Here is a 54,451-nt window from a genome sequence, read left to right as displayed (position 1 = left end):
GCATGGAAGACGTGATCTTTGCGGGCACCGCCACCCGCCCTGCCCGCGCCTTCGCCGAAGTCCTGCTCACCGCCGAAACCGATCCTGACGGACCTTACGGCGCGGAACTCGAAGTCGTCCGCCGGATCGAACGGGGTGCTGGCAGCGCCTATCGCGTCAACGGCAAGGACGTCCGTGCCAAGGACGTCGCGCTTGTCTTTGCCGATGCCGCCACCGGCGCACACAGCCCCGCGCTGGTCAGCCAGGGGCGGATCGCCGCAGTCATCGCCGCAAAGCCCACCGAACGGCGCATGATGCTCGAAGAGGCCGCCGGAATAGCGGGCCTCCACGTCCGCCGACGCGATGCCGAACAGAAGCTGCGTGCAACAGAAGCCAATCTCGGACGGCTCGAGGACATGCTCTCCGGCCTCGAAAGCCAGATCGCCACGCTCAGGCGGCAGGCCCGCGCGGCAGAGCGCTACAAGGCGGTCAGCGAGAAGATCCGCCTTGCCGAAGCGCGGCTCGTCTTCGCCCGCTGGCGCGATGCCGCCGCCGCCGCCGAAGCAGCGCGCAAGCAGGCCGTCGCCGCAGACGAAGCGGTCCGCACTGCAACCGAACTCGCCCAGCAGGCGCAGAAGGCGCAGCACAAGGCCGCCGCAACGCTTGCCGAAGCGCGCGACGAACTGTTCGACCGCCGTCAGGATGCTTCGGCCCACGGCCAGCGCATGGCCTCGCTCACCGCCCAGCTCGAAGCCGCCGAACAGCGGGTCAAGGACATTGACCGCCAGCTGACGCGGATCGAGGAAGACCGCGCCAGCGCCGACCGGCTGACCGAAGACGCCGCAGCCGCCATGGCCCGGCTCGATCACGACCTTGGCCTTGCTGAAACCGCGCTCGCCGCTGACAGCGAGCGCCGCCCGACCCTTGCCGCCGCCGTGGACGATGCCGACCGCGCCGCCCGCGCCGCCGAAGTCGCGCTTGCCCAGCGCGTAGCCGAACAGGCCGGGATCGACGCGGAGTGGCGCGTGGCCGAAGCCGCCGTCGTCGCCGCCCGCCAGCGCCTTGCCCGCCTCGATTCCGATGCTGCCCGCCTCGCCCATCAAGCCGATGCGCTCGCCCGCGAGGCCGACCCTGCCGAGCAGATCACTGCTGCCGAAGCCAAGCGGGCCGAGGCCGCAGCCGCCATCGCCACAGCCGAGGCAAGCCGCGCCGATCTGACCCGCCAGCGCGAGGACCTCTCCACCCGCCGCGATGCCGCGAGCAATGCGCTTGCCCAGGCCCGCGCCGATCTCGCCGGGATCGAGCGAGAGGCCGACGCGCTCGCCCGCGACAAGGCCGCTCGCGAAAAGGCCCGCGCCGCCAAAGGCTTGGGCCAATCCGCCATCACCGGAACCCGCGCCGCGCCGGGATACGAGCGCGCGCTCGCCGCAGTGCTTGGCCGCGATGCCTCAGCCCCGGTCGGTGCTGCACCCGCAGGCGCCGAGGGGCGGTTCTGGACCGGGGCCGAGTCACCGACTGCACTCGCCGACTCACTCGCCCACCACGTCCCGCAATGCCCACCGGAACTGACCGCGCGCCTTGCTTTGGTCCGCTTTGCCGATGCCGATGAAGGCCAGCCGCTCGCGCCCGGTGAATGGCTGGTGACAAGGGCCGGACACTTGCGCCGCTGGGACGGTTTCGTCGCGCGCGGCGAAGGTGCGGCCGAAGCGGCGGCGCTCGAGGCGGAGAACCGCCTGGCCGATCTACAGGCCCTGCTGCCCGAACGCCGTGACGCCGTGGCCGCTGCCGAGGCCGCGCAGGAGCAGGTCCGTGGCCAACTTGCCGAAGTCCAGACCGCACTCTCGCAAGTCGAACGCACCCTCTCCGCCGCCGCCGATGCCGAGCGTACTGCGCTACGTGCTCTCGATGCTGCCGAGGCTGCCCGCGCCCGGCTCGAACAGCGCAAGGCAGAACTCGCGCGTGCTCAAGAAGAGCTTGCAGAACAACGCGTTGCGGCACAGGCTGAAGTCACCGCTGCCGAGGACAAGCGCAGCACCCTGCCCGATCCTGCTGCCGGACGCGCCGCGCTTGAAGCGGCCCGTGCGCGTAACGATGCCGCCCGCACTACGCTTCAATCGTCTACCGCTGCCTCTGCCGCGCTCGAACAGCAGATTGCTGCGGGCAAGGAACGATTGGCCGGACTGAAGGGCGATATCCGCGCCTGGCAGGCCCGCGCAGGCGACGCGGCCAAGCGTCTGGCCGAGATGACCGGGCGGCGCGAGGAGCTTGAAGCCGAGCGCGCGATCTCTGCCGCCAAGCCTGCAGGGCTGATTTCAGAGATCGAACAGGGCGAGACGATCCGCGCGCGCCTCACTCTCCAACTCTCCGAGGCAGAGCGGCAACTCTCCGAGGCAGAAGGCCAACTCTCGCAAGCAGACGCCGCACTGGCCGAGGCAAACGAGACCCTGGCAACCGCCCGCGAGGGACGCGCCGGAGCGTCCGCCCGCGCCGAAAACGAGGATGCCCGCCGACAGGAAATGGCGGCCATTTCCGGCGAGCGATTCCAGTGCCCTCCCCCCCTCCTTCCCGAGCGCTTCGAGTTCTCGTCTGCCGATGTCGCCGCCGCTGCCGAAGAGTCCGCCACGATGGACCGTCTTTCGGCAGAGCGGGAGCGGATCGGGCCGGTGAATCTTGTCGCCGCCGATGAACTGGCCGATGCCGAGGAACGGCTGGGCACAAGCGTTGCCGAGCAGGCTGAATTAACCGAGGCTGTTCATAGACTTAGAGGCTCCATCGGCAACCTCAACCGCGAGGGTCGTGAGCGACTGCGCGCCGCGTTCGAAGCCGTCGATGGCCATTTCCGTCGCCTGTTCGGGCGTCTGTTCGGCGGTGGCGAGGCGCATCTGGCGCTGGTGGATTCCGACGACCCACTCGAGGCGGGCCTCGAAATCTTCGCACAACCGCCGGGCAAGCGCCTGCAATCGTTGACTCTTCTTTCGGGCGGCGAGCAGGCGCTGACCGCCGTCGCACTGATCTTCGCCCTCTTCCTCACCAACCCCGCCCCGATCTGCGTCCTCGACGAAGTCGACGCGCCGCTCGATGACGCAAATATCGAGCGCTTCTGCGACCTTCTCGACGCCATGGTCGCCGAAACCCGCACCCGCTACCTCATCGTCACCCACAACGCCGTGACCATGAGCCGCATGCACCGCCTGTTCGGCGTGACCATGGTCGAACGCGGCGTCTCGCGCCTGGTCAGCGTGGACCTTGGTGGGGCGGTGGAGCTGTTGGAGGCGGCGGGTTGACCCGACCGATCGGACCGACCGGACCGACCGGCGACATCTACGATCCGGCGTTTGTCAAAGGCGTCTTCGACCGGTGCTCGGGCAAATACATCGCCTTCAGCTACGTCTGTTCGCTTGGCTTCACCGAACGCTGGCGCAAGCAGTGCGTTGCAGCGCTCGGGATCGATGCAAGCGCGCGCGTGGGCTATGACCTGATGGCCGGAACCGGCGAGGTCTGGCCACACCTGCTTGAAGCCAACCCGCACATTTCTCAGATTACGGCAGTCGATCTATCAGCTGGGATGCACCAGCTGGCCATGAAGCGCCTTCACGCGATGCGTGCGCATCGGATCGATTTCATCGAGGACGATGTGCTGGCAAGCAATCTCCCGGCCGCGAGCGCCGATTTCGTGGTTTCGACATTCGGCCTCAAGACCTTCAACGCTGAACAACAACGCAAGCTGGCGCAACTTACTGCGCGCGTTTTGAAGCCGGGCGGGCGATTTGCGTTTATTGAAGCATCCGACCCGCGCGGCTGGTGGCTGCGCGGCCTCTATCTGTTTCACTTGAAAGTCGTGTTGCCGTTGGTCGAGCGACTGCTGCTGCGCGGCGCGAACGATTTCGCGATGATCGGAACCTACAGCACCAACTTCGGCGACGCCCGCGTGTTTGTCGACATGCTTCGCGCGCAGGGGCTGAACGCGGAGTTCCGCAAAGCGTTCTTTGGCTGCGCCACCATCGCCTGCGGCGCGAAGCCGGTATTGGGCAGCGCAGATATGAACGACGCAGCCATCTAATCCAGCACATACCTCGGCCCTGTTCCCCCCGCCGCCGCACGGTCGTCCTTGTTGTAGAGGGCGCAGCGTTCGAGGCTGAGGCAGCCGCAGCCGATGCATTCGTCGAGTTTGTTGCGGGTGCGGGTGAGGAGCTGGATGCGGCTGTCGATTTCCTTTCGCAGGGAACGGCTTATGCGCTGCCAGTCCATCACGTTGGGCGTGCGGCCCTGCGGCAGGGCGGCAAGCTCGCGCGCGATATCTGCAAGACCCAGCCCGAGCTTCTGTGCGATCTGCACGAAGCTCAGGCGGCGGATGTCCGATCGGAGGAATCGGCGCTGGTTTCCGCCGGTGCGGATCGAGGTGACGAGGCCACGATCCTCGTAATAGCGGATCGCGCTGACCGCGAGGCCGGTGCGGCGGGAGAGCACGCCAATCGGGATCAGATCGTTGCGACTTAAGGCCAAGGTTCTGCGACTCCGCGGTTTTCGCTTGACCTCAAGTTTACTTGAGGTTGCAGATTCACAAGCATCGAATCAAATCAGTGCCTTGGAAGGACATTGCGATGCCGACTGCCCGCCTCGAACACGTCAACATCCGCGTCAGCGATCCCGAACGTTCCGCTGCGTTCTTCACCACGCTCTGCGGCTGGCACGAACGCTGGCGCGGACCTGCGATCGACGACGGATTCTCGATCCATTTGGGGACCGATGACCAGTACCTTGTGTTCTACGCGCCAAAGGAAGGCACGTCCGGTCGCTTCGAGAAAGGCGTGCCGCTGCAGCACATCGGCGTGGAAGTCGACGATCTGGACGAAGCCGAGCGCATCGTCATTGCAGCGGGCCTCGAACCGTTCAATCATGCCAACTACGAGCCGGGCCGCCGGTTCTATTTCTACGACTGGGACGGGATCGAGTTCGAAGTGGTCAGCTATGCCGGTTGAAGCGCTGTCGCCCTCGCAACTGGACGCCTATCTGGCGCGGATCGGGCTGGATCGCCCGGTCCGTCCCGACTTGGCCACGCTGGACACCATCGTGCGAGCGCATGTGCAGGCGATTCCGTTTGAGAACCTTGATGTGCAACTGGGCCACCCGCTGACGACCGATCCCGCTGCGGCCTTCGTCAAGCTGGTCGAGGCGCGGCGCGGTGGGTGGTGTTACGAGCACAACGGCGTGCTTGGCGCGGCATTGGCGGCCATCGGCTGCGACGTGACGCGAATGAGTGCCGGGGTGATGCGGCAGGTGCGCGGGGACGAGTCGATGGGATCGCACTTGTGCCTGCTGGTGGACTGCGAGGGACCGCATCTGGTCGATGCCGGGTTCGGCAGCTGGCTCGGCGCGCCGTTGCCCTTGCGGACCGGCGAATGGCTGCACGATCCGCTGCCGGTGGCGCTCGGGCATACCGATGACGGTTTGTGGCGGGTGTCCGTGTCGCTCGGAACTTCGGAAATGTCTTATGACTTTGCGGCAGAACCCGCCGACGAGGCGCAACTGTCCGCGCTGTGTGAGTGGCAGGCGACTGATCTGGCGTCGGTCTTCGTCCAGAACCTGACGGCGCAACGGCGCGCGGATAGTTCCTACCTCATGCTGCGCGGCAAGGTGATTTCAGTGGTGACGACGAGCGGTGAGGACCGGCGAGAAATCGCCTCGGCGCAGGAACTGGTCGAGATCTTGCTTGAGCTGTTCCTGCTCGACGTGCCCGAAGCGGCTGGACTTTGGCCTGCAATCGAGGCGCGGCACGAGGCGCTATTCGGGCCTCAGACCGCGCCGACGACGTAGCAGGCCGCTGCCATGAGTAGTCCGGCAAAGCGGTTGGAGCGGAACTTGACCAGCGGATCAGCACCGTCTTCCTTCAGTGTAGCGACCTGCCAGAGAAGATGGAGCGCGACCGGTAACAGGGCGAGCAGGGCCAGTGGATCGGACCGGGTGAGCCATATCGCGACCGACCAGCAGGCCAGTGCCAAGGCATATAGCCCGCCCACGCCTGTGCGCACATGCCGCCCGAACGACAGCGCAGAGGAGCCGATGCCGACAAGCGCATCATCCTCGCGGTCCTGCATCGCATAGATCGTGTCATAGGCCATGCACCACGCCCAGCAGCCGGCATAGAGCGCGGCGAGCGGGGCGAGACGTTCGAAGCCCCATGCCTCTACCCAGCCGACCGGAGCGCCCCATGTGAAGACGAGGCCGAGCCATGCCTGAGGCCAGCCGGTCAGACGCTTCATGAAAGGATAGGCAGCGACGAGGCCGAGGCTGCCCAACGCCACGAGTTGCGCTTCCCAGCGCAGTTGCAGCAGGACGACGAGGCCGACGGCGCAGAGCGTCAGCAGCCAGATCCATGCGGTGCGCTTTGAGGTTGCGCCGCTGGCGATGGGTCGCGCCGCGGTGCGGGCGACGCGGGCATCGAGATCGGCATCGACGATATCGTTATAGACGCACCCTGCCCCGCGCATGGCGATGGCGCCCAGCAGCATCCACGCCAGAATGCCCCAACGCGAAGTGCCGCCACCAAGGAACAGCCCCCACGCGCAAGGCCAGAACAACAGCCACCAGCCGATCGGCCGGTCAAACCGGGCGAGCAGGGCGAGATTGCGCCACGGCTGCGGCAGGCTGGCGACGAGGCCCCTATGCTCGCTGTCGGGGACGATTGTTTCTGAATTGGTGGAAGTCACATTACAAACTCTTAACGAAAGATATCAGACGCGCTAGGCCTGGATGATGACAGCGACTCCTGCCTGGCCGCCCAAGTCCGCACCGCGGCTCTTCGTCGATACGACATTGGGAGAGGGCTTGCGACTGCCGATCGACGGGCCCCAGGCGCATTATCTGGCCAAGGTGATGCGCGTGGGCGCGGGCGATGCGGTGGTGCTTTGCGACAACCGGACCGGCGAGTGGCTGGCGCGGGTGGTCGAGGCGGGCAAGCGCGAGGTTGTGGTCGAGTGCGAGCGGCTGATGCGCGAGCGCGAGGAAGTGCCGGATTTCTGGCTTTGTGCCGCGCTGCTCAAGAAGCCGAACTTTGATCTGGTGCTGGAAAAGGCGACGGAATTGGGCGCGGCGCGGGTCGTGCCCGTGGTGACGCGGCGCTGCGTGGCGGACAAGCTCAATCCCGAAAGGGCGCTGACGATCATGACCGAGGCTGCAGAGCAGTGCGCGCGGACCGCTCTGCCCGAACTGAGCGATAGGGCGAAACTCGATCACCTGCTGCGCGATTGGCCCGAGGGGCGGACACTGTTCTTTGCCGACGAGAATGGGGGTATGCCGGCGGCGGTGGCGTTTTCGTTGCACGCCGGGCCTGCGGCCTTGCTGATCGGACCGGAAGGCGGGTTCGACGAGGCGGAGCGGGCAGCGGTACGGGCGCATCCGGCAGCCGTAGCGCTTTCGCTGGGCCCGCGAATCCTGCGCGGCGAGACGGCAACAATTGCCGGAATGGCGCTGTGGATGGGCATGCAGGGGGACTGGTTCGGGTGAAACTCCTGCGTGGTTACAGGGGCTTTCGTGCCGAATGCGCAATATTCCCTTGCAGGTGACTGGCAACAATTTGACTGGCTAAAACCTGTCCTGCCCATTAACGGAAGCGGGCATGAGCACGCGGCAAGTTTCAAATAGCAACGATCCCATAATCGAAAGCCGCGACATGCTCGTGGTGCCGATGCAGAAGGGCGAAAAGCCCAGGGAAAACTGGCGGATCGGCACCGAGCACGAGAAGTTCGTCTATCGCACGAGCGACCGCGCTGCGCCTTCCTATGGCGAGCAAGGCGGCATTCGCGATCTGTTGAACGCGCTGACCGAGTACGGTTGGGAGCCGATCATCGAGGGCGACAACGTGATCGCCATGTCTGGCCCCGATGGCGCTGTGAGCCTTGAGCCTGCAGGCCAGCTGGAGCTTTCGGGCGCGCCGCTGGTCAACCTGCACCAGACCTGCGCGGAAACCGGGCGGCATCTGGCGCAGGTGAAGACCATCGGCGACAAGCTGGGCCTAGCCTACCTCGGCATGGGCCTGTGGCCGGACAAGACGCGCGAAGAGCTGCCGATCATGCCCAAGGGCCGTTACGACATCATGCTGCGGCACATGCCGCGCGTAGGCTCGATGGGCCTCGACATGATGCTGCGGACCTGCACCATCCAGACCAACCTCGATTATTCGAGCGAGGCGGACATGGTGAAGAAGTTCCGCGTTTCGCTGGCCCTGCAGCCGCTGGCGACGGCGCTGTTCGCCAATTCGCCGTTCCTTGAGGGCAAGCCGAACGGGTTCCTGTCCTATCGCAGCCATATCTGGACAGACACCGATCCGGCGCGCACGGGGATGCTCTCGTTCGTGTTCGACGAGGGCTTCGGGTACGAGCGCTATGTCGACTACATGCTCGACGTGCCGATGTACTTCGTGTTCCGCGATGGCAAGTACATCGATGCTGCGGGTCTTTCGTTCCGCGACTTCCTCGATGGCAAGCTTTCGGTCCTGCCGGGCGAGAAGCCGACGCTGTCGGACTGGAACGACCATCTTTCGACCGCCTTCCCGGAAGTGCGGCTGAAGTCCTTCCTCGAGATGCGCGGGGCCGATGGCGGTCCGTGGAACCGGATCTGCGCACTGCCGGCGCTTTGGGTGGGACTGCTCTACGATCAGGGCGCGCTGGATGCGGCGTGGGATCTGGTCAAGGGCTGGGATATGGACGGGCGTGAACGCCTGCGCGCCGAAGTGCCCAAACTTGCGCTGGATGCGACGCTGCCGGGTGGCGGGAAGTTGCGCGACGTTGCCGCAGAAGTGCTGGCGATTTCGCGCTCGGGCCTGGCCGCACGCGCGCAACTGAACGAGGCGGGTGACAACGAGACTGGGTATCTCCAGCCGCTCGACGAGATCGTTTCTACGGGCAAGACCCCGGCTGAGCGGTTGCTCGACCTGTATCATGGCTCGTGGGGCGGCGATCTTTCGCGGATCTACGAGGAAAAGAGCTTCTGATGATCATCGTGATGGGCACCGTTCGCGTTCCGGTGGAGAACATTGAGCCGATCCGGCCGATGATGGCCAAGGTCATCGCGGCCACGCTCAAGGAAGACGGCTGCATCCAGTACGCCTATGGGCAGGACGTGCTCGATCCCGAACTGATCCATATTGCCGAGAAGTGGCGCGACATGGCGGCGCTCAAGGCACACTTCCAGACCGAACACATGAAGGTCTGGGCCGAAGAACGCGCGACACTGGGCCTGTTTGACCGCAATATCCGCGTATTCGAAACCGACGAGGGCGCGGAAGTCTGACGGTTACTCGGCGGGCTGGGCGGCGATCGGCCGCTTTGGCGTGACCGCGCGGGCAAGCCTGCGCAGGGCAGCCGTGATCGGGCCGTGCTCGGCCATCCAGGCATGATATTCGCGATACTTGGCATCTTCGGCGAGGAGGTGCTTCTCCTCGGTGCGCGCGCGCCAGTAGTAGACCGCGCTGACGAGGCCGAGGATCACGGTGTTGCGAATGGCATCGACCATTGAGCCGCTGGTGGTCAGGAACGGCAGCGAGGCGAGCCACCAGTAAGCGTTCTTCGAGAGATAGGCGGGGTGGCGCGTGTAGCGGTAGGGACCGTTGGTCAGGACGCCGCGATAAGTGAGGTTCGAAAAGCGCAGGCCGAAAGCGACGGTGGCCCAGGCATAGACGGCAGTGAGGAACACCAGCGCTCCTGCCCAGACCCATAGCAAGCCGGTGTGGCCCTGCAGCCAGAACGCCCATTCGGCGCCGTTGTGGCGATAGTCGAGCACGTCGCCATCGCCCATCAGGATGAACGGCGGATAGCAGATCAGCGCGGCGACCCAGGCCGAGAGGTCCGGGTTGGCGGTGCGGATCTGCGCGTCGAGCGGCTTCATCGTGACGAGATAGCCGACCATGGCGATCTGCACGTCGATCATGAACATCGTCTCGATCAGCAGGGTGCCGAGCGCGACGGGATCGTGGAGGACGGATGACCAGTCGAAGTGGACGACGGCGGCGAAGCCACCCGGCACGATCGAGATCATGAAGGCGCAGAAGAAGCCCTTCACCAGCCATGCGAGCGCGTGGCGCTTGACTTCGGCAGGCTCCCACGGTTCGCGGCCAATGAGCATCGCGCCGAAGTGCCACGAGGCATCGCGCGGGTTCACCAGCACGCGGTCGAGCCACAGGACGTAGGGGATCGCGCAGATAAACAGGATGGGAGCGGCGGTCTCCAGCACTTCCATCGCGAAGACATATTGCCCACGCCAGTACCAGCGGGCGATGCAATAGGCGAAGCCGATCACCGCCCAGGTTGCCCAAAGACCGGCGATCTTGGTGATCGAGATGTCGACCACTTCTCGCAATGGGCGCGGCGCGGACCAGTCTATGCCGGTGGAGGGGCGCAGGTGGACTTTCTCGACCAGCAGCGACCACGCGACCATGGCGCTGCCCGAGAACAGCAGCGCGGCCAGAGCGGCAGAAGGGCCGTCCATGACTTCTGCGGGGGCGGACAGGCCTAGCGTGGTGACGATGGCAGGCCAGAAGCGGCAGGTCAGCACCCACAGCACAAGGCCAGCGACACCGGCAAGGCCGACGCCAGCGGATACATCTGATGGTGGCGGGGCCGGACGGGCGCTCATGCACCCGTCCTTAGCCATCAAAGGGTTAGGATATGGTTGTTATCACCTGCGCTCAGCGGAACGCGGTGATCTTGCCCTTGTCGTCGAGGATGTAGAGCGTCTGGTTGGCGACGACTGGGGCAAGCGTGACGCTCGAACCGACTTCGCTGAATTCGCTGACCGTGCCGTCGGTGACGGAGGCCTGCATGATCTCGCCACGCGAGTTGGCGATCCACAGGCGGTTGCCTGCGAGGACCGGGCCAGTCCAGAGAATCTGGTTCTTCTTCTTCTTCTCGTTCTTGAAGCGCTGAAGCTGAGTCATCCAGCGGACCTTGCCGTTGGACTTCGCAATGCACAGCAGCTTGGCCTCGTCGGTCAGCGTGAAGATCCAGTCGCCCGCGATGGCGGGGGTGGAGATGCCGGCGAGATTGAGTTCCCAGATGCGCTGGCCGGTGACCAGTTCATAGGCGGCCATGCGCCCGCCCTGCCCCAGTGCGTAGACGCGGCCACGTTCGATGATAGGATCGGCGTCGATGTCGGTCAGGGTGGAAACCGAAGTGGCAATGGAGGTGCGCGCGAGGGCATCGGCCCAGAGCTGGCGGCCGTTCTCATAGCGATAGGCGACGAGTTCGCCCGAGGAGTATCCGGCAACGATGGTGCCCTGCCCGGCAGCGGGCGAGGCGACGCCGAACACGTTGGTCTGGCCCACGGACGCGTTTTCGTTCCACAGCACCGCGCCATCGGGGGCGTTGAGGGTGATGATCTGGTTGTCCTGCGTCATCACCATGACCTGTCCGAAGGCGACGGTGGGCGAACCGCGCAAGGGACCGGCAGGCTTGACGCGCCACTTGATCGAGCCGGTGGCGGCATCGAGCGCGGCGACTTCGCCGACGCCGTTGGTGACATAGAGCTGGCCATCGTCAAACGAGGCACCGCCGCCGAAGGTCGAGCCTGCGTTCTGCTTTTCAGCACGCACCGAGGTTTCCCAGATGCGCGAACCGGTGTTGGCATCATAGGCGTGGACGGTGCCGTCGGTGTCCATGACATAGAGCTTGCCGCCGCCGATGACCGGCGAGGCAGCGAGGCGTTGGCGAGCGTTGGAGCCCTTGATCGAGACGCTCCATGCCTTGCCGAGGTTCTCGCCCAATGCGAGGTGGCCATAGGACTTGGAGGCGTTGCCGCCGCCTTGCGCGAACTCGGTGTTCACTTCAGCGGCGGGCAGGACCACGCTCATCAGCGAGATCGAATCATCGACCTTGGTGCCAGCTTCGATCTTGGACAGGATCGGCTGGCGCATGCCGACGGTCGGCGTGGTCTTGACGCCCTTCTTGCCGAAGACGCCGCAGCCGCCCAGAGCAAGCGCGAGGACCAGCACGCTGGTTAGCGAGGCGCGGCGGAAAGTGGGCTTCGGCGTCATCGGTTGCATCCTCAATTCTTACTTCGCCGGCTGGACGATTACGGCCGAGCCGGGTTCCTCGACCGCATCGACGCCGAGCAGGCCCGCCATCTGGCGAGTGCGGCGACGGAGCGTATCGGGGACGGTCTTGTCCTTGGCGATCTGCGCAAAGAGCGCTCCTGCCAGTTCGTTCTTGCCCTGCTTCATGTAGGCAAGGCCAACGAGTTCGCCCGCGCTGCCGAACCAGGCGTTGCCGGGTACGGCCAGCGGCTTGAGCCGTTCGACCACCTTGTCAGGCCCGAGTTGGTCGAAATTCAGCGAGACTTCGCGGATCGTGGCGAGATCGCGATAGGCCTGAGGCGCATCGGCATCGGCGGCAATTGCGGCGAAAGCCTTGGCGGCTTCGGCCTTCTTGCCCTGTTCGGACAGGACGCCAGCGGCAAGCATCTGGGCAGTAGCGCGGTAACCGTCGGTGCCATCCTTGGCCAGCGGCGCGACGGCATCGGTCGCGGCCTTCAGGTTGCGCACTTCCAGATCGTCGATAGCCTTGGTCATGGCTTCGCCCTGTTCGGCGGCCTTGGCACTACTGTGATTTTCGTACCAGAGGTATCCGGCAAGGCCGAGCAGGCCAGCCGCGATCAGCGCGCCGACAGGCTTGCCGTATTTCTGGATGGCGGTGAAGACCTGATCTTCGCGCAGGGCATCGTCAACTTCGCGCAGGAAGCCATCGGCCTGAGCGCCAGCGCGCTCGGCAAGAGGGTTGGAAGAAGACTGATTGCGGTCGGGACGGAGAGCCAAGGCAGCGCTTTCGGGATGTGACGTTGAAGATTGCTAGCGTTTGTCTGGCGCGGTGTTTAGCGGATGGGCCCGCCTTTTCAACGGAATTGATTCTTGAGTGAAGGCCTGCCTTCCAGCGCGTGAACGGTGGCTGAAGCGGCAGGAGCAGGACTTTCAGCCGAAAGCCTCGCGCCCGAGAACGCGCGAATAGGCGTCGGCATAGCGCTTGGCCATGACCCGCTCGTCATATTCCACTTCGGCGCGGGCGCGGTTGGCGGTGCCGAGGCGCTGGCGCAGGGCAGGATCGACTGCAAGTTCGGCCACAGCCCTCGACAAGGCGGCATCATCTCCCGGCGTGGTGATGAACGGGCGGTTCTCCTCGGACACCATTTCAACGACATCGCCCACGGCAGGGCTGGCGACGGCAAGGCCAGCAGCCATGGCCTCGATCACCGAAAGCGGTGCCTGCTCACTGTCCGACGAAAGCGCGAAGAGATCGAACAGGCCAACGGCTGCGGAAGGATCGGCGACGTGGCCGGGCAAGTGGACGCGGTGACCGATATTCAGCCGCATGGCCTCGGCCTGAATGGCCTCGCGCTCTGGCCCTTCGCCGAGGATGACGAGGTGCCATTCTGGCGGCAGATCGACGAGCGCACGCACCATGCGCGGCAGGTTCTTGACCGCGCGCAGGCCCGCGAGCGTGCCCAGCCACTTCTCGCCCGCGCGCTTGACCACGCGGGGCAGGACATCGGGGCGCGGCTTCCTTGCATAGAGCGCCGTGTCGATGCCGTTCGGAATGCGCAGGACCCGTCCGCGCGGCTGGTGCCATATGCCGAGCGCGATGTCCTCTAGCTGGCGCGAAGGCACCATCAGGTTGCTCGCACGCGCCAGGGCGACGCGGCGATACCAGTTGCGGCTACGCTTGAGCCCGGTCGATTCATCGGCGTTGAAGCCGTCCTCGTGGTGGATCAATGGAGCAAGGCCCATCGATGGGGCGAAGATAGCATGGGCGAGCGCGGCGTCCATCGCGCCCCAGTTGTAGGTCAGGATCAGGTCGAAACCCTGCATGGCGCGGGCGAGCTGTTGCAGGCGGGCGATGCGCAGCTTGCCCGCAAGCGGTGGGAAACCGAAGGGGAAGAAGGCGCGGACCTGCTTGTCGATCAGCGACTTGGCGCCCATCGCGCCCGGCTGGGCCGAGACGATGTGATGTTCGAGATTGCGGCCAGAGGCGCCCTTGCCCCAGCGGTTCATCAGGGCCACGGCCCGACGCTCCTTGCCGCCTGCATCGAAAGTCGAGTGCAGGTGGAGCAGCTTGATCGGCGCGGGCCCAGTCCTGTTCTGGGTCATGCCTTGGCGAGCAGGCGCTCTATCGCGGCAATGCTGTCGGGCTCGTCCAGCGTGGGCGCGTGGCCGATGCGCGGGATGGTGACGAGTTCGACGCCGGGGCGCGCGGCCATCTTCTGGGCTGTGGGGCGTTCGAGGATGTCAGAGGTCTCGCCGCGAAGGATAAGGAGCGGGCGCGTGGCGAGGGCATCGTAGAGCGGCCACATGTCAACCTGCGGCGTGGCTCCGGCAGGCGCCTCGAACGGTTCGGCGATCTTCATGTCATAGTCGAAGGCGATGCGGCCGCCGGTGCCGAGAGCCATGATGCGCTTGGCATAGCGGAGCCAGTCGGTGATGTCCCAATCGGGATAGACATCGCCGCTGCTTTCCTGAAGCGCGCGGGCGGCGTGCATCCAGGTTTCGAAGTTGCGCCCCTGTCCGACATAGCCGCGGATGCGCTCCAGACCCTTTTCGGAAACCTCGGGGCCGACATCGTTGAGCACGGCGGCGGCGATGCGCTGCGGGTTCGACACGGCGAGCAGCATTGTCAGCAACCCACCGAGCGAGGTGCCGATGGAGACGAAGCGATCAATCCCTTCCTGCGCAAGTAGGGCCTCGACGTCCTGCAGGTAATGCATGGGCGTGTAGGTCATCGGGTCCTTGGCGTAGTCGCTGTCCCCTCGCCCGCGCATCTCGGGACAAATCACGCGCCATGTTCCGGCGAGGCGGGTGGCGAGGTCTTCAAAATCGCGGGCATTGCGGGTGAGGCCGGGCAAGCAGATCACCGGCGGGCGGGCAGCGTCACCATCGAAATATCGGAAATGCAGGCGCAATCCGTCGCTGCTGGTCCAGTAGCGATCTTCGTATTCGGCCATTTCGTCTGGTATTCCGCGTGAAATCGGGGGTGCCTGCTTGCGGGCAGGCTTGGTCATGCCCACTATTGCCGGATGCAGGCGCTCCCGCAAGACGCGATCTATCGTCCCTCGCCCTATCGTCCGGCCCCACGCATCATGGCTCTGGCCGACTGGATCGGCGATCCGGTGCGACCGGCGGACTTCCCCGAAACGCGCCTGCGCTGGCGCAATGACCGGGCGGCGTCCGATGTCGGGCTGGCGGGGCTTTCGGACGAACAATGGGTGCAGCATTTCGGGCGGTTCGAGCCTCTGGAAGCCAATATGCCGGGGCCGCTGGCGCTGCGCTATCACGGCCACCAGTTCCGTGTTTACAATCCGGATCTGGGCGACGGGCGCGGCTATACCTTCGCGCAGATGCTGGACGGCAACGGGCGGCTGATGGACCTTGGCACCAAGGGTTCCGGGCAGACGCCGTGGAGCCGCGCGGGCGACGGGCGGCTGACCCTGAAGGGTGCAGTTCGCGAGATTCTGGCGACCGAAATGCTCGAGGCGCTGGGGGTGAATACCAGCCGCACACTCTCGGTAATCGAGACGGGCGAATCACTCTACCGGGGCGACGAGCCTTCGCCGACGCGCTCTGCGGTGCTGGTGCGCCTCTCTCACGGGCACATCCGCATCGGCACGTTTCAGCGCCTGGCGGCGCTGGAGCTCGAGGACGAGATGGCACAGTTGGTAGCCTACTGCCTCGCCAACTTTCCGGGAGGCCATGAAGATGCGCCTCATCCGGCGGTGCGGTTCTTCAATCAGGTGGTCGAGCGCATGGCCGACATGGCGGCGAGCTACATGGTAGCGGGCTTCGTCCATGGCGTGCTCAATTCCGACAACATGAACGTGACCGGGGAGAGCTTCGATTACGGGCCGTGGCGCTGGCTGCCGAAGTGGGAGCCGGGGTTCACGGCGGCGTACTTCGACCATCAGGGGCTCTATGCCTATGGCCGCCAGCCCGAGGCGATTCACTGGAATTGCGGGCAGTTGGCGGTGGCATTGCGAACTCTGGTTGAAGCGCCGCCGCTGATCGAGGCGCTCAACCGCTATCCCGAGCTTTACCAACGCGCGATGACGCGGCGGTGGCTCTGGCGGTTAGGCGTGGAGCAGCGCGGGATCGATGAGGATACCGCGCTGATCGGGGCCTGCGAGAAGGTGATGGTCACGCAAGGATTGGGGCCGGACGCGTTCTTCTTTGCGCATCGCGGCGGACGTGGGGCGTTCGGTGCGGGCGAGGAGGAGCAGGCGCTCAAGGCGACGCTGGCGCCTTATGCTGCGACTGACAGTAGCCATCCGTACTGGTCCGAGGCCGCGCCTCAGTCCATGCTGATCGATGAGGTGGAAGCCATCTGGCAGCCGATTGCCGAGAGTGACGATTGGAGCGCCCTGTTCGCCAAGGTCGAGGCCGTGCGACTGATGGAAGCGGCCATGGGAGCGAGGCCCGAACCGTTCGGGCATAAAGCTTAGGAATTTCGCGCCTCCGGGGGTGGTGACGCAGGTGAATATTGTTTAATCGGTAACGAACGCCGCGTTACGGTACGCCCCGGGACCGGGACCCCATCGTTCGCGCAAGAACCGAAAAGAAGAGCAGGCAAATCCGTGGCAGCTGCCGAAATCGTCTCGTTTGAACCCGCAACCGGCGCCGAAGTGTGGCGCGGCAAGATCGGCGATGTCGATGAAGTCGTCGCGCGCGCAAGGCGGGCCTGGCCCGCCTGGGCCGCGCAGCCGCTGGCCACGCGCATCGAACTGGTGCGCCGTTTCGCCAACGAGGTGCGCAAGGACGCCGACAAGCTCGCCACGATGATCTCGCGCGAGACGGGCAAGCCGCTGTGGGAAGCGCGCACCGAGGTCGAGAGCGTCGTGAACAAGGTCGAGATTTCGATCCGCGCCTATGCCGACCGCACTTCGCAGCGCAAACTTGATTCGGCGATGCAGGGCACGGCAGCGCTGCGGCACAAACCGCACGGCGTGCTGGCGGTGTTGGGGCCCTATAACTTCCCGGCACACCTGCCTAACGGCCATATCGTTCCGGCGCTGATTGCGGGCAACGCGGTCGTGTTCAAGCCTTCGGAAAAGACGCCTGCCACCGGCGAGATGCTGGCGCAGTGCTTCCATCGCGCCGGAATCTCGGCAGCGGTGGTGCAGGTGCTGATCGGCGGGCCGACGGAAGGCCAGGCGCTGGTCGCGCATGACGGGATCGACGGCGTGCTGTTCACCGGCTCGGCCCATGCCGGCATTGCCATCAATCGCAAGCTGGCTTCGAACCCGGGCAAGATCGTCGCGCTCGAAATGGGCGGCAACAATCCGATCGTGGTGTGGGACACGCCCAAGATCGAGGATGCGGCAACGCTGATCGTGCAGTCGGCCTTCACCAGCGCGGGACAGCGCTGCACGGCAGGGCGTCGGCTGATCATCAAGGCTTCAATGTACGATGCGGTCGTCGGCGAAGTGAAGCGGCTGGCGGACCGGATCATCGTTGGTGCACCGTTTGACGAGCCTGCGCCGTTCATGGGGCCGGTGATCGACAACCGCACGGCCGACGGGCTGACCGAAAGCTTTGTCTATCTGCTCTCGTCGGGCGGGCGGCCGATCAAGCACATGGTCAGGCTGCAGGAGGGCCTACCGTTCCTGAGCCCTGCCATCATCGACGTGACCGGAATTGCCGAGCGTCCTGACGTGGAACTGTTCGGTCCGCTGCTGCAGGTGGTGAAGATCGACGATTTCGATGAGGCGATTGCCGAGGCGAACAATACGCGTTTCGGGCTGTCAGCCTCTCTGATCGGCGGGCGGCCTGAGGATTACAACCGGTTCTGGGCGAACATCCGGGCTGGCGTGGTCAACTGGAACCGGCCGACCAACGGCGCTTCGTCTGCGGCACCGTTCGGCGGCGTAGGTCTTTCCGGCAACCACCGGCCGAGCGCGTATTATGCGGCGGATTATTGTGCCTATCCGGTTGCCTCGACCGAGATGGACCAGCCGCGCGCCAGCATCGGCGTGGGATTGCGCAGCGAATAAGACCTCAGCTTTTCGGATCGGGCAGCGGGAGCGCGGGGTCGATCGGACCGCCGGGCACGATCGCCAGGTTGCGCATGTTTTGCTGGCTGAGATCTGGGTCGACCATCAGCTGACCCTCGAGCGCTTCGGTCATCACCGGGTCGAGCGGGGTCTTGTCCTGCTCGACCGGCGCACTGCCGCAGGCTGCGAGAGCGAATGTGATGACGAGGCCGAGGCTGCGCATGGCTCGCGACTAAAGCAACAGGGTTAAGAAAAAGGGAGCGCCCCGCTTTCGCGGAGCGCTCCCCAGCCGACCTTTCAGCGCGACCCGAAGGACGGTCAGTAACTTTTAGCGACAGCGTGAGCCGCCACGGTCGACCTCGCGACCGAGAAGCGCACCACCGGCGGCACCGAGGATCGCGCCGAGGGTGCGGTCACCATAGTTGCCGGCAACTTCGCGACCGATCAGGGCACCGGCTGCACCACCAATCAGGAGGCCAGTCGTGCCGTTGGAGCGGCGGCAGTAGTAACGGCCATCATTGCCGCGCCAGACGCGAGTGTTGCGATAGACGGGATCGCCGTAGTAGCCGCGGTCATTGCTGCGATAGTAGTTGCGGTCGTAGCCACGGTCATATCCGCGACCGTAATCACGGTCATAGCGATCATAACGGTCATGACGTCCATGCCCGCGCCAGTCCCGGCGGCCATGCTCCCAGCGATCATCGTCGTCCCAGCCTTCGTTCCACTGGGTCGAGATGGCGGCGCCAGCTTGTGCCTGCGGAAGGACGGCTGCGGTTGCGGGAACTGCGCTGGCAACGGTAGACGCGGCGACAAGGGCCAGTGCGGAATTCTTCAGGTTGAACATCGTCGTTCTCCTCATTCCAGGAGGACCTCACCTGCTCCGGCGACCAGTCCTGCTGCTTCGTTGATTAAGGTTTACGTCGCCGAACCTGAACAGATCGCAACCGCAGCGTCAGATTTTCGTTTTGCGACGAAGCGAAGACTGTTGCCGATGAAATGTCCGCCAAGCGGGGATTGGCGAATGTCCCCGTTGCTGGCAGGGGCAAATGGATGAGCGAATCCATCACCTTCCGGCGCGGCCTTGCGGCAGCCTTGATTGCCTATGTGATCTGGGGCCTCCTTCCGCTCTATTTCAAGGCCTTGCATGGCGTGCCGCCACTCGAGCTGGTCGGTTGGCGCGTGGTGTTCACGGTACCGGTGTGCTGCGTGATCGTCTGGGCCCGGCGGCAGTGGCCCGACGTCCGGGCGGCCCTCGCCGATCGGCGGGTGCTGGGCCTGCTGGCCTTGAGCGCGCTGCTGATCGGATCGAACTGGCTGATCTTCGTGATCGCTATCAACAACGGGCATGTCCTGGCGACGAGCCTTGGATACTACATCAATCCGCTACTCAACGTTGTTCTCGGCACAGCCTTTCTGGGCGAGCGCCTGACGCGCGTGCAATGGGCTGCGGTTGCCTTGGCCGGAGCGGGCATCGCGCTGCTGCTGAGCGGAGCGATAGACACCCTGGCCGTCGCGCTGTCGCTGGCCTTCACCTTCGCGTTCTATGGCTTCGTGCGCAAACAGGCACCGGTTGGCGCACTGCCAGGGCTGACGATCGAGACCGCAATGTTGCTGCTTCCAGCCATCGCGGTCGTCTCATTGGCGGCAGGTTCCGCGCAGGGCAGCAGCCTTCTGGCGGGCGGCTACACCACGCCGCTGGTCATCGCTTCGGGGGTGGCAACGGCCATTCCGCTTCTGCTGTTCGCCATCGCCGCGCGCAGCCTGCCTCTTTCGACGCTGGGCTTTGTGCAGTTCCTTTCGCCAACCCTCAGCTTCGTGCTGGGGCTGACGGTCTTCGGCGAGTCGCTCGACGCCACCCGCTTGGCCTGCTTCGCACTGATCTGGTCTGCCATCGCCCTTTATAGCTGGGACATGGCCAAGCGAGCCCACGCCAGTCGTTAAGCCAAGCGCCAGTTAAGCGTTTCGCCTGCATGGAATGGCACGATCATGGTGCCGTTGCAGTCAACCACTTCGGGGACGACGACGGGCGCCTTCTCCAGCGTGATCGTGTCTTCATTGACCGGCATGCGATAGAACGCGGGACCGTTGAGCGAAGCGAAGGCTTCGAACCGGTCCAGCGCACCTTCCTCGTCGAACACGGTGACATAGCTTTCGAGCGCAAAGGGCGCATTGAAAATGCCGGCGCAACCGCAGGCGGCTTCCTTGAGGTGCTTGGCGTGGGGTGCGGTGTCGGTGCCGAGAAAAACGCGATCACAGTTGGACGTCGCCAGCTTGCGCAAGGCGAGGCGGTGCTTCTCGCGCTTGGCCACGGGCAGGCAGAACGCGTGCGGACGAATGCCGCCGACAAGCATGGCGTTGCGGTTGATGTGGAGGTGCTGCGGGGTGATCGTGGCGGCGATGTTCGGCCCTGCCCCTTCCACGAACTGCGCGGCCTCCTCGGTGGTGATGTGTTCGAAGACAATGCGCAATTCGGGCATGTCGGCCACGAGACTGGTCAGCGTGCGTTCGATGAACACGGCTTCGCGGTCGAAGATGTCGACGTGGCTGTCGGTGACCTCGCCGTGGATCAGCAAGGGCATGCCGATGCGCTGCATGACTTCGAGCACCGGGTAGATGTTGCGGATGTCGGTCACGCCATGAGCCGAGCCGGTGGTGGCGTGGGCGGGATAGAGCTTGGCGGCAACGAAGACGCCATCGGCAAACCCGCGCTCGACTTCGGCCGTGTCGGTCGAATCGGTCAGATAGAGCGTCATCAGCGGCGTGAAGTCTGTGCCCGCTGGCAGCGCGGCGAGGATGCGGTCGCGATAGGCGGCAACGCCGGCAACGTCGGTCATCGGCGGGGACAGGTTTGGCATGACGATCGCCCGCGCGAACTGGCGCGCAGTATAGGGCGCGACGCCGACCAGCACGTCACGGTCGCGCAAGTGGGTGTGCCAATCGTCGGGGCGGCGAATGGTGAGAGTCGTCTGGGGTATTGTCGTGTCCATGGGGTTCCCCTTAGCGGCGGCGGTTCCTATCTACCAGCCATGACCAACACGCCTTCCCGTCTGTTCGAACGCGCCCTCATCCGCCTTTCCCCGCTGGAGCCTGGCGAGGACGTTGCGGGCTTCCTGCAGGGGCTGGTCACGAACGACGTGAGAGGTGCCTTGCCGGTGTGGACCGCACTGCTAAGCCCTCAGGGCAAGGTACTGTTCGACTTCCTCGTCTGGCCGGACGGCATTGATGGCCTGTTGATCGATTGCGAGGCGCACGTGGCTGACGCGCTGGCCAAGCGGCTGACGCTGTATCGTCTGCGGCGGAAGATCGGGATCGACCGGGCGGATGATCTGGGGGTGTTCTGGAAAGGCCACCCGGGCGACGGCGGGGCGAACGATCCGCGGCTGCACGCTCTGGGGCAACGCTGGATCGCTCCGGTTTCGGCAGAGGATCAATCTGCTGACGAAACGTGGCGCGCACATCGCCTGAAGCTTGGCGTGACCGAGGGTCAAGCGGAGCTTGGCAATGGCGAAGTGCTCTGGCTGGAGTGCAACGCAGTGGACCTGAACGGCGTCAGCTTCACCAAGGGCTGCTATGTCGGGCAGGAAAACACGGCGCGGATGAACTGGCGGCAGAAGGTCAATCGCCGTCTGGTTGTCGTGCCGGTGGACCGGTCGGACCAGGCGCGACAGCGCGTGGTCTATGCGGAGCTGGGACTTGCAGTGGACCATCGCCGGGTCGAGGATATCGCCGATGACCTCGTGCCCGGATGGATGGAGATCAGCCCTCCTGCGTAGCCTGCGTCGCGGCGATTCCTTCGATCAGCATCTGCTCGGCCCGGTCACGCGCGGCGGTGCGCGGAAGTTCGAGACCTTTGGCGAGCGGCCCGCCCATCAGTGCATCACCCAGAGCCATGAGCGTGAGCGCCAGCGTGGTGCTGCGCTGGGCATCCGAGCTGTATTCCTCGAGATCGACGACGAGATCATGGATCGTGTCGACGATGGGATCGAGCGCGTCTTCGTTGCCCGAGAGCAGCATCCACGACGCAAGGGCACCTGCACCTTCGCGGTCGAACGCGTCGAAGGTGAGGTCGACAACGTCACGCGGCTTGCCGATGCCGGAGCGGCTGGCGATCACGGCATCGCGAATCGTGGCGCAAATGGTCTCGGCCAGATGCTTGGCCAGAGCCTTCTGCAGCCCGGCAGCCGAGCCGAAGTGATGCAACAGATTTGCGTGTGTACGGCCGATTCGGCCCGCCACGGCCTTGAGCGTGACGGCCTGAGGCCCGGTTTCCACCAAGAGGGCACGCGCGGCTTCGAGCGCGGCCATGCGGCTTTCTTCGGGTGGAAGCCTCTTCCTTATTGACATTGGTGTAAGCACGCCTAGATTGTCGTTCATGACTGCCATGACCCCCACGATCGCACTAGAGCGCGCCGCCACTTCCGGCAAGACCGCGCCCACCCCTTCAGACCTGACGATCACGATACGTGACCGTCGCTTTGGCCGCAATGAGCCTGCGGGCCGATGGTGGCTGAACAACGATCCGGTGGCGACGGCCTGGCATAACGCTCTGTCGGCCACCTTCCCGCGCGGCGAGGCATTCTTCATCGAAGCGGTAAAGGCCCATCGCGATGGCGTGCCGCCCAAGCTCGAAGCGGAAATCCGCGCCTTCGTGAGGCAGGAAATCAACCACACGCGCGAACACGTGGCTTTCAACCGTGCGGCGGAAAATGCAGGTTATGACATCGCGCGCATCGACAAGCGCGTCGAGGAAATGCTGGCGCTGACCAAGGATCGCCCGGTGATCCTCAACCTTGCCGCGACGATGGCGCTGGAACACTATACCGCGATGATGGCGCACGAGTTTCTCGCCAACCCGGCGCACTTTGCCGGGGCCGAGCAGGAAGCCGCCGACATGTGGCGCTGGCATGCGATCGAGGAAATCGAGCACAAGGGTGTCGCATATGACACCTGGTTGCACGCGACCCGTAACTGGAGCCGCTGGAAGCGCTGGAAGGTGAAGAGCCTGATGATGGTGGTGGTGACGAAGAACTTCATCACGCACCGCATCGAGGACACGCTCGACCTGCTGGCGCAGGATGGGCTGACCGGCGCGAAGTGGAAGTGGAAGCTCGCCGCGTACCTGCTGTGGAAGCCGGGCGTGATCCGCCGCATCTTCCCGGCGTGGATCAGCTACTTCCTGCCGGGGTTCCACCCGTGGCAGCACGATGATCGTGCGCTGATCGGTAAGGCGGACAGCGAATTTCCCGATGCGGTGATGCCGGGATAAGATGCAAAGGGCTCCCTTCCGGGAGCCCTTTTCTTATGGCGCTTGCAGGCTAGGCCGCGCGTCGCATCGGTTCGAAACCGCCGTCCTGTGGCCCATCGCAATCTACCGGTGCGACGAGGTCTACCACGTGGACGAGCGCTGCGACCGGCTCACTACGCGCAGGGCTCTGGATATGCCGCACGTCGCCGGTGGCGCGGAACCCTGCCTTGGCGAGGACACGGGCCGAGGCCTCGTTATCGACAAAGGGCGTGGCGATCACACGCCGGTGACCGAACGAGCGGGCAAGTGAAAGCACAGCACGGGCAGCCTCGGTGGCATAGCCCTGCCCCCAGTGACGGCGGCCGATCCAGTAACCGAGTTCCGTCTCCTCGCCATAGCGCGCAAGACCGACGCAGCCGATCAGGCGTGAACCGTGCGATCCGGGGAGCGTGATGAAGAAGTGCGGGTGCTTGCCCGCCTGCGGCAGCGCGGCGAAGCTCTTGGCATCGTCAGGGCCGTAGGGCCATGGCGCGCGCGCAAGGTTGCGCACGACCGCCTCGTCATCGATCAGGGCGTGGAGTTCGGCCCAGTCTTCGGGGAAGCCGGGCCGCAGGAACAGGCGTTCGCTGCGAATGAACATTAGAAATCTCCTTCGTCGGCCCCTCTGCCAGCGATCCCCTAAGCGGTTGTCGTGACAGAGGTATTGCGCCCTGCGCTGGATCGGACAGGCTTTGCGTCCGAATGCGAGGGAGCGGTTTTGCGTCCGAGGGAGACGTGAAAAGAGGGAGATGGGCGGGGCCCTCTCCCTCTATCGGCCAGCTGTTGAGCGCTGGCGGGGCCACCCCATCGGGACGGCCCTTTGCATGACCATCCGGTTATTCTGCCGCTTCGGCCATCATGTCGACCGATACGTACTTGCGGCCGAGCTTGCCGGCGTGGAAACGCACGCGGCCTTCGGTCAGCGCAAAGAGGGTGTGGTCCTTGCCGATGCCGACGTTTGCGCCCGGATACACGCGGGTGCCACGCTGGCGGATGATGATGTTGCCGCCGATCACTTCCTGACCGCCGAACTTCTTGACGCCGAGGCGACGACCGGCTGAGTCGCGACCGTTGCGCGAAGAGCCGCCTGCTTTCTTGTGTGCCATCTCAGATTACTCCGAATTCCGTTTGCGCTCAGGCGACAGAGACGATGCGCAGCAGGGTGAGCTGCTGGCGGTGACCGTTGCGGCGGCGATAGTTGTGGCGACGGCGCTTCTTGAACACGATCACCTTTTCCGACTTCGCCTGGGCGATGATCTCTGCCGAAACAGTGATCTTCGCGGCGTCAGCCAGCGAATCGCCGTCACCAGCGAGGAGGACTTCACCCAGCGTGATCTTGTCGCCGGCTTCGCCTGCCAGCTTCTCGACCGCGATCTTGTCTCCGGCGGCGACCCGATACTGCTTGCCGCCCGTGCGCACGATTGCGAACATCGTTCTGTGTATCCGTTCCAAAAGCCTGCGGTTGCCCGAGGCGATTCCAAATGAGGCGCCCAACGCCTGCGAATCGCTGACTGAGGGCAACACACCGTTACCCCGCTGCGTGCAGGGTCCCGGAAAGAGTGGCGCGGATAGTCAAAGCCGCGCCCTGTGTCAATGCGATCTTGGCGGACTCGCAGGCAAAATCGGGTACCCGTGCACGGCTGAGCGCACTGGACGCTGGCGAGTGCGTCAAGCCATGCTATGGCGCGGGCATGGCCCGGCGCAATAGAATCCTCGCAACTGTCGCAACTCTTGGCACTGTCCTGCTCATCAGCGGATGCGCCGATCGCGGGCAATACCCCTCGCTCGCCCGCAGGCCTGCCGAGAACGCCTACCGTGTGCCCACAGGTGCTACTCCTGCCCCGCCCGTCCCGGCAGTCATGTCAGATGGCATGGCTGCGCGTCTTGAAGGACTGCGGAACAATGCGGCGAAGGCACACGCGACGTTCGAGGGCGCACGCGGATCGGCGACGCGCGCCGTGAGTGCGGCGCGGGGCGCGGCCAAGGGCAGCGAGAGCTGGTCGGTGGCGTCGGTCGAACTTGCCCGACTCGAATCGGCGCGGGCCGAGGCGGGGCTGCCGCTGGCCGAGTTGGACCGGCTGGAGACCGAAGCCAGCAACCGCGCGGTCGATGGCTCGGATGCGGATCTCAAAGCCGTACTGGAAGCACGGCAAGAGGTAGAAGCGCTGGTCGAAAGCGAAACCCGCGTGATCGACTCGCTGCTGGCGCAGCTCGCCGGATAGGAAAAGGGCGCCGCGCGGGGGTGCGCAGCGCCCTTCGGGGGGTAGATTGTATCGGTCAGCGAACCGTGGCGACGATCACCGCGATGGCCATGCCCCAGACCGCAATCAGCACCGGCAGGATCAGCACATGCGCCATGGCCGAGCTGGCATCGAGCTTGCCCGAAAGGGTCTGGATGCCCTTGCGGCGGAAATCGTACCAGCCAAGCGCATCGGGATGGCGATCGGCACCGAGCTTGGTCCAGACGGCGGGGATGCCGAAAGCGCAGGCGATGAACAGCACGAAGATCGTCATCGGAATGGCGAGTTCACCGTTGCCGAAGATCGAAGCCATCATCGCGATGAACGCGAGGTAGCCGCCCGCTGACACGGCATAGAGCCCGCCGGGCAGGCCAAAGTTGCGATCAACAACCGTCTGTTGCGGTTGGGCTACGATATCGGCGACCTGATCGATCCGGTCGGAAGCGATGTGCATGCTCATGGACTGGGCTCCTTGTAACGGAGCCTGCATGCGCCCGGGCGACCGGCGATTCCTTGACGGGAATCAAACTGCGCGCGGATCTATGCCCGCCAGCGGGAAATATCTTCGTGGTCCTCGGGCCGGGGTTCGATCCAGCGCCAGCCCGTTGCTGTCTTCTCGCGCTTCCAGAACCAGGATTCGCTCTTGAGGTGATCCATCGCGAAATCGGCTGCGGCAAAGGCATCGCGGCGATGGCGGGCGGCAGCACAGACCAGCACGATGGCGTCGCCGGGATACATAACGCCGCTGCGATGCAGGATGAGCAGCCCCTCGAGCGGCCAGCGCGCCTGTGTAATGCGGGCCAGTTCCTCCATCCCGGGGAGAGTCATCGGTTCGTAGTGCTGAAGTTCCAGCGCCTCGACGCCGCCCGAGTCGCGAACCTGGCCAACGAAGGTGACGATGCCGCCAGCGGAGCGGTGGCGTGCATTGAAAGCGGCAATCTCTGCCGCCGGATCGAACGCGTCGAGCGAGAGGCGAGCGTCAGCCACCGCTCACCGGAGGGAGGAAGGCCAGTTCGTCACCATTGGCAAGGACCACGCCGCCCACGTCGGTCAACAGGCGGCCATTGTGGGCCATGCGGACTTTCTCGCCCAGAAGTTGGACCGCGAGTGCGGGATCGAGCGAAGCAAGGACCTGCTCGACCGGGCCCGGTGACACCGACATCTCCGCGGTTCCGGCCACGTCCTCGAGCCGTCCCATGAACACCAGCTTTGCCATGGCTCAGCCGCCCGTGGTCGACATGTGGCGTGAAACCGCAGGGGCCCCGCCGGGCTTGTCGATCACGAAGGAATGACGCTCCTGCTTTTCACCCATGGCGCGCGCGAAGCATTCTGACAGAGCGCCGTCCGGATCGTCGGACCGCAGCGCGGCGCGCAAGTCCACACGGCCTTCGCCGCCCAGGCACATGTAGAGTTGGCCCGTGGCGGTGACGCGGACGCGGTTGCAGCCGGCACAGAAGTTGCTGGTGAGCGGGGTGATGAAGCCGAGGCGACCGCCGGTTTCGGCGATGTCGACATAGCGGGCCGGGCCGCCGGAACTTGCAGTGCTGTCGGTCAGGGTCCAGCGCTTTTCAAGATCGCGGCGAACGGCGTCGAGCGGCAGGTAATGGTCGAAACGATCACCCTCGATCTCGCCCAATGGCATGACCTCGATCAGGGTCATGTCGTGCCCTGCCCCATGCGCCCATTCGATCAGCGAGGGCAGTTCCGCTTCGTTGATGTCCTTGAGCGCGACGGCGTTGATCTTGACCTTCAGCCCGGCGGCCTTGGCAGCAGCAATGCCTTCGAGCACTTGCGGCAGCATGTCGCGGCGGGAAAGCTTGGCAAATGCCTGACGATCTAGCGTATCGAGTGATACGTTGATGCGCTTCACACCAGCCACCGCCAGATCGTCGGCGAATTCGGCAAGACGGGTGCCGTTGGTGGTCATTGTAAGTTCGTCCAGCCCGTCCCCGAGCTTGCGGCCAAGGGCGCGGACCAGATCGATCATGTCACGCCGGACGAGCGGTTCTCCGCCGGTCAGGCGGATCTTGCGCACGCCACGGGCGATGAAGTGAAGCGAGAGGCGGTGCAGTTCCTCGAGCGTGAGGACTTCTGCCTTGGGCAGGAACTCCATGCGTTCTGGCATGCAGTAGGCGCAGCGCAAGTCGCAGCGGTCAGTCACCGAAAGGCGGAGGTAGGTGATCCGGCGGGCAAACCGGTCAATCAAGGGCGATGGCGCTGTCACTTCTCTAGGTATACGAAGTCACGGGCATAAGATTCAAGGGCTGCGCCTGCATCGACAAATAAAGTCTGCCCGGTGACCGATTTGGCGTTTGCCAGATAGTGGACCGCATCGGCAATTTCGTCCGCACCCGGCAGGCGCTTGAGCGGCATGATATCCTCAAGCCTGCGCCATTGCTCGGCATCGTAGTCCGCCGTCGGCAGGATCAGGCCGGGGGCCACGCCATTCACGCGGACCCTCGGAGCCATGGCCCTTGCCATCGTTCGCACCGAGGCGTGCAGCGCCTGTTTGGACAGCGTGTAGCTGATCTGGTCGGGCACAGGGTTGATTACGCGTTGGTCGAGAATGTTGACCACGGAACCCGCCCGTCCACCAAGCGCCTCAGCAAATGCGCGCATCAGCAGCAGCGGCGCAAACAGGTTTACGCGGAAGTGCTGCTCCAGTTCTTCGGATGTGATCGTATCGGCGCGGTCATCGTGGAACAGCGAGGCGCAGTTCACCAGCAGGTCAGGCGACCTACCGGCAAGGGCAGTCACTTCGGCAAGCAGGCGCGGCGGATAGGCCGGGTCTTCAAGATCACCCGATATGGGATGGACCACAGCGCCAAGCCATTCGAGCTGTGCCTTGAACTCATGATCAAAAGTGGAGGCGCGGTGGGCATGGAGCGCAAGGTCCCAGCCTTCGGTCGCCAGCTTTCGAGCAATCGCTCCGCCAATCCGCCGCCAGCCGCCGGTTACCAGCGCAAGGGGCCGGAACAGCGGACCTGCCATCAGGCCTTCCGCTCGCGCTTCAGCGTTATGCCGATTTCCTCGCCATTCTCGCTGATCGCCAGCTTCACGATCTTCACTTCTACCCACCTGACCCGATCATCCTGCAGCATCAGCGTTTCGATGATGTGATCTGCCACGGCCTCAATCAGCTTGAAATGCACCCCCTTGGGCAAGCCATCGGTGGCTGCGAACTTGAGATCCATGTAGTTCTTGCTGGCCGAGAGCGGGCAATCGGGCGTGTACTGGTCCTGATGCCTGAGCCCCACGCGCATCGTGATGCGCAGCGGCTGGGGGCGGCCGGTCTCTTCCGAATAGATCCCGGTGAGGACATCGGTTTCGAGATTGGCGACTTCGAGGATCAGGCTGTCGGACATGGGATGCGCTCTTTGGCACCGGCGCGGAGCGGAGTCCATTGCGCCTGGGGGATTTCAGTTTTTCCAGCGGGCGAAGATGGCGGTGGGCAGGTGGCGGCCGCTCTCGCCCTGCTCACGGATGCACAGGTCGCCGTGTTTGATCGTTCCGGGCAGGTCCTTGAGTGCCTCCGCCAGAAGTCCGGCGATGGCAAGCGAGGACATGCGCACGGCATAGACCGTGAGAAACAGGAAGCGGCTGTCGGCATCAAGGAGCTTTGCGCAATCGGCGACGAGACCGGGGAGGCTTTCCTCGAGACGCCAGACTTCGCCATCGGGGCCACGGCCGAATTTGGGCGGATCGAGGATGATGCCGTCGTATCGACGTCCGCGCCGGACTTCGCGGGCGGTGAACTTGGCGGCGTCGTCGATGATCCAGCGGACCGGGCGCTCTGCCATCCCGGAAAGCTGCGCGTTGGCGCGGGCCTGGGCGACGGACTTCTTCGATGCGTCGACGTGCGTGACAGGGCCGTATTCGGACAATGCCAGCGTGCCGACGCCGGTGTAGCCGAACAGGTTCAGCGTCTGCGCCTCTGCCTTTCCTGCAAGCCGTTCGCCCATCCAGTCCCACACCGGGGCCATATCGGGAAAGAAGCCCAAATGGCGGAATGGCGTGCACGAGGCGGTGAAGCGGACGTCGTTCCAGCAGAGTTCCCACCCCTCGCGCGGGACCGGGCGATCGAACTGCCAGCGTCCGCCCCCGTCTTCATCGGAACCGGGAACGAATTCGGCGTCGGCGCGCCAATCAGGGCTGTGCGGCGTCCACATCGCTTGGGGTTCGGGCCGGATGAAACGATGCGGGCCGTATTGCTCCAGCTTCCGTCCATGGCCGGAATCGAGCAGGGCGAAATCCGCCCAGCCCTCACCCACCATCAGCTTGGGCTGGAGATCGAGATCAGCCATGCTTGAGCGTCGCGCGCTCGGCCACGTAGGCGGCGACCGCGTCGTATTCGCCGGGGAGGCGATCGTAGCGCTCTTCGCGCTCGAACAGGTCACCAACGCGTGAAGGCAGGCCAGGGCGCACGCCGGTTGCGCGTTCGACCGCATCGACGAACTTGGCCGGGTGTGCGGTGGCGAGCGTGACGATGGGAACACCAGCGGGGATGCCCTCGGCCACGCGTGCGGCGTGGAGGCCAATGGCGGTGTGCGGATCGAGCACTTCGCCGCATGCCTCGTAGGCCCAGCGCATGGCGTTGGCCATCTGCCCGGCGTCGGCGCGTTCGGAAGTGAACAGTTCAGCCGCCGATTCGCGCTGCTGGTTGGTCAGCTGCATCGCCTTGGTGGCTTCGAAGTGCTTCATCTGACCGGCCATGGCCGAACCGTCACGGCCGCAGCCGTCGAACAGCAGGCGTTCGAAGTTCGAGGAGACCTGGATGTCCATAGAAGGCGCGGCAGTGGGCGTGACCGTGCTGGCGGAATAGTCGCCGGTCGAAAGGGCGCGGTGGAGGATGTCGTTGACGTTGGTGGCCACGATCAGGCGTTCGATCGGCAGCCCCATCTTGGCCGCAACGTAGCCAGCAAACACATCGCCGAAGTTGCCGGTTGGCACCGAGAACGCGACCTTGCGCTGCGGTGCGCCCAGCTGGAGCGCGGCATAGAAGTAGTACACCACCTGCGCCATCAGGCGGGCCCAGTTGATCGAATTCACCGCTGCGATACCGAAGCGGCTGGTCATAGCCGCGTCGTTGAACATGCGCTTTACCATCGCCTGCGCGTCATCAAAGCTGCCGTCGATGGCGATGTTGTGGACGTTGGGCGCGATGACTGTGGTCATTTGCCGGCGCTGCACGTCGGACACGCGGCCGTGCGGGTGAAGCATGAAGATGTCGACCTTGGCGCGGCCGGCCACGGCATCAATGGCGGCAGAGCCGGTATCGCCCGAGGTGGCACCGACGATGGTGATGTGGTCATCGCCGCGCGCGAGGAATTCCTCAAACAGCAGGCCAAGCAGCTGCAGTGCGACGTCCTTGAATGCGAGCGTCGGGCCGTGGAACAGTTCGAGCACCCACTGGGTTTCATCGAGCTGCTTGAGCGGAACGACGGCGGCGTGGGCGAAGCGGCCATAGGCCTCTTCGCACAATTCGAGCAGTCGCTCCGGCGTAAGACAGTTGCCGACGAAGGGCTGCATGATCGTCTGCGCCAGCTTGGCGTAGGGCAGCCCGGCCATCGCGGCGATCTCGTCCTCGCTGAACTGCGGCCAGGTCTCGGGCACGTAGAGACCGCCATCGGAAGCGAGGCCTGCGAGCGTGACGCCCTGGAAATCGAGCGAGGGTGCCTGCCCCCGGGTGCTGACGTACTTCATGGGTTTGCGCGGTTAGCGGCCATGGGGGCAAAGGGCAAGGATTCTGGCGTCAGCCGCGCTCGCGCCAACGCTTGCGCAGGGCCAAGCCATAGATCACCAACGCTACGCCTGCGAAAAAGAACCACTGCACTGCATAGGCGAGGTGATTGTTCGGGATGTCATTCGGATCAGGTTTGGCGCTGGCGGTGAAACCGGGAGCGGGCGGATCGGCGATCAGGCGAGCGCCGCCGCCGATATAGGGGGCGATCAGGCCGCTGACCCTGCCGCCCTTCCAGTCCGGATGCTGCGGGCCTTGCGTCCAGCCTGCCTGCACATACGCCGTCCGATTGCCCTCGATCCCGCACAGGACGATGTGAACGTAGCCCGCCTTGTCACTCGTGTTGCGGCCGGAGATGGAGTTCCATTCCGAGGTAAAGCGGCAGTCGACAGTGGCGCGGCGGAACAGGACTGCCTCGACTTCCTGTGGATCTGACGAGGGGTAACTCGCCTCCGCTGAGTCGCTCATCGCCGTTGCGTAATGTACTAGAAGGTTCTGCTTCCATTGCAGACGCTCAAGCTGCCAGACACCGAGGCCGATCATCGTCAGCACGGCTGCGATCACGATGAACGTGGAACCGATCGGAACGCGCCGCATTACAGAAGTCCTTCCTTGTCGAGTCGCGCCATCAGCGCGATTGTCTTGGCGAAGCGCAGGGCCGCCGACACTACCAGCGGGACAATGACACCCCAGAGGCCAAGGAGTGCCCACACCGGCAGCCTGATGATGTCGTCTAGCTTCAATGCCGCGAGAACCAGCAGGATCGTGACCGGCAGGACGACGAGGTACATGCCACGACCGCGTGGCTCATGCCGCTCGAACTCGAGGGCGCAGGCCGAGCACCGTTCGGCCAGAGCGGCTGGCCCCGCCCACAGGCCTTTCGCGCCGCAACGCGGGCACAAACCGAAAAGGGCAGCCTGGGTAATTCCCGGCTGCCCCTTCGTTTTCTGGCTTTCGCCTTCAGGCATCAATGAGTCGGATAGCCCCAGCTGCCCCAAACGTAGATGGCGATGAAAAGGAACAGCCAAACCACGTCAACGAAGTGCCAGTACCAAGCAGCAGCTTCGAAGCCGAAGTGCTGACGGGGGGTGAAGTGGCCCTTATAGGCGCGGATCAGGCAGACAATCAGGAAGATCGTGCCGACGATCACGTGGAAGCCGTGGAAGCCGGTCGCCATGTAGAACGACGAACCAAAGGTGTTGGTGCCGAATGCAAACGGTGCACCGGCGTACTCATAGGCCTGAATGGCTGAGAACACCGCGCCGAGCAGGATCGTAGCCCACAGCCCCTTCTTCAAACCATCACGGTCGCCATGGATAAGCGCGTGGTGTGCCCATGTGAGTGTCGTGCCCGAGCAGAGCAGGATCAGCGTGTTGAGCAGTGGCAGATCAAACGGGTCCATAACCGCTTCGATCGCCTTTGGCGGCCACTGACCACCGACCACTTCGGCCAGCTCCGACGGGAACAGCGAGAAGTCGAAGAAGGCCCAGAACCAGCCGACAAAGAACATCACTTCCGAAGCGATGAACAGGATCATGCCGTAGCGCTGGTGCAGCTGCACCACCGGAGTGTGGTCGCCCGCATGGGCTTCCTTGATGATCTTGCCGAACCACGAGAAGAACGTGATGATCACGCCCAACAGGCCCGCAAAGAAGATCGCATGACCGCCGGCCATCTTGTGCATGTAGAACACGCCGCCAGTGGTCATGGTCAGCGCCGAGATGGCGCCGATGAAGGGCCACACGTCGGGCGGCAGAATGTGATAATCGTGGTTCTTTGCGCCGGCCATGATCGTCGAATTCCCCCAGTCAAGTCTGGTCGTAATGGCAGGCCCGCAGCGATACGCTCCGGGCTCAGTTCACTTGGGCCTTTATCGCCGCACTTGCGCGCGGTCCAGAGGCTTTTCTGCCAAGAAGGCAAGAGGCTTGGCCCCGGCGGAATTGTTCGCCTGTGCAGCGCTTTCGGGAGTCTCGTTGAACGTATAGCTCAACGTGATCTCCTCGATGTTGCTGGCACCGGGATCGTCGAGAATCGCCGGATCGACGTAGTAGATCACCGGCATCCGGACGTCCTGCCCGGGCAGGAGCTTCTGTTCGGTAAAGCAGAAGCACTGGATCTTGTTAAAGTACTTGCCGGCCTGTTCGGGCGAGACGTTGAAGATTGCCGTACCTGTGACAGGACGACCGGAGAGGTTTCGGGCCTCGAATGTCGCGATCTTGCGTTCACCGATGCGCAGGTCTTGCGTGACCTGCTGCGGCTTGAACATCCACGGCAGGCCGGGCGCGGTGTTGGCGTCGAACCGGACACGGATCATCTTGCCGGCGACCTTCACGCCAGCAAGCTTCTCTGCCGTGGCCCGCTGCGTGGTGCCCCCGTAACCCGTCACCTGGCAGAACAGGCGATAGAGCGGCACGGAGGCGTATCCGAGGCCGAGCATGGCCAAGGCCCCACCGGCTGCGAGCAGAGCGACCTTACGGTTCTTGCGCGCATCTGGCGCTAGCGTCGTTGCCATCTCAGTGCTTGCCCGTCACCTGCGCGGCGATCTTCACGATGGAAATGGCGAAAAAAAGGATCGCGAGCGAGCCGAGCACGATGCCCATGACCTTGTTGCGGCTGCGCTGCCGGGCCCGATAGAGCTCGGATTCTTCCTTTGAGAGATGCACGTGATCGAGGGGGTCGTTCATCATTGCCAGCCTTGAACAGTGGCAAGCCGGTCCCCCGCCAGCATGCCGAAAAGGACGAAAAGGTACAGGATCGAGTATCCGAACAGCCGCTTCTCCGGCAGCATCTTGTCGTCCGAACCAGTCACGCGGAGCCCGACCTGCGCAGAAAGCAGTACGAAGATCAGCCCCAGCACCAGCGCCGAGACACCATAGACCCAGCCTGTGCCGCCGATCCACCACGGTGCGAGTGTGACTGGCAGAAGCAATAGCGCGTAGATCAGAATCTGGCGGCGCGTTGACTTCTCGCCCGCCACAACCGGCATCATCGGTATGCCGACCTTGGCGTAATCGATCTGCACGAACAGTGCGAGTGCCCAGAAGTGAGGCGGCGTCCACATGAATATGATCAGGAACAGCAGCACCGGCATGAGCGTGATGTCGCCCGTGACCGCAACCCAGCCGATCAGCGGCGGAAAGGCCCCTGCCCCACCACCGATAACGATGTTCTGCGGTGTGCGCGGCTTCAACCAGACCGTATAGATCCAGGCGTAGTAGAAGATCGAAAACGCCAGGATCGCAGCAGCGAGCCAGTTCACGCCGAGCCCCATGATCACGATCGAAGCGCCCGACAGCGCAAAGCCGAAGTCGCGGGCCGACGTAGGGTCCATGCGCCCCGAAGGCAGGGGGCGCTTGGACGTGCGCTTCATCCCGGCATCAAGATCAGCTTCCCACCACATGTTCAATGCAGCCGCGCCACCGGCACCGATGGCGATGCACAGAATGGCCGTGAAGGCGAGGATGGGGTGGATTTCTCCGGGAGCGGCGAGGAGGCCGCACAGGCCGCTGAAGATGACGAGCGTCATCACGCGCGGCTTGGTCAGCGCGAAGAAATCGCGCCACTCCGCGGGCAGGGCTACGGTGGAGCCAAGGGGGGGTGCAGAATCCATGATTGGCTGCGCCTATACGCGCAGCTGACGCCCATGGAAAGCGAAAGGGGACGAGGTGAGGCTGCACCCAAAAGGGCTGCCCTTGCAGTAATGCAGCGGCAACGAAAAAGGCCCCCGGATTGCTCCGGAGGCCCTTTCATGTGTCAGCCCTTGGGCCAACGACCGGCTCAGTGTGCGTGAGCTGCGTCGTCGATCACCGGCAGGGTTTCGAACTGGTGGAACGGCGGGGGCGAGGACAGGGTCCACTCCAGCGTCGTCGCACCTTCGCCCCAGTAGTTGGCTTCAGCCTTCTTGCCGGCAAGGAATGCGTAGAGGATGTTGATGAAGAAGATCACGATCGAGACGGCCATGATGACGTAACCGATCGAAGCGATCTTGTTCCAATACGAGTAGGCCATGGCGTAGTCGGGATAACGACGCGGCATGCCCTGGACCCCGAGGAAGTGCATCGGGAAGAAGATCAGGTTCACGCCGACGAAGAATATCCAGAACTGCAAGTGGCTCAGGAACTCGGAGTGCATGCGGCCGCTCATCTTCGGGAACCAGTAGAAGAACCCTGCGAAGAGCGAAGTCACCGCGCCCAGCGACAGCACGTAGTGGAAGTGTGCGACGACGTAGTAGGTGTCGTGCAGGTTGTCGTCCACGCCACCATTCGCCAGCACGACGCCGGTGACGCCGCCCACGGTGAACAGGAAGATGAAGCCGATCGCCCATACCATCGGCGACTTGAACTCGAGGCTGCCGCCCCACATCGTCGCGATCCACGAGAAGATCTTGATGCCGGTCGGCACCGCGATGACCATGGTTGCAGCGGTGAAGTACATCTTCGTGTTCACGTCGAGGCCGGTGGTGTACATGTGGTGCGCCCACACGATGAACCCGACAACACCGATCGCGACCATGGCATAGGCCATGCCGAGGTAGCCGAACACCGGCTTCTTCGAGAAGGTCGAGATGATCTGGCTGATAATGCCGAAGCCCGGCAAAATCATGATGTACACTTCCGGGTGACCGAAGAACCAGAACAGGTGCTGGTAGAGAACCGGATCACCGCCACCGGCCGGATCGAAGAAGGTCGTGCCGAAGTTGCGGTCGGTCAGGAGCATGGTGATCGCGGCAGCAAGCACCGGCAGCGCGAGCAGCAGAAGGAATGCGGTAACCAGCACCGACCACACGAACAGCGGCATCTTGTGCAGGGTCATGCCCGGCGCGCGCATGTTGAAGATCGTGGTGATGAAGTTGATCGCGCCCAGGATCGAGCCAGCGCCCGAAAGGTGCAGCGAGAAGATCGCGAAATCGACCGCAGGACCGACCGAGCCCGAAGTGGAAAGCGGTGCATAGACCGTCCAGCCCGTGCCAGCGCCGATACCCGTGCCGCCCGGCATGAAGGCCGACATCATAAGCGAGCAGAAGCCCACGAAGGTCAGCCAGAACGAAACGTTGTTCATGCGGGGGAAGGCCATGTCCGGCGCGCCGATCATGATCGGAACGAACCAGTTGCCGAAGCCACCGATGATAGCGGGCATGACCATGAAGAACACCATGATCAGGCCGTGTGCGGTGATCAGCACGTTCCACATATGGAGCGTCTGGTTGAAATCGGCAGCGTTGCCGCCGACGAAGTTGGTCCACCAGCCGAGGTACTGGATACCCGGCTCTGCCAGTTCGGCACGCATGATGCCCGACACCGCGCCACCGATGATTCCCGCGAAGATCGCGAAGATCAGGTAGAGCGTGCCGATGTCCTTGTGGTTGGTGGACATGAACCAGCGGGCAAAGAAGCCCGGCTTGTGGTCATGATCGTGGTCGTGCGCATCATGATGCGCATCGAAGCCTTCGTTTGCGGGAATGGTGGCCATCTCGGTCAAACCTTGTCCATGAACTTCGCGTCAGGCGGCAGGAGCAGCGGCAGGAGCCGCGCCCACGGTGCCACCGGGCTGGGTCTTCACCCATGCCTCGAACTTGTCGCGCGGCAGGGCTTCCACCGCGATCGGCATATAGCCGTGACGGGCGCCGCACAGCTCGGAGCACTGGCCGTAATAGAGGCCCGGCTCCTTGATGAAGAGCACCTTCTCGTTGATGCGGCCCGGCACGGCGTCGAGCTTGAACCACAGCGACGGCACGGCAAAGGCGTGGATCACGTCCGAACCGATGGTCTGGATGCGGATCGGTTCGCCGACCGGAACGACCATGCGGTTATCGACCGCAAGGTGACCGGGCTCACCAGCCTTGAGCGCATCTTCTTCCGAAAGCATGTTCGAAATGACTTCGAAGCCGCCATTATCAGGATAGGTGTAACCCCAGTACCACTGGTAGCCAGTAACCTTGACGGTGACCGCACCCTTGGGAGCGGGCTCGTACTGATGGGCCAGAAGCCGGATCGACGGAACCGCAATGACAACGAGGATCAGCACCGGAACGAGCGTCCAGACGACTTCGATCAGCGTGTTGTGGCTGGTCTTCGAAGCGACAGGGTTCGCGCGCTTGTTGAAGCGGGCTGCCACGATCACCAGAAGGATCAGCACGAAGATCGAGATCGCGACGATGATCGGCATGAGGATCACGTCGTGCATCCACAGCGCCTGTTCACCCGTCGGCGAGTACTGGTCCTGGAAAGTCCAGCCCGTGTCCACCGGCTGACCCTTGCCGGGCGTCGGCTTCATCGGGGTGTAGTACCCCTTGTCGACCGGCGCGGCTTCAGCAGCAGCAGGCGCTGCAGCTGCGGCCGAGTCGCTCGCGACGGCAGCCGGTGCTTCGGCAGCGACCGGTGCTGCAGGTGCAGCAGCCATCGCCTGAGCTCCGAAAGTCAGCGCAGCAGCGACGCCAAGGGTCCGGCCAAATGTCCGGAAAGCTTTGCCCATGGAACGGGCGGTATCGGCAAGACTCATCGTCAAAGTTTCCGCTTTTTCCCTGTTTGCGCGCTTGTTGCGCTGCATCAGGAAGGTGCTCTCGCCCCTTCCCTAAGTCCCTCGATTGGAGCGGCCTATACGCGTAGCTGTCACAAGCCTCAAGCCGCAGAACGCATATTTTTCATGGGGCTTCCATGGCCATTCGGGCAAGGCAGTAACACTCGGTTACACAAGGGTTCGAAAAGGGTTGCCCCGGGCGCGGGCAAGGGCCATTTGCGGTGCATTGCAGCAGCATTTCAGGCAGACCGATGCTCGAAGACGAGATCCTTTCCGAATTCCGCGCCAGCCAAGCCCTGCTCGAGGGTCACTTCCTGCTCTCGTCGGGCCGTCACAGCGCACACTACCTCCAATGCGCGAGAGTCCTGATGGACCCGATGCGTGCCTCGCGCCTTGCAGCTGCCACGGCACAGAAGATCCCGCGCGAGCTTCGACAGCAGATCCAGAAGGTCGTCGCCCCGGCGATGGGCGGTGTGATCATCGGCCATGAAATGGGCCGCGCGCTCGGAGTCGAGGCGATGTTTGTGGAACGGCCGACCGGCACGTTCGAACTGCGCCGGGGTTTCTCGCTCAATCCGGGCGAGAAGGTGCTGATGGTTGAGGACGTGGTCACTACCGGTCTTTCCAGCCGCGAGGCGATCAAGGCGATCGAGGAAGCGGGCGGCGTGGTGATTGCCGCTGCGTCTCTGGTCGATCGTTCGGCTGGCAGTGTCGATCTCGGCGTTCCGTTCTTCCCGCTCGTCGCCTTGAACTTCCCGACCTATGCCCCTGACGAGTTGCCGCCCGAACTCGCCGCGACCGAAGCGGTGAAGCCGGGCAGCCGGGCCAAGCCTTGATGAACGTCCTCTTTCCGGGCCGCCTTCGCCTTGGCGTGAACATCGATCACGTGGCCACGATCCGCAATGCGCGCGGCGGGGATCACCCCGATCCGGTGCGTGCCGCAGAGATCGTGGCGAGCGTCGGCGGCGACGGCATTACTGCACACCTTCGCGAGGATCGCCGACACATCCGCGACGAGGATCTTGCTCGCATCCAGGCAGCGACCAACCTGCCATTGAACCTGGAGATGGCGGCGACGGACGAGATGGTCGAGATCGCGCTGCGTCACAAGCCACTTGCCGCCTGCATCGTGCCCGAGCGGCGCGAGGAACGCACGACCGAAGGCGGACTGGATGCAGCTGGACAGCACAACCGACTCGCGCCGATCGTTTCACGACTGAGGGATGCGGGAATTCGGGTGAGCCTGTTCATCGCCCCCGAAGCGCGCCAGATCGAAGCTGCTATGAAGCTGGGCGCTCCGGTGGTGGAACTGCATACCGGTGAATACGCCCATGCCGAAGGCGAGCAGAGAGCGGTGGAATTGAAGCGCATTGCCGACATGGCAGCGCTTGCCGCACGCAACGGTATCGAACCGCATGCAGGTCACGGTCTGACCTATGAGAACGTGCAGCCCATTGCCGCCATTCCACAGCTCGCGGAATTGAACATCGGTCATTACCTGATCGGCGAGGCCATCTTCGTTGGATTGGAAAGCGCAGTCCGGCGGATGCGTGACCTGATGGATGAGGCGCGGTGAAGGCGCCCGCATGATCATCGCGATCGGCTCTGATCTCTGCAACATCGAGCGCATCCAGAACTCGCTGGACCGCTTCGGTGAGCGCTTCATCAATCGCGTTTTCACCGACGTCGAGAAAACCAAGGCCGCGCGCCGCCCTTACACGATGGCCGGAACGCTGGCGAAGCGGTTCGCGGCCAAGGAGGCCTTCTCGAAGGCGGTTGGAACCGGATTCAAAGCCGGGGTGTTCATGAAAGACATCGGGGTAGTCAACGCCAAGTCCGGTGCGCCCACTCTGGCGCTGACCGGCGGTGCAGCGGCCCGTCTTGCAGCCATTACGCCCGAGGGATACCAAGCCGTCGTCCATCTCACGCTGACCGACGATCATCCGTGGGCACAGGCCTTCGTGGTGATCGAGGCTCGCGCCCTTCCTGAAAAGCCTCAAGCTTGACCGACCAGTTTTCCGATAATTCATCCGCACAGGTCTCCCCTCCCCCGCCCCCTCCCGGCGGCGTGGATTGGTGGGCCGAAATCCGCGGGCTTTTCCTGATGCTGCTGGCCGTGGTTACGTTCCACAGCCTGATCGCCAAGCCCTTCTACATTCCGTCGATCTCGATGATGCCCAACCTGCTCGTGGGCGACAGGTTGATCGTCTCGAAGTATCCGTTCGGCTGGTCGTGGGTGTCGGCCTCTTTTCACGTGCTACCGCGGGGACAGGAACGGATTCTGCCGCGGACGCCGGAGTACGGCGACATCGTCATCGCCGTTCCACCTGACAGGGACGAGGACTACATCAAGCGCGTCGTGGCACTGCCCGGAGACAGGATCGCGGTGATTCACGGCCAGATCATCCTCAACGGCAAGCTCGTGCCCCAGCAGGCAGAGCCTCCGGTGCAGATCCCTGCCGACCCGCAACTCAGCTGTGACGGCGCGCCTTGCTACGACATGTTCGAGCGCTACCGAACGCGACTTGCCAACGGACGCGAAGTCTACGAGCTGCCAGCGTTTCGCGAGACGCTGCCAAACGGCGCGAGCTACGTGATCATCGATCACATGGACCAGATACTGGACAACTATCCCGAAACACGCGTGCCCGAGGGCCATGTGTTCCTGATGGGCGACAATCGAGACCATTCGGCAGACAGCCGCGCGCCGATCGAGGAGCGAGGGCTGGGTGGTCCGGTGCCGCTGGCCAATGTCGGCGGGCGAGCTGAGTTCGTCACGTTTTCGCTTGATGGCAGCGAAAGCTGGAACCCGGCAACCTGGTGGTCTGCCTTGCGCAACGGCCGTGCGTGGACCAGACTTCGGCCCGAAATTCGTCGCCAGCCTTTGCCCGATGGCGCAACAGGGGAGCCGTGAATCGCATGGACGAGACGAACCCGGCCACAAGTACCGGACCGACCGACATCACCGACGACCTCGTCCGCCGCGAAGCCAAGAAGGCCACGGTCTGGCTCGGCATCGCCGGGTTGTTCGCTCTGGCAGTGATGCTTGCCCAGCCGATCATGGTCATTATCGGGGGCGTGGTATTTGCCGCGATGATCGACGGTGGGCAGCGGCTGATCGCACGCGTCGCACCATGGCTGCCGCGCGGGGTGCGGATCACTCTCGTTCTTCTTGGTGCCTTCGCCTTCCTGATCTGGTTGGTGATCTTTGCTGGGGGGCAGATCGCGGAGCAGGCGGCACAACTGCCCAAGGTGATCCAGACCCAGATCACCAATCTCACGCTATGGGCGCAGGGCCACGGCATTTCCATGCAGAGCTTCGATCTGCAGGGCATTGCCAGCCAGGTTCTAGGCAGCGTCGGGCAAGTGACTCGCGCGCTTGGCGGAATCTTCGGCGGCTTCACCACCGCGTTCCTGATCTTCATCCTCTCGATCTACTTTGTCCTGGAGCCGGATCTGTATCGTCGCGGGGTAGCGTGGATGCTGCCGGAAGACAGTCGGCATCATTGGGAAGGGACGGCCCAGCGCATGGGCAAGTCGCTGCGCATGCTTCTGTTCGGGCGACTCATTGGCATGGCTGTCGAAGGCGTTGCGACATGGGCACTGCTCGCGTGGTGGGGCGTGCCCATGGCGGCCCTGCTTGGCCTTTTGACTGGCCTCCTCGCTTTCCTGCCCAATATCGGCGCACCGATTTCGGGCGCGCTGATGATCATGGTAGGCTTTTCAGGCGGCACCGAGATGGGTCTTTTCTGTATAGCGGTCTATGTGATCGTGCAGACTGTCGACGGTAACATCATCGTGCCGATGGTGGCCAAGCGGACAGCCGATCTGGCGCCTGCTCTTGTACTGGGGGCGCAGCTCATGTTCGGGCTGCTGTTCGGCATCCTCGGTCTGATGCTCGCCGACCCGATAGTTGCCATGCTCAAGATCGCGCTCGAGCGGCAGGCCGAGCGCAACGACGCGAAGCGCAATCCAGCCTGAAGGTCTGCTGCCAATGGCCCGCAAGTTCCTCTATCTTATCGCATTGCTTGTCGTGATGGTCATAGCGGCGATTTTTGCGCTGCGCATATGGCAGAACGAACTGACCCGATTCGCCTTCGTGCCGCGCGTCGATTATGCTCGCCTCGACCCGCTGCCCGCAGATGCCTATTCCGGCAACCGCATGTGGCTTGCCCGACCCGGCCTCGGTGCTGGCGATCCCGCGCAGTGGCTTCCAGCTGGCGCCCCAAAGAGTGTTGGTGGCCCGGGCGCGTCAGCGGCCGTGTTCTTCATTCATCCGACCAGTTACCTCGCGCGCGAGAGCTGGAACGGCCCGCTCGACGATACCGATACGAATCGCCGTGCCACCTATTTCGTCCAAGGCATGGCCTCTGCCTTCAACGGGCAGGCGCAGGTCTGGGCTCCGCGCTATCGCCAAGCCGCCTTCGGCGCGTTCCTTACCGACAAGGCCGAAGGGGAGCTGGCGTTGAGCACTGCATACCTCGACGTTCGACAAGCCTTCGATGCTTTCCTGGCAGCGACACCGCCCGATGCACCAATTGTGCTGGCTGGGCACAGCCAGGGCGCGTTGCATCTGATGCATCTGCTGAAGGATCGCGTGGCCGGTACGCCGCTCGCTGCCCGTGTGGTGGCCGCCTACCCGATCGGTTGGCCGATCTCGGTCGAACACGACCTTCCTTCACTTGGACTGCCCGCTTGCGCCAAAGCTGAGGCTATTGGCTGCATCATGACATGGTCCAGTTTCGCTGAACCCGCCGACCCGGAATTGGTGCTTGAAGCCTATCGCACGCGCCCTGCACTTGATGGAAAAGCCAAAGACGCAAAGCCTGTGCTTTGTACCAACCCGCTCAACGGAAGCGTCGGTGGCAGTGCGCCTGCTTCGGCAAATCTCGGCACGTTGAAGCCCAGCAAGGACCTGAAGAGCGGCGAGTTGATCACCAAGGCTGTTCCGGCCCGCTGCGACGCCAGAACGGGCCTGCTGATGATAGGTGATCCGCCGGATCTTGGGCCGTTTGTCCTCCCTGGCAACAACTACCACGTCTATGACATACCCTTGTTCTGGTCCAATCTCAGAGCAGACGTCGGACGGCGGACCGCAGCATGGGAAGAGGCGCGCGGAGGAACCGCACGGTGATTACCCAGTCAGCCCTGTCCATCCGCGATCTGCTGCCCGAGGGCGGCGTGCTGATGGGTTTGGACACCGGAACGAAGACCATCGGAATTGCCTTGTGCGATCGCGACTGGCGCTTCGCCACGGCAGGCAAGACGCTCATCCGAAGCAAATTCATGGCCGACAAGGCCAAACTTTCCAACCTGATTGCCGAGCGCGATGTGCGCGGGCTTGTCATCGGCCTGCCGCTCAACATGGATGGTTCGGAAAGCCCCCGCTCGCAAGGGGCGCGGGCGATCGCGCGTAATCTGGAGGACCTCGGCCTGCCCATTCTGCTCTGGGACGAACGCTGGACAACCCAGGCGGCCGAGCGTGCGATGATCGAGCAGGATTTCAGCCGGGCCAAGCGCGCCGAACGAATCGATTCCCACGCGGCAGCGCTCATTCTTCAGGGAGCTATCGACGCGCTCGCGGGTAGCGCCTTTTAACCAAGCGCTTAATCCGCTTGTAATCCCGCCGGGCGTACGGCAGTGATTCCCCGATGGACAGCAATTCCGAAAAAACCGGTGGACGCCCCGTCATACCGCAGGGCCTGAGTTTCGACCCGTCGCAGTTCGGCAAATTCATGATGCGCCATGGCCATACCGGCTTTATCGGCATGCAGTATCATACGCATGGTGACAACTGGGTTGAACTGGCTTTGCCATGGCGGGAAGACCTTGTCGGTGATCCAGAAACCGGGGTCCTTGCTTCCGGCCCGATCATAAGCCTGCTCGACAATGCCACTTCCATGTCGGTGTGGGCACTTCGCGGCGGCTTTCGCCCCCAGGTAACGCTCGACCTAAGGGTCGATTATGTCCGAGCGGCAACGCCAGGGAAAACCATCATCGCCTGGGCCGAATGCTATCAGCTCAAGAAGTCGATGGCATTCGTTCGGGGCATTGCCCACGACGGCGATATTGCCGACCCTGTTGCGCACGCAGCGGGGATATTCATTCAGGTCGAAGCTGATGGCTGGGCACGCGAACCGGGAGCATCGGCATGATCGCCGCGACAAACGCGCTGTCCGAGCGTCTGCCGCCATATGCACGTTCAATGGGCATGCGAATTGACGGCATGCTTGATGGGTCTCCGCTCTTGGCGATGGACTTTGCCGACCGCGCGATGGGTAGACCGGGCTTTCTCCATGGTGGCGTGATTGCCGGACTGCTCGAGATTGCCGCGATCATGGCGCTTCACGCGGAACTGGGTGAGGAAGATGCCCGCATCAGGATCAAGCCGGTCAACATCTCGGTTGAATACCTGCGAGGTGGCATCACGGTGGAAACATTTGCGCTCGGTGAAGTGATCCGCGCAGGTCGGCGCATCGCCAATGTTCGTGCCGAAGCCTGGCAGGCCGACCGGACGAAACCACTTGCCAGTTGCTGGATGAACTTCCTGCTCAAGCCGAAAGGCTAGTCCTCGACCACCTTCAAGAGCTTGCGCTCAAGCGGGGAAAGCACGCCAGCAAGATCGTGGCCGCGTTTGAGGACCTGACCTGCCTCGCCGAACAAAGCCCACATGCCTTGCTTGCCGCGCAGCGACGGGCGCTTCTCGATACGGGCAATGGGGCGCTCCGCCGTGCGCTTGAACGCCGCAAAGATGGCGGCGTCCTTGCCAAAATCCATCGCATAGTCACGCCAGAAACCTGCTGCGACCATCCGTCCATATAGATCGAGGATCTTCAGCAATTCTACTCGCTCGAAGCCGACCTGCTGAACGGCACGCACGGCAGGAAAGGGCAGGACACTGCCGGGCGTGCCAGCATCTGGCCCACCCATGCTCAGCGGCGCGTCCTCCGGCCAACCGTCGTTGGCGCGGGCGCGGGCGTTTCGCCGTCATGCGCAGCGATCAACGCGGCGACCTGAGCCTTGAGTTGGGCGACTTCCGCTTCCAGCTCATCAACCCTCGTCCCGCCATTCGGCTCGCAAGGCTCCTTGCAGGGTGTGCCGTAGGGAATAAACTCCTTGAGCCACGTTTCAGCAGGAACGAGCGTCGAGCGGGCTTTCAGGCCAACCATCGTCGCACCCTCTGGCACGTCATCGGTCACCACGGCATTGGCTCCGACACGGGCTCGCGGACCAACCGTGATCGGACCAAGTATCTGTGCGCCAGAACCGATTATCGCGTTGTCACTCAAGGTCGGGTGGCGCTTGCCGGGAACGCCGTTCGCAGGATTTGTTCCACCCAGCGTGACGCATTGATAAATCGTGACGTTGTCGCCGATCTCCGCCGTCTCGCCGATGACGGTGAAGCCATGGTCAATGAACAAGTGCTTCCCGATCTTCGCGCCCGGATGAATGTCGATCGCGGTGACGAAGCGGGAAAAATGGTTGACCAGACGAGCGAGGAAATACAGCTCTGCTTCGAACAGCCAATGGGCGACGCGATGAAAGCCTACTGCCCAGAGGCCCGGGTATAACAGGATTTCCCAGCGCGAACGCGGCGCAGGGTCGCGCGAGCGGATCGAGTCCAGATAGGCGATCAGGCCGTTAAACATGCCCCAATTCTCTCTCTTTCAACCGCCTAAAGCAAGCGCGGCTGGAATTCCCCTGTCCGCTCGGCAAGTGCGTCGCGAACCAGCGATATGGTGACGGCTGATTTACGCTCAAGAGACAGGCGGTCAAGAGTTTCAATCAGCAACTCGATTTCAACATGCGATCGTTCCACTCTGGGCAACAGATAACCCAGTACCTGCTCTCCCAGGACAAGCCCGCGCCGCGCCGAATGTTCCACGACGAGCCCTGCAACTAGCTCGTCGTCGGGAGGGCCGATTTCGATCAGCAAGGCAGATCCAAGGCGCGAGGCCAGATCAGGAAGGGCAACCTTCCACTCTCCCGGAGCCCGGTCGGTCACGAGCAACAAGGGGCGAACGTCAGCCTGAGCGCGGTTCCAGCGATGGAACAGTTCATCTTCCGGCAGCGAATCGGCACCGTCGACAGCCTCGCCAGCCCCGCTTTCGGCAAACCAGCGGGCCAGCAGGCTTTTGCCCGAACGCGGCGGTCCTGCGAGAATGGCCGTGCGGAAGGGCCAGCGATCAGCCGCGTTCAATGCCTCGACCACGGGCGCGAGACTGGGGCCCATGACCACGGTCTCGGCTCCGCGCGCTGTCACCAGCGGAAGGGCGATCTGCGACGACATTTCCCGCTTATACGCTCGAATTGCCGTTTCGGTTACTTGCGGATCGACAGGGCGCCAGCGCCCACCGTGACCCGCCAGCCCTGTGCGCGCAAGGCGGCGGCGAGCGCGTCGATATCGCCAGCGTAGGTTACGCGCATCACCGATGTGCCCCCAATGGCAATGGAGGAAGAGACCGCACTTTTCACGCCAGCGACACTTCGCACGGCAGCCATCCCCGCATCGACCGCCGCACCATCGGCAGTGGCAAACTGAATCGTGACATTCGTCGTGGCAGCCGCGCTTGCACTGGCGGTGGGTGTCGCCACTGGCGCTTCGTCAGGACCTGCCGCCTGAGTCGAGACGGCGACCGGCCCGGCTGTGGCGAGTGTTTGCTCGATAAGCCTTGGATCGATCTCGGCGGCCATGTTCAGGGTCGGGTCCGGCTTCAGCGTGCCGGCAATCAACGCCTGCGTATAGATCCCGTCGAGTCGGGCGATCGCCTGTTCGAGCATCGCGGGAAGTTCCGCTTCGCTCTTTGCGGTCAGGGTGAAAGTGCCAAGGAAACGGTTGTCCGGACCGTATCGCGCAGTGAACGTGCCGTTGACGGGGCCGCCGGGAAATTGCCGTTCCAGCCGGGCGATCGGCATGATCACGTCGGCAGCGCCAAACTCGTCGAGGATCATGCGCCACCAGTTGCGGCTGCGGCGGTCAAGCTGGCCCGCCGTCAACAGCAGCGAATCGGAGCCAGCCCCTGCCGGTCGAACGTAATCGATGGCGCTGCTACCGGTGCGATACTCGGCCCAGGCCTTCTGCCAGGGCGTGCGCGTCTCAAACACGGTGGCAACGCCGCCCTGATAGAGCACGGGGATGACGAGCATGGGCGCCGAGCGTGCCTTGATGCCCGTCATGCCCAGCCTTTCGCCAGTGCGCGCCCGGTCAAAAATCACGCCGAGCGTGGCGATATAGCGACGTGGACCGATCTGCTCACGCTCGACCACCACGGCCGAGACCATCGATTCGATTGTCGAATCATCGAGTCCCGGCGCTGCACCGCCGCTGCCGTTGCTTTCCCACAACTTGGTCCAAGCCTTGCGCTGCGCCTCGCGCCACCCCTTGTTGCGGGCGTCCTCCGCGTTGTCGCCGCTAACGTTGACGGTGATTCCGCGCACCTCATAATCGCCGTTGCTGGCGATCGGTGGTATCCCGCGATCACCCTCGATCTGCGCCACGAGCGCGGCACCGCCGACGCCAAGGACGAGGGCAAGGGCGAGGCCCATGGCCCTGCGGTTCTTTGCTTTTTCGAAAGGCAGGCGCAGGGCGACCAAGGGAACTCCAATTGCAATGAGGCCGCACATTCGGGGACAAACAGGCCTTGCCCTCGGCTTTTGCCCAAAGGCAAGTGGAAATCCAAGCAAGAAAGCGCTAGGCGCGCGGTCCATGAGCGACGACCAGAACAAGCCCGAGAGCTACAGCTACGCCAAGGCCGGCGTGAACATTGCCGCTGGCAACGCGCTGGTGAAGGCCATCGGCCCGCTGGCGAAGGCCACCGCCCGCCCCGGCGCCGACGCCGAACTGGGCGGTTTTGGCGGCTTCTTCGACCTCAAGGCAGCAGGTTACAACGACCCGCTGCTGGTCGCGGGCAACGATGGCGTGGGCACCAAGGTCAAGCTCGCCATCGACCATGACCGCCATGACAACATCGGCATCGACCTCGTTGCGATGTGCGTCAACGACCTCATCGTTCAGGGCGCAGAACCACTTTTCTTTCTGGATTACTTCGCCACCGGCCGCCTCGACAACGGCGTGGCCGAGCGCGTCGTGGCCGGTATCGCCGAAGGTTGCAAGATTGCCGGATGTGCGCTGATCGGCGGCGAAACTGCCGAAATGCCGGGCATGTATGCTGATGGGGACTACGACCTCGCAGGCTTCTGCGTCGGCGCTGTCGAGCGCGGAGAGCAGTTGACCGGAGACCTCGTGGCAGCAGGCAATGTGCTTCTCGGACTTGCCTCGTCTGGCGTCCATTCCAACGGGTACTCGCTGGTTCGCCGTCTTGCTGCTGACAAGGGCTGGAAGCTGGACCGCCCTGCCCTGTTCGACAACGAGCGCCTGCTCATCGACTATCTGATCGAACCGACCCGCATTTACGTGAAGAGCCTGCTGCCCTTCATCCGCTCGGGCCGCATCAACGCGCTGGCCCATATCACCGGCGGTGGCTTGCTGGAGAACGTGCCGCGCGTACTGCCCCGTGGTCTCCACGCGCGTATCAATGCAGACAGTTGGGAGCAGAGCCGTCTGATGGCTTTCCTGCAGGCGCAGGGGAATATCGAGCCCGAGGAAATGGCGCGGACCTTCAACTGCGGGATCGGCATGATCCTGGCCGTTGAACCAGACCAAGCCGATTCGCTGAGCGCGGACCTGACTGCTGCCGGAGAGACGGTGTACCGCGTCGGCGAGATCGTTGCGGGCGATAAGGGTTGCACCGTTACTGGCAGCGTCGAGACATGGTCGGCACGCGAAGCGTGGGAAGCGACGCACCTTGGCTGATCGCATTCCTGTCGCCGTCTTCATCTCAGGCAGCGGGACCAACATGGCCGCGCTGCTTTATGCTAGCCGCGCGGCAGACTGCCCATACCAAATTGTTCTGGTGCTTTCGAACAACCCCGAAGCCTCAGGACTGAAGCTTGCCGAGGCAGAAGGTATCGCCACGTTCTGCCTGCCCCACAAGGGGATCCCGCGCGCCGAGCACGACGCGCTGATGGAAGCGGAAGTGCTGAAGGCGGGCGCCCGCTACATTGCACTGGCGGGCTACATGCGCATCCTCAGCCCCGAATTTGTCGGGCGCTGGGAGGGGCGGATGCTCAACATTCATCCTTCGCTATTACCCAAGTACAAGGGCCTACACACACACGACCGGGCCATTGCGGCAGGCGACAGCCACGGCGGATGCACGGTCCATCTCGTGACGGCCGAACTCGACGATGGTCCGATCCTCGGCCAGACGCCGGTTGCGATCATTCCCGGCGATACTGGCGAGAGCCTTGCGGCCCGCGTCCTGTTTGCCGAGCATCAGCTTTTTTCTCGAACTCTCGCGTCTTACGTTGCCCGTGAAAACAGCGCGGACTGGCTCCTCGAGCAAGTTCGCGCGCTCGCTTTGTCACTCCCTGAAGTCGAGGAACGCGAAAGTCATGGCGCTCCCGGATGGCGCGTCGGCGGCAAGTATTTCGCCTATTTCAACGACCAGCATCACGGCACGCCGCACATCGCGCTGCTGGTAAAGACCAGCGGGCAGGACGAACTTGCTGCGCTGATCGAACAGGACGAAGACTCCTGGTTCCGCCCGGCCTATTATGGTGCAAGCGGCTGGGCTGGACTGATCCTCAACCGCCCAGACGTCGACTGGGATCACGCCGCCGATTGGCTGCGTCGCAGCTGGACTGCAGTCGCTCCGCGCCGCCTTGCGGCAATGTTGGAATTCTGAGGGCATCATGGCGCTCACCACAATCCAGCGGATCTACGCACACGCTGGACTGCAATCGTTTGTAGAGGCCAGCGGAGGCCTTTTCGTCGTTGGCTTCCTCATCAAGCAGGGGCTCAGCCCTTCACTTGCGCTGACGAGTTTCGCTCTCGTCCTGCTCTCGCGCTTCGCCCTGCGCGCGGCGGTCTTGCCGGTAGCCTATGCCTATGGCTTGCGGACGGTGCTGCTTCTCGGCGTCGGGATTCGAGCAGTGTCATTCCTGATGCTGCCGCTCGTTTCCGGGCTTGGCCCGATGCTTGTGGCCTACATCGTAATCTCTGGCCTCGGCAGCGTGCTCTACTGGACCGGTTATCATGCTTACGTCTCTTCCGCTGGTGACAACGATGCAATGGGCAAACAGGTGTCGATTCAGCAGGCGACCACCGCGACCGTAGGAATCGTGGCCCCGGTGGCTGGAGGGTTTCTCCTTTCCTGGGCTGGAACCGTGGCTGGTTTTGCCGTGATCGCAGCAATCCAGTTGCTCGCGGGCCTTCCCCTCATCGGAGCGGCCAATCCTGAAATTCCCCGGGAAGGTCGAGCAGACCCAAACATCGTCAGAAACGGCCGTCGCATCTATTTTGCAGAGGGGCTGCAGTCAGGCTGTTCGGTGGTGGTTTGGAACTTGGCGCTGTTCGTGACGCTTGGCCAGAGCTTCGAGAGTTTTGGCGGAGCGATGGCATTGGCGGGTTTCGGTGCAGCGGCGGGAAGCCTGCTGATCGGCCGTCTGATCGACCGGGGACGCGGCACGCATTCACTTGCGCTTGCCTACGGCTTCGGCGCGGCAGTTCTTATGATCAAAGCCATGGCGTGGTCATCGCCCCTGCCCGCGCTATTGGCGACCGCGCTCGGCGCCATGGCAACGCCAATGCTGGCGACGGCTATGCTCTCGCCGCTCTATGCCATGGCACAGCGCTCAAAGTGCACCCTGCGCTTCAACATGGCCACCGAAGGAGGATGGGACCTCGGATGTTCCACGGCCGCAATCGTGGCTGCCCTGATCCTCACAGGTGGCTTCGGCTACAGCTTGCCCATCCTGCTCGGCCTACTTGGTGTTGCCACGATCGCGTTGGGGTTGACCCGGTGGTATTGCGGCGAGAGCAGCGTTCCAGCCTAGATCTCGTCCGCCTGCACCTGCGGGCGGCTCTCACGCGTGCCGCGATAGCGCACCGAGGGATCGCCGGCGTCCCCTGCGATCACAACGTGGTCGTCATGCACCTCAAGCAACTCGCCGGCGAACGGCATGCCGTCGAACATCGAGTTTCCGACAACGCGGTAACTTACGGTATCGCCAACTTTGAACGTGGCTGCGTCAAAATTGAACTCAAAGGGGCAATCGTCCCCACCCATTCCTTGCATGCGAATCTCCCTTGGCTGTCCGCGTAACAAAAAAGGCCGCCGGAGTGAACCGGCGGCCCAATGAGGTGACCCGTTCGGGGTCGATCAGAATTCGTAGCCCAAGGTGACGCCGTACGTGCGCGGCGGCATCAGGGTACCGCCGATCGTGCGGCTGGTGGCCACTGCATAGCTGCCTGCCCAGACCAGTTCGTTGGTCAGGTTCCGCACCCAAAGGTTGACCGAGGTCCGATCATCAGAGTGGCGATATTTCACGTTCGCATCGACCATCACGTAGCCGTCTGCGGACAGGCGATCGTCGTTGAATTCGGTATGGAACTGCTTTGAGCGGTAGGAAACATTGGTACCGAACATCACGCTCGCACCGCTCGACATGCTGGCAGTGTACGTTGGGTTGAAGTTCAGCGTCCACTTCGGACTCATGCGGGTTGCGTTCCCCGAGAGATCCTGGTCGGGGATCGAACTCCCGCCGGGTCCGAACAGCGCAGCGTTAAGCGGATCCTTTGAGAAGAACTTGGTGAACTTCGAATCCAGATAGGCGGCTGAAGCGTCGATCGACAGACCGGCGACCGGACGCCAGCGCAGTTCGAACTCTGCGCCATAAGCACGCGATTCTGCTGCATTCTCGAGATTGCTGGCGAAGAACGGCGGGTTCGGAATCGGGAAGGTGCGCTGGAACTGCCCGTTCTTCAGCTTCTGGTAGAACACCGCGAGGTTGGTCTGAAGCGAACCGGCGCTGTACTTGATACCACCTTCGAAAGCCTCGACTTTCTCCGGATTCACGAATGGCGTCGTTGCCGTGGCAGAGCGCCGCGAACCAATTTCGGCGGTGCCCGACTTGAACCCGCGCGACCAGTTGAAATAGGCCATCACGTCATCGTTGGGGCGGAACTCGACGCCGAGGGACGGCGAGAAATCATCCCAAGTCTTTGAGGTGTCCCACTGCAAGGTATCGAGCACGAAGCCTGTCGCCGCGGTGCCGATGCCGCTGTTGTTCTTGATCTTGCGCTTTTCCCACGAATAGCGGCCACCAGCCTTGATCGAGAACTGCTCGGTCAAGTCATAAGTGACGTTCGCAAAGACGGCCCAGGTCTCGACATCGAGCTTGCCGTCGAACTGTACGCGATAGGGATCGGTGTTGGTCAGGACGTCGAAGCCGATATGGTTTTCGACGCGGATGTTCTCCTTGAGGTAGAACCCGGCAAACACAGCGTGCAGCTTGTCGGTATCGACGTTGGCCTGAAGTTCCTGGCTGAACTGGTGTTCGAACACCGGCTGCCAGTGGTTGGCACTGGTCCGCACCGCGTTGGTCTGCGCAAGAGGGTAGCCAGCGTACGACGACATGTCGAAATCGTGGAAGAAGATTGCGCGGAAGTTGCGATAGCTGGTCAACGACTTCAGCGAGACTGCGTCCGACGCCGCATAGTCCATGATGCCGGTGAAAGCATACTGCTTGCGATCGTTGATCGGGTCGTAATTGGTGTTGAGGTTGCGCACGTTCTTGGCGAACGATGCCTGGCTGCCATCGGCGTTGGTGCGCTGCCCCAGTGCCGTGAGGCTGGCGACGGTCGTACCTGGGAACGAGACTTCGCGGAACTTGACGGCCAGCGAGCGGTCATTCTCGGTGTGGAGTTCGCCGGTCAGCAGGATCGAAAGCTTGTCCGTCGGCAGGAACTGCAGATGTCCGCGCACCGACCACTGGTTGGCGTTGTCGATCTGGTTGCCAGTGAATTCGTTGATGCCATAGCCGTCGCGATGGATGCGCTGGACGGCGACGCGAGCGCGGACGCCCTCGGCGATCGGCCCGCCGATCGCGGCGTCAGTCTGGATCAGGAAAGCGTCGCCGCCGATAGTCTGGCGGACATAGCCGTCGAGCTTGTCGGTTGGCTTGGCGGTGATGAGGTTGACTGCGCCGCCGGTGGCATTGCGACCGTAGAGTGTGCCCTGAGGCCCGCGCAGTACTTCGACGCGCTCAAGGTCGAACATCGAGCCGAGCTGCGCCTGCGCCAGTCCGACAACTACACCATCGACATGCAGCGCGACCGAAGGATCGACGCCAGGCAGCGAGCTCGACAGACCGATGCCGCGAATGAACAGCTTGGCGAAGTTGAAGTCGTTACCGAAGCTGATGGACGGCACCAGCGCCTGCAGACCTTCAAGGTTGACGGTGTTGTTGGCTGCAAGCTGTTCGGTACCGACGGCAGCGACAGAAAGCGACACGTCGGATAGCGACTGCGCACGCTTCTGTGCGGTCACGATGATCTCGCCGCCGATATCGTCGGCAGCGGCTTCCTGCGCCGCGTCCTGCGCCAAAGCTGGCTGTGAAAGAGCAAAAGCTGCAGCAGCAAACATGCTCGTACGCGCCAAGAGGCGCGCGGAAGCGCGTTGGAAAAACATCAGGCATCCTCCCTGAATGAGCCCGAGGGCCCGCCTGTTCTCGTTTCGGAACAGCTACTTTCATAGCAGTTGTACGCAGGACATACAAAGTTGGTTATTAATGATAACAGATCTTTTGCAATGATGCGTTGCATCCCTGCAACATTGTACAATGGTCCAGCTACCAAGACGCAAACGGGCCGGAGCATCGCTGCTCCGGCCCGTTCATGTTCGATGGCTTGTGCCGATCAGCCGACGATTTCTTCCGGCTTGAAGAAGTAGGCAATCTCGATCGCCGCATTCTCGTCCGAGTCCGAGCCATGGACGGTATTGGCTTCGATCGATTCTGCCAGTTCCTTGCGGATCGTGCCGGGTTCTGCATTTGCCGGGTTGGTCGCCCCCATGATGTCGCGATTGCGCTGCATGGCGTTCTCGCCCTCGAGCACCTGCACGACGACCGGACCCGAGATCATGAACTCGACGAGGTCGTTGAAGAAGGGACGCTCACGGTGAACGGCATAGAAGCCTTCAGCCTGCTCGCGCGACATGTGGATACGCTTCGAAGCGACGACGCGAAGGCCTGCTTCTTCCAGCATCTTGGTAACCGCGCCGGTCAGGTTGCGGCGCGTGGCGTCGGGCTTGATGATCGAAAATGTGCGGGTAACCGCCATGGGACGTTCCTTGCGATATTTGGAATTTCGTTGGGCGCGCCCCTAGCGATGTTTGTGCTGCGGTGCAAGGATAGCGCTTACGGCCCTTCCTTCCACCTGCCACCTTCCTGCCGCCAGTAGCGCCGCTCGACGCCTTCGCGCGTGCCGAGCATGCGCCAGCAACCGCGTGCGTCATCAATACGGGCGGGCGGGAAGAGCAAGAACACGCGCTTGAAGCGTCCCTCGCGCCAAACCCCGTCGGCCAGCGCCATGAACTGCGCGCCATTGGATGGTTCGGGAGTATCCGACAGGAGAATCGGCTGGCGTTCCTCCTGGTCCCCGCCTGCGCGCCCGTTGGCAAGGAACGTCTCGGGCAGCCGCGTCCACAACGCCTCGCTGACACGGCGAAGCTGCGCTTCGTCCTCTGATACAATCAGCAGTCGCTCTCCAGCCGAAAGCGTGTTGCGCGCGATCAGCGGAAGCACCTGTTCTGCAGGATCATTTGACAACTG

The 54,451-nt window shown here is 63.5% G+C and carries 63 protein-coding genes (2 of these 63 cut by a window edge); 25 read left to right on the top strand and 38 right to left on the bottom strand.

The window, feature by feature from the left end; translation table 11 throughout:
• Positions 1-3,263: the 3' portion of a chromosome segregation SMC family protein gene (locus IQ25_RS10715; RefSeq protein ID WP_144905580.1), read on the top strand. Its footprint begins 178 nt before the window's first position; the window shows 3,263 of its 3,441 coding nt (coding positions 179-3,441); its start codon lies beyond the left edge, outside the window; it ends in the stop codon at positions 3,261-3,263.
• Entirely contained in the window at positions 3,260-4,039 is a 780-nt protein-coding gene (locus IQ25_RS10710) for a class I SAM-dependent methyltransferase (RefSeq protein WP_220094539.1), read from the top strand. Before IQ25_RS10715 ends, IQ25_RS10710 begins: the two co-directional genes overlap by 4 nt.
• Here the strand turns inward: IQ25_RS10710 and soxR are convergent.
• Positions 4,036-4,482 carry a redox-sensitive transcriptional activator SoxR gene (gene soxR / locus IQ25_RS10705; RefSeq protein ID WP_144905578.1) on the bottom strand — a complete coding sequence of 149 codons (447 nt, stop codon included), beginning with the start codon at positions 4,480-4,482 and terminating at the stop codon, positions 4,036-4,038. The genes IQ25_RS10710 and soxR overlap by 4 nt on opposite strands.
• Before the next feature lie 98 nt (positions 4,483-4,580).
• On the opposite strand from soxR, the gene IQ25_RS10700 reads away from it, so the two are divergent.
• Both IQ25_RS10700 and IQ25_RS10695 read left to right on the top strand, forming a co-directional pair.
• On the top strand, positions 4,581-4,958 hold the full coding sequence (locus IQ25_RS10700) for a VOC family protein (RefSeq protein WP_144905575.1): 378 nt from the start codon (positions 4,581-4,583) through the stop codon (positions 4,956-4,958).
• Positions 4,948-5,793, top strand: coding sequence for an arylamine N-acetyltransferase family protein (locus IQ25_RS10695; RefSeq protein WP_158637730.1), 846 nt, complete (start codon positions 4,948-4,950; stop codon positions 5,791-5,793). Before IQ25_RS10700 ends, IQ25_RS10695 begins: the two co-directional genes overlap by 11 nt.
• On the opposite strand, the gene ubiA is transcribed toward IQ25_RS10695, so the two are convergent.
• Entirely contained in the window at positions 5,772-6,686 is a 915-nt protein-coding gene (gene ubiA, locus IQ25_RS10690) for a 4-hydroxybenzoate octaprenyltransferase (protein WP_144905571.1), read from the bottom strand. The two genes, IQ25_RS10695 and ubiA, sit on opposite strands and share 22 nt — an antisense overlap.
• 46 nt (positions 6,687-6,732) lie before the next feature.
• Here ubiA and IQ25_RS10685 point away from each other — a divergent pair, with 46 nt between their 5' ends.
• The 3 genes from IQ25_RS10685 (at position 6,733) to IQ25_RS10675 (ending at position 9,267) form a co-directional block, all read left to right on the top strand.
• Positions 6,733-7,482, top strand: a complete 750-nt coding sequence (locus IQ25_RS10685; protein WP_144905569.1) for a 16S rRNA (uracil(1498)-N(3))-methyltransferase — start codon at positions 6,733-6,735, stop codon at positions 7,480-7,482.
• A 112-nt stretch (positions 7,483-7,594) separates the two neighbouring features.
• Complete coding sequence (locus IQ25_RS10680) at positions 7,595-8,968, top strand: glutamate--cysteine ligase (protein ID WP_144905568.1); 1,374 nt, start codon at positions 7,595-7,597, stop codon at positions 8,966-8,968.
• Positions 8,968-9,267: a putative quinol monooxygenase gene (locus tag IQ25_RS10675; RefSeq protein WP_144905566.1), complete on the top strand. Its 300-nt coding sequence runs from the start codon at positions 8,968-8,970 to the stop codon at positions 9,265-9,267. The genes IQ25_RS10680 and IQ25_RS10675 overlap by 1 nt, the downstream gene beginning before the upstream one ends.
• 3 nt (positions 9,268-9,270) lie before the next feature.
• Here the strand turns inward: IQ25_RS10675 and IQ25_RS10670 are convergent, their stop codons facing one another.
• The 5 genes from IQ25_RS10670 to IQ25_RS10650 form a co-directional block, all read right to left on the bottom strand.
• A complete protein-coding gene (locus IQ25_RS10670) occupies positions 9,271-10,608 on the bottom strand; it encodes a methyltransferase family protein (RefSeq protein ID WP_144905564.1) in 1,338 nt (445 codons plus the stop codon).
• Positions 10,609-10,660: 52 nt separating this feature from the next.
• Positions 10,661-12,004, bottom strand: a complete 1,344-nt coding sequence (locus tag IQ25_RS10665; protein ID WP_144905562.1) for an outer membrane protein assembly factor BamB family protein — start codon at positions 12,002-12,004, stop codon at positions 10,661-10,663.
• An 18-nt stretch (positions 12,005-12,022) separates the two neighbouring features.
• The gene (locus tag IQ25_RS10660) at positions 12,023-12,781 is read right to left on the bottom strand and encodes a tetratricopeptide repeat protein (protein ID WP_144905560.1); all 759 of its coding nucleotides are present in this window, start codon (positions 12,779-12,781) and stop codon (positions 12,023-12,025) included.
• 153 nt (positions 12,782-12,934) lie between these two features.
• Positions 12,935-14,107, bottom strand: coding sequence for a glycosyltransferase family 4 protein (locus IQ25_RS10655; protein WP_246415490.1), 1,173 nt, complete (start codon positions 14,105-14,107; stop codon positions 12,935-12,937).
• On the bottom strand, positions 14,104-14,958 hold the full coding sequence (locus IQ25_RS10650; protein WP_144905820.1) for an alpha/beta fold hydrolase: 855 nt from the start codon (positions 14,956-14,958) through the stop codon (positions 14,104-14,106). The genes IQ25_RS10655 and IQ25_RS10650 overlap by 4 nt, the downstream gene beginning before the upstream one ends.
• 72 nt (positions 14,959-15,030) lie before the next feature.
• On the opposite strand from IQ25_RS10650, the gene IQ25_RS10645 reads away from it, so the two are divergent.
• A complete protein-coding gene (locus IQ25_RS10645; protein WP_144905558.1) occupies positions 15,031-16,449 on the top strand; it encodes a protein adenylyltransferase SelO in 1,419 nt (472 codons plus the stop codon).
• A gap of 132 nt (positions 16,450-16,581) precedes the next feature.
• Positions 16,582-17,997, top strand: a complete 1,416-nt coding sequence (astD, locus tag IQ25_RS10640) for a succinylglutamate-semialdehyde dehydrogenase (protein ID WP_144905556.1) — start codon at positions 16,582-16,584, stop codon at positions 17,995-17,997.
• A 4-nt stretch (positions 17,998-18,001) separates the two neighbouring features.
• On the opposite strand, the gene IQ25_RS10635 is transcribed toward astD, so the two are convergent.
• Both IQ25_RS10635 and IQ25_RS10630 read right to left on the bottom strand, forming a co-directional pair.
• Positions 18,002-18,220: a hypothetical protein gene (locus tag IQ25_RS10635; protein ID WP_144905554.1), complete on the bottom strand. Its 219-nt coding sequence runs from the start codon at positions 18,218-18,220 to the stop codon at positions 18,002-18,004.
• Positions 18,221-18,325: 105 nt separating this feature from the next.
• Entirely contained in the window at positions 18,326-18,841 is a 516-nt protein-coding gene (locus tag IQ25_RS10630) for a glycine zipper 2TM domain-containing protein (protein ID WP_246415489.1), read from the bottom strand.
• A gap of 206 nt (positions 18,842-19,047) precedes the next feature.
• On the opposite strand from IQ25_RS10630, the gene rarD reads away from it, so the two are divergent.
• Positions 19,048-19,938 carry an EamA family transporter RarD gene (rarD, locus tag IQ25_RS10625; protein ID WP_144905550.1) on the top strand — a complete coding sequence of 297 codons (891 nt, stop codon included), beginning with the start codon at positions 19,048-19,050 and terminating at the stop codon, positions 19,936-19,938.
• Here the strand turns inward: rarD and pyrC are convergent.
• Positions 19,935-20,984, bottom strand: a complete 1,050-nt coding sequence (gene pyrC, locus IQ25_RS10620) for a dihydroorotase (RefSeq protein WP_144905548.1) — start codon at positions 20,982-20,984, stop codon at positions 19,935-19,937. The two genes, rarD and pyrC, sit on opposite strands and share 4 nt — an antisense overlap.
• Before the next feature lie 39 nt (positions 20,985-21,023).
• Here pyrC and ygfZ point away from each other — a divergent pair, with 39 nt between their 5' ends.
• Positions 21,024-21,770 (top strand): CAF17-like 4Fe-4S cluster assembly/insertion protein YgfZ, encoded by a 747-nt coding sequence (ygfZ, locus tag IQ25_RS10615; RefSeq protein WP_144905546.1) that lies wholly within the window; start codon positions 21,024-21,026, stop codon positions 21,768-21,770.
• Here ygfZ and IQ25_RS10610 read toward each other — a convergent pair.
• Positions 21,754-22,341 (bottom strand): TetR/AcrR family transcriptional regulator, encoded by a 588-nt coding sequence (locus IQ25_RS10610; RefSeq protein WP_144905544.1) that lies wholly within the window; start codon positions 22,339-22,341, stop codon positions 21,754-21,756. The two genes, ygfZ and IQ25_RS10610, sit on opposite strands and share 17 nt — an antisense overlap.
• Positions 22,342-22,378: 37 nt before the next feature.
• Here IQ25_RS10610 and IQ25_RS10605 point away from each other — a divergent pair, with 37 nt between their 5' ends.
• A complete protein-coding gene (locus IQ25_RS10605; RefSeq protein ID WP_144905818.1) occupies positions 22,379-23,263 on the top strand; it encodes a metal-dependent hydrolase in 885 nt (294 codons plus the stop codon).
• A gap of 49 nt (positions 23,264-23,312) precedes the next feature.
• Here the strand turns inward: IQ25_RS10605 and IQ25_RS10600 are convergent, their stop codons facing one another.
• The 3 genes from IQ25_RS10600 to rplU all read right to left on the bottom strand — a co-directional run bounded on the left by IQ25_RS10600 (position 23,313) and on the right by rplU (position 24,712).
• Positions 23,313-23,882 carry a GNAT family N-acetyltransferase gene (locus tag IQ25_RS10600; protein ID WP_144905542.1) on the bottom strand — a complete coding sequence of 190 codons (570 nt, stop codon included), beginning with the start codon at positions 23,880-23,882 and terminating at the stop codon, positions 23,313-23,315.
• Between the two features lie 235 nt (positions 23,883-24,117).
• Complete coding sequence (gene rpmA, locus IQ25_RS10595; RefSeq protein WP_144905540.1) at positions 24,118-24,387, bottom strand: 50S ribosomal protein L27; 270 nt, start codon at positions 24,385-24,387, stop codon at positions 24,118-24,120.
• 28 nt (positions 24,388-24,415) lie between these two features.
• The gene (gene rplU, locus IQ25_RS10590; RefSeq protein WP_144905538.1) at positions 24,416-24,712 is read right to left on the bottom strand and encodes a 50S ribosomal protein L21; all 297 of its coding nucleotides are present in this window, start codon (positions 24,710-24,712) and stop codon (positions 24,416-24,418) included.
• Positions 24,713-24,972: 260 nt separating this feature from the next.
• On the opposite strand from rplU, the gene IQ25_RS10585 reads away from it, so the two are divergent.
• Positions 24,973-25,503, top strand: coding sequence for a hypothetical protein (locus IQ25_RS10585; RefSeq protein WP_144905536.1), 531 nt, complete (start codon positions 24,973-24,975; stop codon positions 25,501-25,503).
• A gap of 55 nt (positions 25,504-25,558) precedes the next feature.
• Here IQ25_RS10585 and IQ25_RS10580 read toward each other — a convergent pair whose 3' ends face one another.
• The 16 genes from IQ25_RS10580 to coxB form a co-directional block, all read right to left on the bottom strand.
• Positions 25,559-25,981 carry a hypothetical protein gene (locus IQ25_RS10580; protein WP_246415488.1) on the bottom strand — a complete coding sequence of 141 codons (423 nt, stop codon included), beginning with the start codon at positions 25,979-25,981 and terminating at the stop codon, positions 25,559-25,561.
• A gap of 80 nt (positions 25,982-26,061) precedes the next feature.
• Positions 26,062-26,508 (bottom strand): molybdenum cofactor biosynthesis protein MoaE, encoded by a 447-nt coding sequence (locus IQ25_RS10575; protein WP_144905532.1) that lies wholly within the window; start codon positions 26,506-26,508, stop codon positions 26,062-26,064.
• Complete coding sequence (locus tag IQ25_RS10570; RefSeq protein ID WP_144905530.1) at positions 26,501-26,737, bottom strand: MoaD/ThiS family protein; 237 nt, start codon at positions 26,735-26,737, stop codon at positions 26,501-26,503. The genes IQ25_RS10575 and IQ25_RS10570 overlap by 8 nt, the downstream gene beginning before the upstream one ends.
• 3 nt (positions 26,738-26,740) lie before the next feature.
• Positions 26,741-27,745 carry a GTP 3',8-cyclase MoaA gene (gene moaA / locus IQ25_RS10565; RefSeq protein WP_144905527.1) on the bottom strand — a complete coding sequence of 335 codons (1,005 nt, stop codon included), beginning with the start codon at positions 27,743-27,745 and terminating at the stop codon, positions 26,741-26,743.
• A complete protein-coding gene (locus IQ25_RS10560) occupies positions 27,742-28,512 on the bottom strand; it encodes an SDR family oxidoreductase (RefSeq protein ID WP_144905525.1) in 771 nt (256 codons plus the stop codon). Before IQ25_RS10560 ends, moaA begins: the two co-directional genes overlap by 4 nt.
• On the bottom strand, positions 28,512-28,886 hold the full coding sequence (locus tag IQ25_RS10555) for a dihydroneopterin aldolase (RefSeq protein ID WP_144905523.1): 375 nt from the start codon (positions 28,884-28,886) through the stop codon (positions 28,512-28,514). The genes IQ25_RS10560 and IQ25_RS10555 overlap by 1 nt, the downstream gene beginning before the upstream one ends.
• 54 nt (positions 28,887-28,940) lie before the next feature.
• A complete protein-coding gene (locus tag IQ25_RS10550; RefSeq protein WP_144905521.1) occupies positions 28,941-29,825 on the bottom strand; it encodes a class I SAM-dependent methyltransferase in 885 nt (294 codons plus the stop codon).
• Positions 29,818-31,224, bottom strand: a complete 1,407-nt coding sequence (gene thrC, locus IQ25_RS10545; RefSeq protein ID WP_144905519.1) for a threonine synthase — start codon at positions 31,222-31,224, stop codon at positions 29,818-29,820. The genes IQ25_RS10550 and thrC overlap by 8 nt, the downstream gene beginning before the upstream one ends.
• Before the next feature lie 49 nt (positions 31,225-31,273).
• Positions 31,274-31,858, bottom strand: coding sequence for an SURF1 family protein (locus IQ25_RS10540; protein ID WP_144905517.1), 585 nt, complete (start codon positions 31,856-31,858; stop codon positions 31,274-31,276).
• On the bottom strand, positions 31,858-32,229 hold the full coding sequence (locus IQ25_RS10535) for a DUF983 domain-containing protein (RefSeq protein WP_144905515.1): 372 nt from the start codon (positions 32,227-32,229) through the stop codon (positions 31,858-31,860). Before IQ25_RS10535 ends, IQ25_RS10540 begins: the two co-directional genes overlap by 1 nt.
• Complete coding sequence (locus IQ25_RS10530) at positions 32,229-33,050, bottom strand: cytochrome c oxidase subunit 3 (protein ID WP_144905513.1); 822 nt, start codon at positions 33,048-33,050, stop codon at positions 32,229-32,231. The genes IQ25_RS10535 and IQ25_RS10530 overlap by 1 nt, the downstream gene beginning before the upstream one ends.
• An 81-nt stretch (positions 33,051-33,131) precedes the next feature.
• A complete protein-coding gene (locus IQ25_RS10525; RefSeq protein ID WP_144905511.1) occupies positions 33,132-33,773 on the bottom strand; it encodes a cytochrome c oxidase assembly protein in 642 nt (213 codons plus the stop codon).
• Between the two features lies 1 nt (position 33,774).
• A complete protein-coding gene (locus IQ25_RS21155) occupies positions 33,775-33,945 on the bottom strand; it encodes a hypothetical protein (protein ID WP_181447225.1) in 171 nt (56 codons plus the stop codon).
• A complete protein-coding gene (locus tag IQ25_RS10520) occupies positions 33,945-34,871 on the bottom strand; it encodes a heme o synthase (RefSeq protein ID WP_144905510.1) in 927 nt (308 codons plus the stop codon). Before IQ25_RS10520 ends, IQ25_RS21155 begins: the two co-directional genes overlap by 1 nt.
• A 167-nt stretch (positions 34,872-35,038) precedes the next feature.
• Positions 35,039-36,730, bottom strand: coding sequence for a cytochrome c oxidase subunit I (gene ctaD, locus IQ25_RS10515; protein WP_144905508.1), 1,692 nt, complete (start codon positions 36,728-36,730; stop codon positions 35,039-35,041).
• 30 nt (positions 36,731-36,760) lie between these two features.
• Positions 36,761-37,759 carry a cytochrome c oxidase subunit II gene (coxB, locus tag IQ25_RS10510; RefSeq protein ID WP_144905506.1) on the bottom strand — a complete coding sequence of 333 codons (999 nt, stop codon included), beginning with the start codon at positions 37,757-37,759 and terminating at the stop codon, positions 36,761-36,763.
• A 269-nt stretch (positions 37,760-38,028) separates the two neighbouring features.
• Between coxB and pyrE the strand changes: the two genes are divergently transcribed.
• From pyrE to IQ25_RS10465, 9 genes are read left to right on the top strand one after another with little or no spacing between them, the layout of a single operon-like run.
• Positions 38,029-38,613, top strand: a complete 585-nt coding sequence (gene pyrE, locus IQ25_RS10505; RefSeq protein WP_144905504.1) for an orotate phosphoribosyltransferase — start codon at positions 38,029-38,031, stop codon at positions 38,611-38,613.
• Complete coding sequence (locus IQ25_RS10500) at positions 38,613-39,353, top strand: pyridoxine 5'-phosphate synthase (RefSeq protein WP_144905501.1); 741 nt, start codon at positions 38,613-38,615, stop codon at positions 39,351-39,353. The genes pyrE and IQ25_RS10500 overlap by 1 nt, the downstream gene beginning before the upstream one ends.
• A 10-nt stretch (positions 39,354-39,363) precedes the next feature.
• Complete coding sequence (acpS, locus tag IQ25_RS10495) at positions 39,364-39,783, top strand: holo-ACP synthase (protein WP_144905499.1); 420 nt, start codon at positions 39,364-39,366, stop codon at positions 39,781-39,783.
• Positions 39,780-40,691, top strand: a complete 912-nt coding sequence (gene lepB, locus IQ25_RS10490) for a signal peptidase I (protein WP_246415486.1) — start codon at positions 39,780-39,782, stop codon at positions 40,689-40,691. The genes acpS and lepB overlap by 4 nt, the downstream gene beginning before the upstream one ends.
• Positions 40,692-40,696: 5 nt before the next feature.
• A complete protein-coding gene (locus tag IQ25_RS10485) occupies positions 40,697-41,758 on the top strand; it encodes an AI-2E family transporter (RefSeq protein WP_144905495.1) in 1,062 nt (353 codons plus the stop codon).
• A 13-nt stretch (positions 41,759-41,771) separates the two neighbouring features.
• A complete protein-coding gene (locus IQ25_RS10480; protein ID WP_144905493.1) occupies positions 41,772-42,911 on the top strand; it encodes a DUF3089 domain-containing protein in 1,140 nt (379 codons plus the stop codon).
• 53 nt (positions 42,912-42,964) lie between these two features.
• Positions 42,965-43,375, top strand: a complete 411-nt coding sequence (gene ruvX, locus IQ25_RS10475; RefSeq protein WP_246415521.1) for a Holliday junction resolvase RuvX — start codon at positions 42,965-42,967, stop codon at positions 43,373-43,375.
• A gap of 53 nt (positions 43,376-43,428) precedes the next feature.
• Positions 43,429-43,932: a PaaI family thioesterase gene (locus IQ25_RS10470; RefSeq protein WP_144905489.1), complete on the top strand. Its 504-nt coding sequence runs from the start codon at positions 43,429-43,431 to the stop codon at positions 43,930-43,932.
• Positions 43,929-44,345 (top strand): PaaI family thioesterase, encoded by a 417-nt coding sequence (locus tag IQ25_RS10465; RefSeq protein ID WP_144905487.1) that lies wholly within the window; start codon positions 43,929-43,931, stop codon positions 44,343-44,345. Before IQ25_RS10470 ends, IQ25_RS10465 begins: the two co-directional genes overlap by 4 nt.
• On the opposite strand, the gene IQ25_RS10460 is transcribed toward IQ25_RS10465, so the two are convergent.
• From IQ25_RS10460 to IQ25_RS10445, 4 genes are read right to left on the bottom strand one after another with little or no spacing between them, the layout of a single operon-like run.
• The gene (locus IQ25_RS10460; RefSeq protein ID WP_181447224.1) at positions 44,342-44,707 is read right to left on the bottom strand and encodes a DUF2794 domain-containing protein; all 366 of its coding nucleotides are present in this window, start codon (positions 44,705-44,707) and stop codon (positions 44,342-44,344) included. The genes IQ25_RS10465 and IQ25_RS10460 overlap by 4 nt on opposite strands.
• 2 nt (positions 44,708-44,709) lie before the next feature.
• Positions 44,710-45,426 (bottom strand): serine O-acetyltransferase EpsC, encoded by a 717-nt coding sequence (gene epsC / locus IQ25_RS10455; protein ID WP_144905485.1) that lies wholly within the window; start codon positions 45,424-45,426, stop codon positions 44,710-44,712.
• A 26-nt stretch (positions 45,427-45,452) separates the two neighbouring features.
• Positions 45,453-46,067: an HdaA/DnaA family protein gene (locus IQ25_RS10450; RefSeq protein WP_144905483.1), complete on the bottom strand. Its 615-nt coding sequence runs from the start codon at positions 46,065-46,067 to the stop codon at positions 45,453-45,455.
• A gap of 32 nt (positions 46,068-46,099) precedes the next feature.
• Complete coding sequence (locus IQ25_RS10445) at positions 46,100-47,323, bottom strand: heavy-metal-associated domain-containing protein (RefSeq protein WP_246415485.1); 1,224 nt, start codon at positions 47,321-47,323, stop codon at positions 46,100-46,102.
• Between the two features lie 160 nt (positions 47,324-47,483).
• On the opposite strand from IQ25_RS10445, the gene purM reads away from it, so the two are divergent.
• The 3 genes from purM to IQ25_RS10430 are packed head-to-tail and all read left to right on the top strand — an operon-like array spanning position 47,484 to position 50,674.
• Positions 47,484-48,590 carry a phosphoribosylformylglycinamidine cyclo-ligase gene (purM, locus tag IQ25_RS10440; RefSeq protein WP_144905479.1) on the top strand — a complete coding sequence of 369 codons (1,107 nt, stop codon included), beginning with the start codon at positions 47,484-47,486 and terminating at the stop codon, positions 48,588-48,590.
• A complete protein-coding gene (gene purN, locus IQ25_RS10435; protein ID WP_144905477.1) occupies positions 48,583-49,524 on the top strand; it encodes a phosphoribosylglycinamide formyltransferase in 942 nt (313 codons plus the stop codon). The genes purM and purN overlap by 8 nt, the downstream gene beginning before the upstream one ends.
• 7 nt (positions 49,525-49,531) lie before the next feature.
• Positions 49,532-50,674 carry an MFS transporter gene (locus IQ25_RS10430; RefSeq protein WP_144905475.1) on the top strand — a complete coding sequence of 381 codons (1,143 nt, stop codon included), beginning with the start codon at positions 49,532-49,534 and terminating at the stop codon, positions 50,672-50,674.
• Here the strand turns inward: IQ25_RS10430 and IQ25_RS10425 are convergent.
• The 4 genes from IQ25_RS10425 to IQ25_RS10410 all read right to left on the bottom strand — a co-directional run.
• Positions 50,671-50,916, bottom strand: coding sequence for a hypothetical protein (locus tag IQ25_RS10425; protein WP_144905473.1), 246 nt, complete (start codon positions 50,914-50,916; stop codon positions 50,671-50,673). The genes IQ25_RS10430 and IQ25_RS10425 overlap by 4 nt on opposite strands.
• An 84-nt stretch (positions 50,917-51,000) precedes the next feature.
• Positions 51,001-53,310: a TonB-dependent receptor gene (locus IQ25_RS10420; RefSeq protein WP_144905471.1), complete on the bottom strand. Its 2,310-nt coding sequence runs from the start codon at positions 53,308-53,310 to the stop codon at positions 51,001-51,003.
• 227 nt (positions 53,311-53,537) lie between these two features.
• On the bottom strand, positions 53,538-53,960 hold the full coding sequence (gene ndk / locus IQ25_RS10415; RefSeq protein WP_067908053.1) for a nucleoside-diphosphate kinase: 423 nt from the start codon (positions 53,958-53,960) through the stop codon (positions 53,538-53,540).
• Positions 53,961-54,037: 77 nt separating this feature from the next.
• A protein-coding gene (locus IQ25_RS10410) for a DNA polymerase III subunit chi (RefSeq protein WP_144905469.1) crosses the window boundary here: on the bottom strand, positions 54,038-54,451 show its 3' portion. Its footprint extends 18 nt past the window's final position; 414 of the gene's 432 nt are visible here — the last part of the coding sequence; its start codon lies off the right edge, out of view; the stop codon is at positions 54,038-54,040.

The sequence above is a fragment of the Novosphingobium taihuense genome, from assembly GCF_007830315.1.
GTDB classification, from domain to species: domain Bacteria; phylum Pseudomonadota; class Alphaproteobacteria; order Sphingomonadales; family Sphingomonadaceae; genus Novosphingobium; species Novosphingobium taihuense.
Note: the sequence above shows the minus strand (reverse complement) of the source record. Positions and strands in the feature narration are given on the sequence as shown.

Coding starts and splice junctions, on each gene's coding strand:
- IQ25_RS10570 (WP_144905530.1), bottom strand. CDS start 26,737: ATGGCAAAGCTGGTGTTCATGGGACGGCTCGAGGACGTGGCCGGAACC.
- IQ25_RS10685 (WP_144905569.1), top strand. CDS start 6,733: ATGACAGCGACTCCTGCCTGGCCGCCCAAGTCCGCACCGCGGCTCTTC.
- IQ25_RS10655 (WP_246415490.1), bottom strand. CDS start 14,107: ATGACCCAGAACAGGACTGGGCCCGCGCCGATCAAGCTGCTCCACCTG.
- IQ25_RS21155 (WP_181447225.1), bottom strand. CDS start 33,945: ATGAACGACCCCCTCGATCACGTGCATCTCTCAAAGGAAGAATCCGAG.
- IQ25_RS10525 (WP_144905511.1), bottom strand. CDS start 33,773: ATGGCAACGACGCTAGCGCCAGATGCGCGCAAGAACCGTAAGGTCGCT.
- ruvX (WP_246415521.1), top strand. CDS start 42,965: ATGGGTTTGGACACCGGAACGAAGACCATCGGAATTGCCTTGTGCGAT.
- IQ25_RS10680 (WP_144905568.1), top strand. CDS start 7,595: ATGAGCACGCGGCAAGTTTCAAATAGCAACGATCCCATAATCGAAAGC.
- IQ25_RS10635 (WP_144905554.1), bottom strand. CDS start 18,220: ATGCGCAGCCTCGGCCTCGTCATCACATTCGCTCTCGCAGCCTGCGGC.
- IQ25_RS10665 (WP_144905562.1), bottom strand. CDS start 12,004: ATGACGCCGAAGCCCACTTTCCGCCGCGCCTCGCTAACCAGCGTGCTG.
- IQ25_RS10470 (WP_144905489.1), top strand. CDS start 43,429: ATGGACAGCAATTCCGAAAAAACCGGTGGACGCCCCGTCATACCGCAG.
- rpmA (WP_144905540.1), bottom strand. CDS start 24,387: ATGGCACACAAGAAAGCAGGCGGCTCTTCGCGCAACGGTCGCGACTCA.
- IQ25_RS10480 (WP_144905493.1), top strand. CDS start 41,772: ATGGCCCGCAAGTTCCTCTATCTTATCGCATTGCTTGTCGTGATGGTC.
- IQ25_RS10420 (WP_144905471.1), bottom strand. CDS start 53,310: ATGTTTTTCCAACGCGCTTCCGCGCGCCTCTTGGCGCGTACGAGCATG.
- ndk (WP_067908053.1), bottom strand. CDS start 53,960: ATGGCGGTTACCCGCACATTTTCGATCATCAAGCCCGACGCCACGCGC.
- IQ25_RS10585 (WP_144905536.1), top strand. CDS start 24,973: ATGGCCCGGCGCAATAGAATCCTCGCAACTGTCGCAACTCTTGGCACT.
- IQ25_RS10430 (WP_144905475.1), top strand. CDS start 49,532: ATGGCGCTCACCACAATCCAGCGGATCTACGCACACGCTGGACTGCAA.
- rplU (WP_144905538.1), bottom strand. CDS start 24,712: ATGTTCGCAATCGTGCGCACGGGCGGCAAGCAGTATCGGGTCGCCGCC.
- IQ25_RS10650 (WP_144905820.1), bottom strand. CDS start 14,958: ATGGCCGAATACGAAGATCGCTACTGGACCAGCAGCGACGGATTGCGC.
- coxB (WP_144905506.1), bottom strand. CDS start 37,759: ATGAGTCTTGCCGATACCGCCCGTTCCATGGGCAAAGCTTTCCGGACA.
- IQ25_RS10465 (WP_144905487.1), top strand. CDS start 43,929: ATGATCGCCGCGACAAACGCGCTGTCCGAGCGTCTGCCGCCATATGCA.
- epsC (WP_144905485.1), bottom strand. CDS start 45,426: ATGTTTAACGGCCTGATCGCCTATCTGGACTCGATCCGCTCGCGCGAC.
- IQ25_RS10555 (WP_144905523.1), bottom strand. CDS start 28,886: ATGTCCGACAGCCTGATCCTCGAAGTCGCCAATCTCGAAACCGATGTC.
- IQ25_RS10500 (WP_144905501.1), top strand. CDS start 38,613: ATGAACGTCCTCTTTCCGGGCCGCCTTCGCCTTGGCGTGAACATCGAT.
- IQ25_RS10695 (WP_158637730.1), top strand. CDS start 4,948: ATGCCGGTTGAAGCGCTGTCGCCCTCGCAACTGGACGCCTATCTGGCG.
- IQ25_RS10450 (WP_144905483.1), bottom strand. CDS start 46,067: ATGTCGTCGCAGATCGCCCTTCCGCTGGTGACAGCGCGCGGAGCCGAG.
- IQ25_RS10520 (WP_144905510.1), bottom strand. CDS start 34,871: ATGGATTCTGCACCCCCCCTTGGCTCCACCGTAGCCCTGCCCGCGGAG.
- IQ25_RS10550 (WP_144905521.1), bottom strand. CDS start 29,825: ATGGCTGATCTCGATCTCCAGCCCAAGCTGATGGTGGGTGAGGGCTGG.
- thrC (WP_144905519.1), bottom strand. CDS start 31,224: ATGAAGTACGTCAGCACCCGGGGGCAGGCACCCTCGCTCGATTTCCAG.
- IQ25_RS10610 (WP_144905544.1), bottom strand. CDS start 22,341: ATGTCAATAAGGAAGAGGCTTCCACCCGAAGAAAGCCGCATGGCCGCG.
- IQ25_RS10425 (WP_144905473.1), bottom strand. CDS start 50,916: ATGCAAGGAATGGGTGGGGACGATTGCCCCTTTGAGTTCAATTTTGAC.
- purM (WP_144905479.1), top strand. CDS start 47,484: ATGAGCGACGACCAGAACAAGCCCGAGAGCTACAGCTACGCCAAGGCC.
- IQ25_RS10530 (WP_144905513.1), bottom strand. CDS start 33,050: ATGGCCGGCGCAAAGAACCACGATTATCACATTCTGCCGCCCGACGTG.
- IQ25_RS10630 (WP_246415489.1), bottom strand. CDS start 18,841: ATGTTCAACCTGAAGAATTCCGCACTGGCCCTTGTCGCCGCGTCTACC.
- IQ25_RS10605 (WP_144905818.1), top strand. CDS start 22,379: ATGACCCCCACGATCGCACTAGAGCGCGCCGCCACTTCCGGCAAGACC.
- IQ25_RS10445 (WP_246415485.1), bottom strand. CDS start 47,323: ATGGGCCTCGCCCTTGCCCTCGTCCTTGGCGTCGGCGGTGCCGCGCTC.
- IQ25_RS10675 (WP_144905566.1), top strand. CDS start 8,968: ATGATCATCGTGATGGGCACCGTTCGCGTTCCGGTGGAGAACATTGAG.
- ctaD (WP_144905508.1), bottom strand. CDS start 36,730: ATGGCCACCATTCCCGCAAACGAAGGCTTCGATGCGCATCATGATGCG.
- acpS (WP_144905499.1), top strand. CDS start 39,364: ATGATCATCGCGATCGGCTCTGATCTCTGCAACATCGAGCGCATCCAG.
- IQ25_RS10700 (WP_144905575.1), top strand. CDS start 4,581: ATGCCGACTGCCCGCCTCGAACACGTCAACATCCGCGTCAGCGATCCC.
- IQ25_RS10460 (WP_181447224.1), bottom strand. CDS start 44,707: ATGGGTGGGCCAGATGCTGGCACGCCCGGCAGTGTCCTGCCCTTTCCT.
- IQ25_RS10485 (WP_144905495.1), top strand. CDS start 40,697: ATGGACGAGACGAACCCGGCCACAAGTACCGGACCGACCGACATCACC.
- IQ25_RS10580 (WP_246415488.1), bottom strand. CDS start 25,981: ATGAGCATGCACATCGCTTCCGACCGGATCGATCAGGTCGCCGATATC.
- IQ25_RS10540 (WP_144905517.1), bottom strand. CDS start 31,858: ATGCGGCGCGTTCCGATCGGTTCCACGTTCATCGTGATCGCAGCCGTG.
- IQ25_RS10645 (WP_144905558.1), top strand. CDS start 15,031: ATGCAGGCGCTCCCGCAAGACGCGATCTATCGTCCCTCGCCCTATCGT.
- IQ25_RS10560 (WP_144905525.1), bottom strand. CDS start 28,512: ATGGCAGGTCCGCTGTTCCGGCCCCTTGCGCTGGTAACCGGCGGCTGG.
- IQ25_RS10600 (WP_144905542.1), bottom strand. CDS start 23,882: ATGTTCATTCGCAGCGAACGCCTGTTCCTGCGGCCCGGCTTCCCCGAA.
- IQ25_RS10670 (WP_144905564.1), bottom strand. CDS start 10,608: ATGAGCGCCCGTCCGGCCCCGCCACCATCAGATGTATCCGCTGGCGTC.
- ygfZ (WP_144905546.1), top strand. CDS start 21,024: ATGACCAACACGCCTTCCCGTCTGTTCGAACGCGCCCTCATCCGCCTT.
- rarD (WP_144905550.1), top strand. CDS start 19,048: ATGAGCGAATCCATCACCTTCCGGCGCGGCCTTGCGGCAGCCTTGATT.
- pyrC (WP_144905548.1), bottom strand. CDS start 20,984: ATGGACACGACAATACCCCAGACGACTCTCACCATTCGCCGCCCCGAC.
- IQ25_RS10535 (WP_144905515.1), bottom strand. CDS start 32,229: ATGCCTGAAGGCGAAAGCCAGAAAACGAAGGGGCAGCCGGGAATTACC.
- pyrE (WP_144905504.1), top strand. CDS start 38,029: ATGCTCGAAGACGAGATCCTTTCCGAATTCCGCGCCAGCCAAGCCCTG.